Raw genomic sequence first — 55,739 nt, 5'->3', positions numbered from 1 at the left:
GGGAGGCCTGTCGGCGCTGGGCCTGGACCTGTCGGGCCATGAGGGCCTGCTCATCGCCGCAGCACTGACCGTGGGCGCCCTCGCCAGCCTGCTGGTGGGGCTGGCCAGCGGCTGGCTGGTGGCGCGCGTCAACGCCCATCCCATCCTCGTCACGCTGGGCACCATGTCGCTGATCAACGGCCTGTGCGTCTGGCTCACGCGCGGCAAGCCCATTGCAGGCTTTCCCGAGGCCTTCCAGGCCCTGGGCTCCGCCCAGTGGCTGGTCCTGCCGCTGCCGTTCTGGATCTTCGCGGCCGTGTGCCTGCTGGTGGGCCTGTACCTGGGCAGCACACGCCACGGGCTGGCCATCTGCATGGTCGGCTCCAATGCCGAGGCCACGCGCCATGCGGGCATCGACACGCGCCGCGTGCTGATCGGCGTCTACACCCTGTCCACGCTGCTGTGCTGGATCGCGGCGGTGCTGATGATGGCGCGCTTCAACTCGGCCAGCGCGGGCTACGCCCAGTCCTACCTGCTGGTCACGGTGCTTGCGGCCATCCTGGGCGGCACCGATCCCATGGGCGGCTTCGGCCGGGTGTCGGGGCTGTTCGTCGCCCTGCTCGTCCTGCAGGTGCTGTCCAGCGGGGTGAACCTGCTGGGCGCCAATGCCCAGCTCACGCAGGCCCTGTGGGGCGCCACCATGATCGCCGCCGTGGCCGCGCGCCACCTGCTGGCGCGCTGGCGGGGCCGTGCCCGGGCACCCGCCGAACCCTCCCCTTCACGCTCTCGCAGCGTCCAACCGGAGCCCCTATGAACCCCCTCGGCATCCACGCCCTTGTCTGGGCCGGCGACCTGTCGCCGGCCTCCACCCGCCATGTGATCGAGCAGACGCGCCAGGCCGGTTACGACCTGGTCGAGCTGTCCCTGCACGGCCCCCGGCTCATGGACCTGGCGCTCACGCGAGATCTGCTGCAGGAGCATGGCCTGGGCGTGGGCTGCTCGCGGGGCCTGACCTTCGAGGCCGATGTCTCCAGCGAAGACCCCGCCGTGGTCGCGCGCGGCCTGGCGCTGCTGCAAGAGGGCGTGGACATCACGGCGCGCCTGGGCGGACGCTATTTCGGCGGCATCCTCTACGGCGCCATGGCGAAATACGGCCACCCCTGTTCGCCACGGGGCCGGCGCAACGCGATCGAGGCCGTGCGGCGCATTGCCGACTTCGCGGGCGAGCGCGGCGTCACGCTGGGCCTGGAGGTGGTCAACCGCTACGAAAGCAATCTGCTGAACACGGCCACGCAAGCGCTGGAGTTCATCGACGAAGTCGGCCAACCCCATGTCTGCGTGCACCTGGACACCTACCACATGAACATCGAGGAAGCCGACCTTGCCGCCCCCGTGCTGGCCTGCGGACAGCGGCTGGGCTATGTGCACATCGGCGAGAACCACCGCGGCTACCTGGGCGCGGGCCACATCGACTTCGCGCAGTTCTTCGGTGCCCTCGCGCAGATCGACTACCAGGGCACCGTCACCTTCGAGAGCTTCTCGTCGGCCATCGTCAACGAGCAGCTGTCGAACGCGCTGGCCATCTGGCGCCCGATGTGGGAAGACGGCATGGACCTGGCCCTGCACGCACGCGGCTTCATGGCCGACGGGCTGGCCAGCGCGCAGCAGGCACGCGCATGACGGCCATCCTGCCGCCCGAAGCCCTGGCGCGTGCATTTGCGCTGGCACGCTCCGGCCCCCGACGCCTGCTGGGCCTGGCTGGCCCGCCCGGCGCAGGCAAGAGCACGGTCTGCACCGCCCTGCTGCAGGCGCTGGGCCCACTGGCGGCGGCCGTGCCCATGGACGGCTTCCACCTGGCGCAGTCCGCGCTGCAGCGCCTGGGCCGCGCGCAGCGCAAGGGCGCGCCCGACACCTTCGACTCGGCCGGCTACATGGCCCTGCTGCGCCGCCTGCGCGCGCCCGTGGCCGGTGAAACGGTCTACGCCCCCGAATTCCGGCGCGCCATCGAGGAGTCCATTGCAGGCGCCATCGCCATCGCGCCCGGCGTGCCCCTGGTCATCACCGAAGGCAACTACCTGCTGATGGAGGAACAGGATGCGCCGGGCACACACTGGCATGCCGTGCGCGCGCTGCTGGACGAGGTCTGGTACGTGGACATGGACGACCGCCTTCGCATCGAACGCCTGACCCGCCGCCACGAACTCCACGGCCGCAGCCCCCAGGCCGCACGCGACTGGGTGGCACAGGTGGACGAGTCCAATGCGCGCCGCATTGCGGCAACGCGGGGGCGGGCGGATTGGGTGTTGCGCTGGGGGTGAGGCTGCAGAACACAGCCCCCGCTCAGAACGCCACCACGCCCCCATCCTTGCGCGGGTCCGATCCGCCGATGTAGTGGTCGCCGTCGCGCAGCACCAGCTGCGCGCCGCCGAAGGCGAAGACGCCATGGCCTTGCTCGATCGTGACTTCGTGGCCGCGTGCGCGCAGGGCGGCGACGACCTCGGCGTCGAAGGCGGGTTCCACGGCCACGCCCTTGCCGCCCGTCACGCGCCAGCGCGGTGCGTCGGCGGCGGCCTGGGGGTTCTGGCCGTAGCGCAGCACGCGCAGGGCCATCTGCAGGTGGCCCTGGCTCTGCATGGGGCCGCCCATCACGCCGAAGGCCATCTGGGGCGTGCCGTCGGCGTTCATCGCAAAGGCCGGGATGATGGTGTGCGAGGGGCGCTTGCGTGGCGCGACCTCGTTGGCATGGCCGGCTTGCGTGGTGAAGCCGTGGCCGCGGTTTTGCAGGCTGATGCCGGTGCCCGGCACGACCACGCCCGAGCCGAAGCCCATGTAGTTGGACTGGATGAACGAGACCATCATGCCGCTGGCATCGGCCGCCGCCAGGTAGACCGTGCCGCCGGGGCGCGGTGCGCCGTAGGTGGGCGCGCTGGCGCGCTCGCGGTCAATGAGCGCCGCGCGTTCGCGCAGGTAGCCGGCGTCCAGCAGATGGGCGGATTCGACGCGCATGTGGTCGCCGTCGGCGTTGTATTCGTGCAGGTCGGCCAGGGCCAGCTTCATGGCCTCGACCTGCAGGTGCACGGACTCCACTCCGTCCAGCGGCTCGGCGCCCACGCCCAGTGCATCCAGCATGCCCAGCGCCATCAGCGCGGCAATGCCCTGGCCGTTGGGCGGGATCTCGTGGATCACCGAATCGCCAAAGGTCTGCGACACCGTGCCGACCCAGTCGGCCTGGTGGGCGGCCAGGTCGGCCTCGGTCATGGCGCCGCCGCAGGCCTTGGCGTGCTCGGCCATCGAGCGCGCCAGTGCGCCACGGTAGAAGGACTCGCCCTTGGTGGCGGCGATCTCCTCCAGCGTGCGCGCATGGGCTTCGCTGCGGAACACCTCGCCCGCCTTGGGGGCCTTGCCATCGGGCAGGAAGCACTCGGCAAAACCGGGCTGGTCGCCGAGCTTGGCGCCGCCCAGCGCCCACAGCGTGGCGATGGTGGGCGAGACCGCAAAGCCGTCGCGCGCATAGCGGATGGCGGGCTGGGCCAGTTGCTCGAACGGCAGCTTGCCGAAGCGGCGCGACAGCTCCACCCAGGCCGAGACGGCGCCGGGCACGGTGACAGCGTTCCAGCCCTTCTCGGGGATGCCGCCCAGCGCGGCGAAGTACTCGGGCGTCCAGGCTTCGGGCGAGCGGCCCGAGGCATTGAGGCCGTGCAATTCCTTGCCGTCCCACAGGATGCAGAAGGCATCGCTGCCCAGGCCGCAGCCCGTGGGCTCGACCACGGTCAGCGCCATGGCCGTGGCAATGGCCGCATCCACCGCATTGCCGCCGGCCAGCAGCATGGACAGGCCGGCCTGCGCGGCCAGCGGCTGCGAGGTGGAGACCATGTTGCGGCCCAGCACCGAAGAGCGGTGCGAGGCGTAGGGAAGTGTCCAGTCCGTAACAGTGCTTGTCATATCAATTTCCATAGCGCCAACGCGCCACCGATAGCTTGAGGAACCGCAGGCACGGCCCAGCTCAGGGACGCCAAGCAAGGGCCTACGCCGGCCGCGCCACCCCGCAGCAAGGGCGTCGTCCCCCTCCCGCAGGAGAGGGGGAAGCGGCAAAGCCGCTCAGGGGGTGCTTCACTCAATCCAATGTGATTTTGTTGTCTTTGATGACCTGCGCCCAGCGCGCGCTGTCGGCCTGCACCATGGCAGCGAACTGCGCGGGCGTGCGGGGCGATGCGGCCTCCACGCCCTGCCTGGCCAGGCTGGCCACCACCTCGGGATTCTGGATGGCCTTGTTGAAGGCCTGATTGATCCGCGCCACCAGCTCGGGCTTCATGCCGGCCGGGCCATAGACGCCGAACCAGGTGACGGAAGAATAGCCAGGCAGGCCGGACTCGGCCACCGTGGGCAGGTCGGGCGCCAGCGCGCTGCGCTTGTCGCCGGTCACGGCCAGGGCGCGCAGGCGGCCGCTGGCCACATGGGGCATGCCGGTGGGAATGGAGTCGAACAGCAGGTGCACCTGGCCTGCGGACAGGTCGGTGATGGACTGGGCCGTGCCCTTGTAGGGCACATGGGTCAGTTGCAGGCCCGCGCGCGCCGCGAAGGCCGCCGCGTTCAGGTGGACGATGGTGCCGTTGCCACTGCTGGCGTAGTTGAGGGCGCCCGGATGGGCCTTGGCATAGGCGATCAGCTCCTGCACGTTGCGCACGGGCAGCGAGGGCGTGACCAGCAGGATGCTGGCCGCACCGCCGATCTCGGCAATGGGCGTGAAATCCTTGTCGGCCTTGTAGGCCAGACGGGTCATCAGATGCGGCGAGATGGCATGCGTGCTGCTGGTGGTGAACAGCAGCGTGTAGCCGTCCGGCGAGGCCTTGGCGGCCTCGCCCGTGCCGATGGTGCCGCCCGCGCCGGGGCGGTTGTCGATGACCAGCTGCTGGCCCAGGTCCTGGGACATGCGCTGCGCCACCACGCGCGCCACGAGGTCGGTGGCGCCGCTGGCCGGAAAGGGCACGACCAGGCGCACCGGGTGCGAGGGCCCGGACGCCTGGCCCTGTGCCACGGCGGGCAGGGCCATGGCGCCAGCCAGGGCACAGGCCGCAGCCACGAGGGTGCGGCGTGGAAGTAAAACGCTGGGCAATGCCTTCATGGGCACACTCCTGGTCAGAGGGTTGGACAGCTGCAGCCGCTGCTCCCTGCAACGCCGCAACAGGCCATCGTAGAACCCTCGCCCCTTTGCCGCCATCAGCAAATTTGCAAACCTGCGTTGCCTCTGCGGCAAATTGATGACAATCGGGGCGACATGCCCGACGCCCGCCACCTTCTCCTGCAGGACACCGCGCTGCGCTACTTCCATGAAGTGGCGCAATGCGGATCGCTGACCGAGGCATCGGCGCGGCTGCATGTGGCGGCCTCGGCCATCAGCCGCCAGATCGCGGCGCTGGAGGGGCTGCTGGGCACGCCGCTGTTCGAACGCCACCCGCGCGGCATGGTGCTCAATGCGGCCGGCGAGATCCTGGCCGACCATGTGCGCCGCGCCGGCCTGGATGCCGAGCGCGCGCTGGGCGAGATCGAGGCCCTGCAGGGGCTGCGCAGCGGCCGCGTGCGCATCGCAAGCTCCGACGCCTTTGCCAACGAGTTCCTGCCGCGCCTGTGCGCGGCCTTCCAGCGCGAGCACGCCGGCATCGTCTTCGAGGTCATGGTGCTGCCCACGCCCGCCGTGCCCGAGGCCGTGCGCAGCGGCACGGCAGACATCGGCCTGTGCTTCAGCCGCGCGCCCGAAAAAGGCATTGCCGTGGCCTGCCGCGTGGCCGCGCCGCTGGTGGCCCTGGTCGCCCCCGGCCATGCGCTGGCGCAGGCGCGGCGCCTGTCGCTGGCCCAATTGGTGCGCCATCCGCTGGCGCTCACGCCGGCCGACACGGCCGTGCGCCAGCTGCTGGACGCCGCCTGCAGCCGCCAGGGCCTGATGCTGATGCCCGTGATGGAGAGCAACCACGGCAAGACCCTGCTGAACTTTGCAGCCCAGGGCGCCGCCGTGGCCGTGGCCAGCGAGATCGCCGCGCGCCACATGGTGGCCACGGGCGCGCTGGTGGCCGTGGCGCTCAGCGACCGGGGCATGGACCTGCGCGACATCGAGGTGCAGACCCTGGCCGGCCGCACGCTGCCGCATGCGGCGCAGTCCTTCCTGGAGATGCTGCAGCTGCGGTTGCCCGGTCCCTGGTAACCGGAGGACACGGCGGGCAGCGGGCAGCGCCCGCCAGGCACCACCCACACAAGGCGGGCCAGAAAAGAGACCACAGTCCGACCAGGGATGCAGGGACAAAACTCGGAAAGCTCCGATTTTTACGGCCCTGCAGACCCGCGATTCATCCATTGCCCTTGCTCGATCCGCTCAGGCTGGGAGCGGATTGGGCACGAATCGGATAGGACAACTCTGATTCTGACCCAGCCGATTCTGATTCTCCAGCGCGACCGGACAGCCAGCCGCCGGCGCCATTCCTATCATCCGCAGCTCTGTCGTCGGGCTTCCCCTTGCGGGATTCCTGGACTCCCGTTCCTGAATGAATTCATGGACAACCCGGCCATCGCCGGACCTACAAAGAAGAGGCAAGGCATGTACACGAACCAGACCGGAGGGCGCAGGCGGCAATTGCAGCGGGAGGCACAGCATGGATGAGCGAACCGAGCTGACCTTCATGCTGCATGGCCTGCCGGACCGCGACGCCAAGCTGTTCCGCTCCTATGTGCTGATGGTGAATCACCGCACACGGCATCGCTGGACGTGGCGCGAATCCCAGGCGGACATGACGGTGGTGCATGGCGAACTGGCCCAAGCGCCTGCCGCCCCGCCCGCGCTGACGCTGCGCGTGGGAGGGCCACCGAGGGGAGCCTTCCCTGCGGGTGGCCACCTGGGCATGCCCCTGCGCGCCGAGGCGCTGGAGGAATGCCTCAACACCATGGGCGCACGCATCCTGTCGGTGCACGGCAAACCGGCCAGCGCCAAGGCACACGCCAGCGGCCTGCACACGCAGCATCAGCTGATGCTGCTGCAGCTGCGGCGCTGGCCGTCGCCGCAACTGCTGACGAGATCCCACCATATCCGCCTGGCCACCTTGCTGACAGGCCAGCCCACGACGATGCAGACCCTGTGCCAGCGCTCGGGCCTGTCGCCCGAGATCTGCGCCGGTTTTCTGAACGAGCTGGACGCCGCCGGCCTGCTGCGCTGGGCCTCGGCCCGCCCGCCCGCCGCACCGCACCCCGGCAACCCTGCGCCGGACAGGGGCGTGCTCGAACGCATACGCCTTCGCCTGGCCCGGTTTGCAGGAGCGCGCCCATGAGCGAACTCAAGATCCTGATTTCCGGCCCTGCAGGCGCAGGCAAGACCACGGCCATCCGCTGCGTCAGCGAGATCGCCCCCGTGAGCACCGACGTGCGCAACACCGATGACACCCTGGACAAGGCGCTGACGACGGCCGGCATGGACTATGGCGAGCTGACCCTGGACAACGGCGAGAAGCTGTACCTCTACGGCACGCCCGGGCAGGAGCGCTTTGACTTCATGTGGCGCATCCTCTCGCGCGGCGCGCTGGGCGTGATCTTGCTGATCGACAACAGCCGCTCCGATCCGCTGGCCGACCTGGATATCTATGTCCAGGGCCTGTCCGATGTCTTGCGCAGCACGGCATGCGTGGTGGCGGTATGCCGCATGCAGGAGTACACAGCGCCTGATCTGGACAGCTTTGCCGTGCACCTGCAATCGCGCGGCCTGCTGTGCCCCGTGGTGCCGGCCGATGTGCGCAACCCCCAGCAGGTGGTGGCCCTGATCGAGCTGTTGCTGCTGCAGATCGAAGCCCTTGCCCAGGAGAAGTCCCATGAAGAATGACGCTGCCTTGAAGGCTGCAGCCCAGGCGGCGGTGCAGTCGCTGATGAGCAGGTTGCACGGCGTGCGTGGCTGCGTGGTCAGCACCGAGGACGGCTTCGAGGTGGCCGCCCGTGCGCAAGGCCAGGGCAGCACGGCGCGGCTGTCGGCCATGGCCAGCTCGATGGCGGCGCTGGGCATGATCGCCGGCGAGGAGAACCAGCTCGGGCATTGCGCCAACGTGGTGGTCGAGGCGGCCGAGGGCTTCATCGTCATGCTGCAGGCACAGCGCCCGGGCCTGACGCTGGTCATCAGCGTGGTGGCCTCGCGCGAGGCCGTTCTGGACCAGGTTCTCTATGTCTCGCGCGAGGCCGTGCGGACGCTGGAACAAGCGTGATGGCAAAGGCAGGCAAAGGCTGCTCACATGCATCCGGCAAGAAGGCACCGCGAAGGTGCAGAACATTTTCGCAACACAAGGGAGTTAGGAAAACAATGGCCAATATCAAGCAAACCATGGATGAACTGATGCGCTGCGACGGCGCCATGTGCGCTGCACTGGTGGACTACAACAGCGGCATGATCCTGGGGCAGGACGGATCGGGCGTGGACCTGGAGCTGGCTGCCGCCGGCAACACCGAACTGGTGCGCGCCAAGCTCAAGACCATGCGCTCGCTGGGCCTGGAAGACACCATCGAGGACATCCTCATCACGCTGAGCAAGCAGTACCACATCCTGCGCCCCTCCACCCACCACGAGGGCCTGTTCCTGTACCTGGTGCTCGACAAGACCAAGGCCAATCTCGCGCTGGCGCGGCGCAAGGTGCAGGACGTGGAAGGCGTGCTGGTGGTCTGAAGCAGGCGGCCTGCAGCGCGTAGCGCCGCCTTGATGGACCCTCTCACAACCGGGCCTTCTCAGAACCGCTCGGCGCACAGCGCCTGCCATTGCAGGATCTCGATCTCGCCGCGCTGCACACGGATGAGGCCCCGCGCCTGCAGGCCCTGCAGCAGCACGTTGGTGGTCTGGCGCGAGATCGACAGCATGCGCGCCAGCTGCTCCTGCGTGATATCCAGGCGCGGCCGGGCCGGCACATCGTCCAGCCGCTCGCCGTAGCCGCGCGCCATGGCCACCAGGCGGCGCGCCAGCCGCTGGGGTGCGGGCAGCAGGGCCAGGTCCTCCAGCGCCGCAAAGGCCGCCCGCATGCGCCCCGACATCAGCACGCCCAGGTCATGCCAGTGCGCGGGGTGCTGCTGCAGCCAGTCCAGCAGCGGCTGGCGTGGTACCTGCAGCACCACGCTGGGCTCCATGGCGTGGGCATCGTGGGTGCGCGGCGAGCCGTCGAACAGCGCGATCTCGCCAAACCAGGTGGCCGGTCCCATGCGCGTGAGCAGGGCCTCGCGCGCCTGCTCGCTCTGCCCACCCACACCGGAGAAACCGATGCTGCCGCGGACCACGGCGAACAAACCGCCCTCCAGCGCATCGCCGCGCAGGAACAGGGCCTCGCCCGTCTCCAGGCTGCGCGGCTGGGCCAGGGCCAGCAGCAAATCGGCAAACTGCGGCGCCAATGCGCTGAACCAGCGGCCGGCGCGCAGCGTGGGTAGGTAGGAAGAGGCGAGGGAAGCTTGCATGGAAAGGGATGTCGGGTGGCTGACAGACACAGCCGGCGGGCCTGCGTATTTTCGCCGCTGACACCGAACATGCCAGGAGACCTTTCCATGCAAGCCTCACACCCCCTGCCCCGCGCGCTGGCGCGCCCTTCCCGCTTGCTGGCCAGCCTGGCCACAGCCGCTTTGCTGGGCGCCTGCGCCCACGGCAGCCTGCCCGTCTCCGACATGGCCAGGCCCCAGCCGGCCAGCGCCGCCACGCGCGCGGCCCAGCAGGCGGCCTTGGCGCAGCAGCCGCTGGACGATGCGCAGGCCATGGGGGACGCCCGGCGCGGCCTGATCGCACCGGCCGACACCCTGGTCGTGCGCAATGCCCAGGGCCGTCCCATCTGGAGCATGCAGTCCTATGCCTTCCTGGAGCAGGACCAGGCGCCCGACACCGTGCACCCCGCGCTGTGGCGCCAGGCCCAGCGCAACCGCGTCAGCGGCCTGTTCCAGGTGACCGACAGGCTCTACCAGGTGCGCGGCCTGGACCTGTCGAACATGAGCATCATCGAGGGCGAGACCGGCCTGATCGTGGTCGATCCGCTGATGTACACCGAGACCGCCCAGGCCGCCATGGACCTGTACTACCAGCACCGACCGCGCAAGCCGGTGGTGGCCGTCGTCTACTCGCACAGCCATGTGGACCATTTCGGCGGCGTGCGCGGCGTGGTGCGCCAGGAAGAGGTGGATGCGGGCCGCGTGCAGGTCATCGCGCCCGCTGGCTTCATGGCCGAGGCCGTGGGCGAGAACGTCATCGCCGGCCACGCCATGGGCCGGCGCGCGCTCTACCAGTTCGGCATGCTGCTGCCGCGCGATGCCAGGGGACAGGTGGACGCAGGGCTGGGCAAGGCGGGTGCGCCCGGCACCATGGGGCTGATCGCGCCCACGCGCGTGATCGACAAGCCGCGCGAGACCCTGCGCATCGACGGCGTGGACATCGAGTTCACGCTCACGCCCGGGGCCGAGGCGCCGGCCGAGATGATCATGTACTACCCCCAGCTCAAGGTGCTGAACATGGCCGAGATCGCCGTGCACACCCAGCACAACCTGCTGCCGCTGCGCGGCGCCCAGGTGCGTGACGCGCTGGGCTGGTCCCGCCACCTGAACGACGCCCTGCACGCCTATGGCGGCCAGGCACAGATCCTGATCGCCCAGCACCACTGGCCGGTCTGGGGCCAGCCCCGGCTGCAGCGCATGCTGGCCGGCCAGCGCGACACCTACAAATACCTGCACGACCAGACCGTGCGCCTCATGAACCACGGCTACGTGGGCTCGGAGATCGCCGAGATGCTGAAGATGCCCGAATCCCTGGCCCGCGACGGCGCCACACATGCCTTCTACGGCCACCTGCGCCACAACATACGCGCCATCTACCAGCACTACCTGGGCTACTACGAAGGCAACCCGGCCCAGCTGGAGGCGCTGCCGCCCGTGCCCGCCGCACGCAAGACCGTGGAATACATGGGGGGCGCCGACGCCGTGCTGCGCCGTGCGCAAGCCGACTACGAACGCGGCGAATACCGCTGGGTGGCGCAGATCGCCTCGCAACTGGTCTTTGCCGACCCAGCCAACCAGGCCGCGCGCCGCCTGGCGGCCAATGCCTATGAACAGCTGGGCTACCAGATGGAATCGGCCACGGCCCGCAACGCCTTCCTGCAGGGCGCGGCGGAGCTGCGCCAGGGCGTGCCCCAGCTGCCCAGGCCCGGCAGCACCGCGCGCGACCTGGTGCGCAGCCTGCCGCTGGAGATGTTCTTCGACTACCTGGGCGTGCGGCTGGACGCGGGCAAGGCCGCAGGCCAGCGCATCGTGCTCAACTGGACCTTCACCGACACCGGCGAGCAGCGCAGCCTGAACCTGGAGAACAGCGCCCTCACCCAGAGCCCGGGCCTTGCGCCCGCCGCCCACGCGAGCCTGCGCCTGACGCGCGCCACGCTGGACGCCATTGCAGGCCAGGAGACCACGATGGCCGAGGCCATCAAGAGCGGCCAGCTGCGCATCGAGGGCGACGCCTCCAAGGTGATGGCGCTCATGTCCATGCTGGACCGCTTCGACAGCGTGTTCCCCATCGTGGAGCCACGCCCCGAGCGGGCCGCTCAGTAGCCGTGCTGGGCGCGGAAGTCGCGCGCCTTGCCGAAGTGCCCGTTGCCGATGAAGGGCACGGGCGGGCGCAGCGCCGACAGCGGCGAGGGATGGTTGCTGGTCAGCACCAGATGGCCCCGGTCGGCCGGAATGAAGGCGCGCTTGGACTGCGCATGGCTGCCCCAGAGCATGAAGACCACGGGGCGCGTGCCCTGGGCGATGTGTCGGATCACCGCATCGGTCAGCAGCTCCCATCCCTTGCCCGAGTGGCTGGCCGCCTGGCCTTCCTCCACCGTGAGACAGGTGTTGAGCAGCAGCACGCCGTTCCTGGCCCACTTGACCAGGCTGCCGCCCGGGTTGGGGAACGGCGGGAAGGGCACGCCCAGGTCACGCTGCATCTCCTTGAAGATGTTCTGCAGCGAGGGCGGCATGCGCACGCCCGGCGCCACCGAGAACGACAGGCCTTCGGCCTGCCCCCGGCCGTGGTAGGGGTCCTGCCCCAGGATGACCACGCGCACCTCATCGGGCGGTGTCAGCTCCAGCGCGCGCAGCGGCTGGGGCGGAAAGATCACCGCGCCAGCTTCCAGGCGCTGGTGCAGGAAGGTCAGCAGCTGCTGGCCCGTGGCACCCGCGAAGAAGTCCTCGACCAGGGGCTGCCAGTCGGGCGCAACGGGCCAGTCGGCGGGATCGGAGGATTGGAGTTGGTCGGCTTGCGCCGGGGCGATTGCGTCGTCTTGAAGGGCCATGGCGGATGGGGGCACCGCCGCCACATGCCGAGGCAGCAGCCTCCCTCAAAAAAGTACAGCTGAAATGCATGGGCGCAAGCGCCATGCCTGTTGGATCACGGCAAGCATACCTTTGCCTGCGGCGGGGAGGTACGTCCGCTTCCAATGGCGCCCCAAAGACAGACAGTGGTTACACGGAAAAACATACGAAAAACCTTGAGTCAGCCTGATGCTTTACCTAGAAATTCGTGCAAATGACCGCGAACTGCACACTACAACTGCACCAGGAAGTGCTCGAATACATCAAACGCGACATTGCCAACCTGGCCCTGGGCAACAAGGACAACCACGCGCGCAACACCGCCGTGCAGCGCGGTTTCGATGGCCGCATCGCGCTCACGCCCCTGTACGACTTTGCGCCCATGTATCTCCACCCGGACGGCATTGCCCGACGCATCCGCTGGCGGGATGAACAGGGCGGCCGGCCCGATTGGGGCCGTGTGCTGGATAGCGTCTGTGCGCTGGCCGCGCAGCTCCCTCGAAAACGCCGGGGCACGCAGTCGGAGCCGTTGCAGCGCGATCCACTGGTGAAAGGCCTCAAGGCCATGATTCCCGCGCTGGAGCGCATCGCCGCAGACGGTCTGGCGCTAGGGCTGGAGCCCGAGGTTCTCGGCCACCTGCGTCCCGCCCTCCTGGCACGTGCGCAGGAGCTCGCTGCGCTGCGCTGCGCTGAAGACCATGGACAAGCGTTTCACCCCCATTCCCATTGCCCAGCAGCTGGAGCTGCGCAGGCAGGCCATTGACGATGTGCTGGCCCACCCCGAATGGTCTTTGCCGCAGGCCGTGCGGCATCTGAAGAAGACCATGCGGCTGACCACGGCCGAGATGGCCAAGCTTTGCGGCGTTTCCTATAGAACGCTGCAGGACATCGAGCAGGAGCGCAGCGAAGGCAGCGTGCAGACCATGAACCGCATCTTGGCCATGCTGGGGCTCAAGCTCGGGGTGGTGCGCATCGTGCGGACCCCGGATTCACCGGCCGGCCCGCACAACGACGCGTCTTAGGCAAACAGCTTGGCCAGCGCCTCCCCCGGCTCCTTGGCGCGCATGAAGGCCTCGCCCACCAGGAAGCCGTGGATGCCGGCATCGCGCATGGCCTTGACGTCCTCGCGGCTGCCGATGCCCGACTCGGTGACCAGCAGGCGGTCGGCCGGCACGTTCTTTTGCAGGTCCAGCGTGGTCTGGATGCGGACCTCGAAGCTGCGCAGGTTGCGGTTGTTGATGCCCACCAGCGGGGTCTTGAGGCGCAGGGCGCGGTCCAGCTCGGCGCCGTCGTGCACCTCGACCAGCACGGCCATGTCCAGGCTGTGGGCGATCTGTTCCATCTCGGCCATCTGCGCGTCGTCCAGGCAGGCGGCGATCAGCAGCACGCAGTCGGCGCCCATGGCCCGCGATTCGTAGATCTGGTAGGGATCGACCATGAAGTCCTTGCGCAGCACGGGCAGGTGGCAGCTGGCGCGCGCCTGCTTGAGATAGTCCACGCTGCCCTGGAAGAACTGCTTGTCGGTCAGCACCGAGAGGCAGGCGGCGCTGACGCCCTTGCCGTCGCCATCGGCATAGCTTTGCGCGATGTCGGCGGGGATGAAGTCCTCGCGGATCACGCCCTTGCTGGGGCTGGCCTTCTTGATCTCGGCGATCACGCCGGCCTGGCCGGCGGCGATCTTGGCGCGCAGCGCGCCCACGAAGTCGCGCGTGAGCACGCGGCTTTCGGCGTCGCGGCGCATGTCCGCGAAGGGCATGCGCTTCTGGGCGGCGGCCACTTCCTGCACTTTCACGTCGCAGATTTGCTGGAGGATGTCGGACACGTTGCTTTCCTTGGTTTCTTGTATTCGGTGGTCGATGGGGGCTGCGCGGCTCAGGCCGTCAGCCGGGCCGTGTAGGCCACGAGTTCGTTGAGCTTGGCCAGGGCCGCGCCGCTGTCCAGCGCCGCCTGGGCGCGGGCCATGCCGTCCTCGATGCTGGAGGCCACGTTGGCCGCATACAGGGCAGCACCCGCGTTCAGGCAGACGATGTCGCGCGCGGCACTCTTTTCGCCATGGAGCACGCCCAGCAGCATGGCCTTGGATTCCTCGGGATTGTCCACCTTGAAGGCGCGCGTGCCCACCATGCGCAGGCCGAAGTCCTCGGGATGGATCTCGTACTCGCGCACCACGCCGTCCTTGAGCTCGCCCACCAGGGTGCCCGCGCCCAGGCTGATCTCGTCCAGGCCGTCGCGGCCATAGACCACGATGGCGTGCTCGGCGCCCAGGCGCTGCAGCGCGCGCACCTGGATGCCGACCAGGTCCTCGTGGAACACGCCCATGAGGATGTTGGGCGCGCTGGCCGGATTGGTCAGCGGGCCCAGGATGTTGAAGATGGTGCGCACGCCCAGCTCCTTGCGCACGGGCGCCACGTTCTTCATGGCCGGGTGGTGGTTGGGCGCGAACATGAAGCCGATGCCCACGTCGGCGATGCTGCGCGCGATCTGCTCGGGGCTGAGCTGGATGTTGACGCCCAGCGCCTCCATGGCGTCGGCGCTGCCGCTCTTGCTGCTGACGCTGCGCCCGCCGTGCTTGCTGACCTTGCCGCCCGCCGCCGCGATCACGAAGATGGAGCAGGTGGAGATGTTGAAGGTGTTGGCGCCGTCGCCGCCCGTGCCCACGATGTCCACCAGGTGGCGCTTGTCCTCCACATGGACCTTGTTGGAGAACTCGCGCATGACCTCGGCCGCGGCCGTGATCTCGCCGATGGTCTCCTTCTTCACGCGCAGGCCGGTGACGATGGCCGCCGTCATCACGGGCGACAGCTCGCCGCGCATGATCAGGCGCATCAGGTGCAGCATCTCGTCGTGGAAGATTTCGCGGTGCTCGATGGTGCGCTGCAGCGCTTCCTGGGGGGTGATCTGGGTCATTGCGGTGTCTCGGTTGGGTGCCGGCCTGCTCAGGCCTTCTGTTCCAGGAAATTCTTGAGCATGGCATGGCCATGCTCGGTGAGGATGCTCTCGGGGTGGAATTGCACGCCCTCGATGGCCAGGCTGGTGTGGCGCACGCCCTGGATCTCGCCGTCCTCGCTGGTGGCCGTGATCTCCAGGCATTCGGGCAGGCTGGAGCGCGCGATGGCCAGCGAGTGGTAGCGATTGACCGTGAACTGCTCGGGCAGGTCGGCGAACACGCCCTTGCGGTCGGTGGTGATGACGCTGGTCTTGCCATGCATCTGCTGGCCCGCGCGCACGATGTCGCCGCCGAAGGCCGCGCCAATGCTCTGGTGGCCCAGGCACACGCCCAGGATGGGCAGGCGGCCCGCGAAGTGCTGGATGGCGGCCACGGAAATGCCGGCTTCGGCCGGCGAGCAGGGGCCGGGCGAGATCACCAGGCGGTCGATCTTCTCGCGCTCGACCAGGGCGATCACCTCGTCCAGCGTGGCCTCGTCATTGCGCACCACGGTGACATCGGCACCCAGCTCGCCGAAGTACTGGACGATGTTGTAAGTGAAGCTGTCGTAGTTGTCGATCATCAGCAGTCTGGTCATACCGGCTCCTGGGTCTCAAAGGGAAAAACGGGTGGCGCGGGCATGCCGCAGCGAAGGCTGGCGCGGGCATGCGCGCAATGCTGCCTGGGTCTGGAAGGGGGAATCTGAGGGCATCTGGGCAATCTCCTGGGTTCTGGGAGCCGCCGTGCCGGGGAGCCATCTGCTGAGTGAGCCTTGCTGCCGTCACGGCGGCAAGGTGCGGTACGCAACCGCGACGACGTGCCGCTTCCTTATTGGAAGCGCCACCACTGTGCAACGATGATCGAAACGGGCGTACCGTTCATGGCTGTCTTGGATCGAGAGTTCAGGTGTCTGGAAGACGGGAATGCAGCAGGCTGCATGGCGAAGCATGCTAACACAGGGTCCGCGCAGCGTGGCGGGACGACCCTGCAGGCGCCTCACTTCAGGAAATCCGGCTGGTCGAACTTCTGCTTCAAGAAGCGGCCATTGGCCAGCAGCGCCTGCGCGTCGCTGGCCGCCACATGGGCCACCACCTGCTGCATCTGCCCGGCCAGCAGCGCCAGCTGCTCGGTCAACAGCTGCCTGGGCGTCTTGCCGTCCTGCACGGGCTGGGTGACACGGAACAGCGGCGGCAGCGCCGCATAGTGCGACAGCGTGGCCGGCAGGTACTGCAGCACCGTCTCGCGCACGGTGAACAGGCCGTCGTTGAAGACCGGGCCGGCTTCGGCCAGCGAGGGCAGCACCTCGTGCACCGAGCCGCGCACGCTGTCCAGGTGCTTTTGCATCTCGGGCGTGAGCATCGGGCGGGCCTTTTGCACCAGCTCGTCGATGCGTTCGCGGATGTCCTCGGCGCTCCAGTGCTGCTGCAGCGCCCGCTCGAAGCTGGCGCCCGCGGGCTGCAGGGCCCAACCCAGCAGCAGGCCCGCGACGTACAGGCCCAGGGTGATCCAGCCCCAGCCGGCGCCGATCACGCCGGCAAACAGCAGCACCGGCCCCAGCAGGGCCAGCGCCAGGCCGGCGAGGTTGCCGTTGCCGTAGAAGAAAAGCTGCAGGCGGCGCATCAGGCGGGTCCGATCGCTGGCGGCGCTGTCACTGGTAGCCCCGGATTTCCTTGAACACCAGCGGCAGTCCGCTCTTGCCGGTGTTGCGCGCATCGAAGGCGCGCCCGCCGGTCAGCGCGGCCAGGGCCTGCATTTCGCCGGACTGCGCCTCGCCAAAGATGATGGGAAAGACCCGCACCAGCGGCGCGCCGCCGTCGCGCGCCATGCGCTGCTCGCGCTCGAATGCGGCCCAGTCGCGGCCGGCCGTATTGGCGCCATCGGTCAGCAGCACGATGCTGACGAAGCGCTCGGGATCGGCCCGCAGTTCCTGGCGTGCCTGCTGCTGGGCCAGCGTGAGCGCGTCGTAGATGGCCGTGCCGCCGTCGGCCACCAGGCTGTCGGCATAGGCCAGCACCCGGGCGCTTGCGGCCTGCAGGTCGCCCGCCGCGAACTGCACGCGCGCGGGCTGGCCGACCAGACCCGAGAACGGAATCAGCAGCACGCGCTCGCGCGCCTGGAAGGCGGCGTAGCGCTGGCTGGCGGCCGAGGCCTCGGCGCCGGACAGCAGCTTGAGCGCCTCCTTCATCTGCGCCAGCCGTGCACCCTTCATGGAGCCGCTCACGTCCAGCACGAAGATGCTGGTGGCCGGACGGCGCAGATCGCTCTGGTAGGCCGAGAGCACGGCATCGATCACCTCCAGCCGGTTCGGAAAGCTCAGCTCCACCACGGGCGCCGTGGGCAGCGCCGGGCTGGCCTGCGCCTCGGGGCTGGCGGGGCGCAGCTGGGCCTGGCGCAGCGGCTGGCCCTGGAAGGCGGGGGCCTTGAACTGGGCGACCAGCCGGTCATAGTCTGCGCGCCGCGCAGCGCTGAGCAGCATCAGCGGATAGTCGGCCGAGATCACGCCGTCGCGCGGGTAGACCAGGGTCAGGCGGTCGGCGGCGGGCAGCTTCTCGTTCAGGCGCAGGATCACGGCCTCGTAGTTGACCAGCGCATCGACGGCGCCGGGCTCGCGCTCGAAGGCCTCGGCCAGCCAGCCGGAGCTGCCGGCGGTGAGCTTCTGGCCCGACAGGAAGTCCTTGAGCACCTTCGCGTTGACCTCCCTGGCGTCCAGGTCCTCGGTCTTGCCGGCCACGGCCGAGGCCACGGCGAACAGTGCGCTCATGCCGGTGTTGGAACTGGCCGGATTGGTCATGCCGTAGCGCAGCCGGCCCTGGGCGGCAGCGCGTGCGATGTCGGCCCAGGTGGGCGGGGCCTTGTCCCAGCCCAGCTTTTGCAGCACGGGGGCCTTCACGCCCAGGGCCACGCGCGAGTAGAAAAGCTTTTCGCGCGCCAGCGGCTTGTTCGCCAGCGCCAGCGCGGGATAGGCGCCATTGGGCGGCAGGATGGCGTCGTACTGCTCGCCCGCATTGATGCGCTCGACCATCTCCAGCGTGCCCGCATAGCTGAGCTTGAGCGGCACGCCCGCCGCCGTGGCGGCCTGCTCCAGCGCGGGCGCCACGTCCTTGAGCTCGGAGCCGGCCAGCACGGTGAATGCACCCTGGGGACCGGCGGGCGCATCGGCCTTTGCGGCGGCCTGCGGCGCGGGTTCGGGCGACTTGCCGCAGCCGGCCAGGACCAGCGCAAGGCCCAGCAGCCACCAGGCCGCCAGGCGCCGGAACATGCTCACAGCACCACCTCGCCGGCGGGCGCCTGCAGCGCCTCGCGCACGTCCTCGCGGCGGCTCTTTTCAAGATAGGCGCGTGACTTGTCCACCTCCTGCGACAGCGTGTCCACCGTGGTCTGCATGGAGGCCAGGGCCTTGACCTTGAAGTCGGCCATGGCGTCCATGGTCTGGTAGATGTTGCCGAAGGCCTGCTGCAGCCTGGCGATGTCGATGGTGCTGCCGGCCGCCTGCTCGTGGATCTTCCCGCTTTGCTCGCGCAGCAGCTCGCTGGTGCCGGCGATCAGGTTGCCCGTGGTGGTGTTCAGCGCCGTGATCTGGTCCAGCACCAGCTTCTGGTTGGCCAGCGCCTGCGCCACGATGACGGCCGTGCGCAGGGCAGAGACCGTGGTGGTGGTCGCGCGGTCCACGCCCTTGGCCAGTTCGAGGTTGTTCTTGCGCACCAGGTCCAGCGCCAGGTAGCCCTGCACGTTCACCGCCATCTGGGTGAGCAGGTCGGTGACCTTCTGGCGTGCGTAGAACAGCATGTCCTCGCGCACCACGCGCGTCTTTTCCGGGTCGCTGGCTTCCAGCTGCGCCGCCTTGGCCTCCAGCGCCGCGTCCAGCTTCTTGCCGATGTGGATGTATTTTTCCAGCCGCTCCATCAGGCCCCACAGGTTGGCCTTTTCCTGCTCGATGGCGGCGTTGTCGCGCAGCAGCTCGTCCTTGCCGCGCTTGAGGCTGTCGATGATGGCGTTCAGGTGGCTCTGGCTGGACTGGAACTTGTCGAAGTAGTCCACCAGCCTGTTGCCCATGGGGATCAGGCCCAGCAGCTTGCGCGGCTTGAACAGGTCATCCTGGTGCGAGGGGTCCAGCGCCTCCACCTGGCGGCGCAGGTCGATCAGGCCCTGGCCGATCTGGCTGCCCTGGTCGAACAGGCCGTTGTTCAGCGTCTTGACGGGGCGCTCCAGCATGCGGTTGGAGACGGCCGCAGCGGCCTGCACCTCCTTGTTGCCCATGCCGTGGATGCGCTCGACCGCGCCCTTGAAGGCGGGCGACTGGCTGTCGTTGGCGGTGATGTCGTCGATGAACTGCGCCACCTGCGCGTCCAGCTGCTGCACTTCCTCGGCCTTGAGGCGGACCTTGCCGCTGGCCGACTCGATGGGCACGGGCAGGGCGGGCGCAGGCGGCTCCAGCACGAAATCCTGCTCCTGTGCAGGCACGGCCACGGCGGCGCTGGCCGTGGTGGTCTGGGGGGTGTTGCTCATCGGTTGCTCCTGGAACGTTCGGTCATTTGAAGCGCTGCTCCATGTCCACGATCATTCGCTCCAGCCACTCCTGGCTGGGCGGTTCGATCACATCCACCAGCTGCGCGGGCGCCTGCACGCCCTGCCCGGCCCAGCGCTCGGGGCCGTGCGTGTCGCCGCCGGTGCGAAAGCCGTATTCCTGCGCCAATGCGCGCAGCTGCGGGTCGGATTCGAGCAACTGGCCCACGCGCTCGCCTGCCGGCGTGTAGGGCACGAGCACATGCTTGGAATACAGCGTGGGCTGCGGGTAGAGCATCACCATCTCGCCGCTCCTGCGCTGCGGGTGGCGCAGCAGGAACTCCACCAGCTGCGATTCATAGGCCACCAGCAGCGGCGCCTTGCCCATGCCCAGGGCCAGGTAGTCCTCGAACGGCCCGGCCGACGAGCTTTCCTGGAAGCCCTGGCGCAAAAACAGCGGCGCCACCTGGGGCATCACGCGCTCCAGGTCGGCCGGGCTTTGCACCACCTGCTGGCCGTTGAGCACATAGCTGGCCAGCGCCAGGTACATGGCCGCGCTGTTGGAGCTGCGCACATCGGTGCTGGCGGGCAGCACGGCCTTGCCGGTGGCAAAGGCGCCGGAGGCCTTCAGGTCACGCCAGCGCGTGCCCTTGCCGGCCATGGCCAGCAGGGCGGGAAGATCGGTCACGTAATGGAAGTCGCCCTGCTTTTGCGCAACGCCGTTGGCGATCAGGATCTCGGCAATGGGCCGCCAGCTGGCGAACACGATGGGCGTGTAGAACGGCGTGTAGACCGTGCCGGCCCTGGCCGCCGCCTTGAGCTGGGCTGCAGCCGGCGCCCCCGAGGGAAAGCCGAAGTCGTACTGCTTGGGGTCGTAGCTGTTGGCAATGCTGCGCGAGCCGGCCTTTTGCACCGTCACCGTCACGCCGTGGCGCGCCAGCACGTCGCGCACGCGCTCGTCCTGGAAGAAGGCTTCCTTCTCGGAGCCGATCAGGCCGCGCGCCGTCACGGCCTGCTGCTGCGCCCGCTGCGCCTGGCGGTCCTGCACCAGGGCCGTGCGCGAGTACCAGATGCCGCCGCCCACGGCCGCCAGCAGCAGCGCCGCCAGCCCCGCCGCCAAAGCACGGCGCGCGTTCATTGAGAGGCTCCGCCCTGGATGACGGCAAGATGAAATTCGGTCATGAACGCGCGGGCCGTTGTCATGTTCTGTTCAAAAAAACTTCTTATACGGAAGTTTTGTGACACAACGACGACACGCGGCCCGGCCCGCGCCGCGACTACCTCAACGCGAGTTGCTCAGTGAAGCTGCGCCCACCGGGCGTTTCGCGGTGCTGCTGGGTGCGGTGCTCCACCAGCTGGTCCCACGTCTGCATCTGGCGCTCCTGCGTCTTGCGCAGCGCGCCGGTGACCTGCTTGCCGGCTGTCTCGATCAGCGTGGTGATGGTGCGGCTGTCCTGCACCTTGGTCAGGTCATAGTTGCCCGACTGCAAATCCAGCATGCTGCGGTTGCGCGCCTTTTTGGACTCGGCGTTCAGGGACTCGGTCACCACCTGGGCGATCGACTCGCCCTCCCTGCCGCGGGACTGCCGGGTGGTCTTCTGGCCCACCTGGTACTCGGCGCGGCCGATTTCGGTCACGGCGCCGAATTCATTGGTGTTCTCGAAATCACCGCTGAAGCTGGCCTGGAAATCGGCCAGGCCGCTTTGCAGGGACTGCACGGAACGCTCCAGCCCGGAGAGCGCGACGATGGCGCCCGGCGCGGCCGGCGCCTGCGCGTTGTGCAGCTGACTGAAGGCACTCTTGAACATGTCCACCAGCGCCGCATCCGCACGGCCGCGCTGCGCGGCGGCATCAAAGCGCTTCAGATGCTGGTCCAGCGCGGACTGGCGCTGCGAAGCGCTGGCGCCCACGGGGGCATCGGACTCCAGGTTGACGGCCAGCTCGCCGGCCGCGCCCTTCATCGCCACCGATCGGCCATCGGCGCCCACATGCAGGCTGAACGAGGACAGGGGCTGCGAAGGCTTGGGGTTCTTGATGTCCAGGTCCAGGCCGGACAGCACGCTGCGGTCGAAGTCCATCAGCTTGCCCAGTTCCAGCTGGGGCTTGCCCGGCTTTCCCAGGCCTTCCAGCGCTTCGTCCAGCCCGTCGGCCAGCTGGGCAATGGCCGCGCTCTCGGCCTGGCTCAAGGCGCCGGAACTCTTGACCTCGACCCGCAGCCCGCTGCTGCTGCCCGCTTCGCTGCCGTCGTTCGTGGCAATCCGCAGCTCCACGGTCAGGCCCGATTGCGTGCGGATCTTCAGGCTCACGGTGGCAGCGCCCACGGACACATCGCTCAGTGCGGACTTGTCCAGGGCCTGTGCATCCGCGCTGCCTGCGACGGAGTCGGCCGCCGTGGGCGCCTGGTACTCCGCAACCGTCTGCTGGTAGTCCGACGGCGTGGCCGCAAAGCGCGACAGCAGGGCGCCGCCCAGGCCGCGCCAGCGGTCGGCCAGGCTGGCCGACGGGCCCAGGCCCAGGTTGCGCGCCATCAGGGTGCTGATGTCGTCCCTGTCTTGCGAGGCCCAGGCCCGGGTCAGCCTGAACTGCCCCAATTCCACGGGCTGCGGTTTGGCATAGATGACGCTGGACCCTGCGGACTGGCCCAGCGTGACCTGCGTGCCCGGGTCGGCGGGTGCAGCAGCTGCCGTGGTCGCTGACGACCTCACGGACACCGTGGGCCGCATGCCCGCTGCGCTGGCGGCAAAGCTGGCGCCGGTGGATGAAATGCTGGTCATGGATTGAACATCTTCCTTCGGTCTTGTCCCGACTGAATGGCGGCCCGGGCCTTTGCAGGCCGGGGATTTTCTCTGTCCACGGACCATCGGCAGATTTCCGGTTTTCTTTACCTCCCATGCACCAATATGGTGTGAATACCTTGTATTCATTGAAATCCGGCCAATACAGAGAATGCTCGGCTGTTGGCGCAAAAAGACACCATTGCTCTACTGGGCACAGCAACCGGCGGCAAGCGGCATTCTCCCCGTGAGGCAGCCCTCTTTGACCTGAGTCAAGACTATGGAGTGAACTGCATCGATATAACGAAACGGCATCGCCAAAATCGGTCGCTGCAGTGCAACATAGATAGAATGAAAAAGACCAGGAGACGATATTGGCATGCAAACCTTTGATTTGCATGCATCAAAACAAGCTATCAAAAGCTTCGTAGTCACAGGAAATACAAACATTCGCCGTGGCGCATATGTCGGCAATGCCGCGCCATGCCCCGTGATTCCTGACGAAGCCGCCCCAAGGCGGCCTGTTTCCCGGCAGACCTTCTGATCTGGAGCATTCGAGATGACGCTATTGGCTGGCAAAAAAGGCCTGATCGTCGGCATCGCCAACCGCGACAGCATTGCCTGGGCCTGTGCCCGGGCCATGCATGCGGCGGGCGCCGAGATCGGCGCGACCTGGCAGAACGACAAGGCCCGGGCGCATGTGGAGCCCCTGCTCGACGAGATCGGTGCCGAGCTGCGCATGCCGCTGGACGTGGGCGACGACGAGCAGATGCGCGCGCTGTTCGATGCCGCCGCCGTGCGCTGGGGCCGGCTGGACTTCGTGCTGCACGCCGTGGCCTACGCCCCGCGCAAGGACCTGCAGGGCCGCGTGGTGGACAGCTCCCGCGAGGGCTTTGCGCTGGCCATGGACATCTCCTGCCACTCCTTCATCCGCATGGCGCACCTGGCCGAGCCGCTGATGGCCGCCAGCGGCGGCAGCCTCATGACGCTGAGCTACCTGGGCGCCAGCGAGGTCATGCCGCACTACGGAATCATGGGCCCGGTCAAGGCCGCGCTGGAGTCCACCACGCGCTACCTGGCGGCCGAGCTCGGCCCCTCGCGCATCCGCGTCAATGCCGTCTCGCCCGGGCCCATCGCCACGCGCGCGGCCTCGGGCATTGCCGCGTTCGATGAACTCGTGGCCGACAGCGTGCGCCGCTCGCCCATTGCCGGCGAACTGCAGCCCGACGACGTGGGGCCGCTGTGCGCCTTCCTGGCCTCGGACGGGGCGCGCGCCATCACGGGCTGCACGCTGTATGTCGATGGCGGCCACCACATCCTCAACTAGCGGCTGCCGCACCGGCACCCCGCAGCACTGCAGATGACCCTCCCATTGCCCCGAACCGCCGCCGCCGCGCTGGCAGCCGCACTGGCCGCCGCACTGGCGGGATGTGCCTCCCTGGCGCCGCCGCACGAGCCGCCGCCCCTGCCCACGCCCGAGGCCTGGCCTGCCCATCTGCAGGCGGGCGCCCAGGGTGTCGCCGCCGCCGGCCTGCCCTGGCGCGAGTACTTCACCGACCCCGTGCTGCGCCAGCTGATCGCCACCGCGCTGGAGCACAACCGCGACCTGCGCGTGGCCGCGCTGCGCGCCGAAGAGGCGCGCGCGGCCTTCCAGATCCAGCGCTCCGAGCTGTTCCCGGCCATTGGCGTGGGCGGCCAGGCCGCACGGGCGCGCGTGCCTGGCGACCTCAACCTCTCGGGCCGCTCCGTGGTCAGCGGCGAGTACCGCGCCGAGGTCGGCTTCAGCAGCTGGGAGCTGGACCTGTGGGGCCGCGTGCGCAGCCTCAAGGACGCGGCCCTGCAGACCTGGCTGGCCAGCGATGCGGGCCGCCACGCGGTGCAGACCGCGCTGATCGCCCAGGTGGCCGACGGCTACCTGGGCCTGCGCGAGCTGGACGAGCGCGTGGCCATTGCGCGCGAGACGCTGGCCACGCGCCAGGAATCCTTTCGCATCTTCACGCGCCGCGAGGCCGTGGGCGCCAGCTCGCGCCTGCAGCTGGCCCAGGTCCAGACCCTGCTGACCCAGGCGCAGGCCCTGCTGGCCCAGCTGGAGCTGGCACGCGCGCAGCAGCTGCATGCCCTGGCCCAGCTGGTCGGCGCCCACCCGGGCCCGCTGCCCGCCGCCGCACCCTTTGACGACGCCCTGGTGCTGGCCGAGCTGCGGCCGGGCCTGCCCTCGGAACTGCTCACGGCGCGGCCCGACATTGCCGCCGCCGAGCACCAGCTGCGCGCGGCCCGGGCCCAGATCGGCGCGGCGCGCGCCGCCTTCTTCCCGCGCATTGCGCTCACGGCCCGCTGGGGCACGGCCAGCGCCGAACTCGACGGCCTGTTCGACGGCGGCAGCCGCGCCTGGGCCTTCGTGCCCACGGTGTCCCTGCCCATCTTCGACGGCGGCCGGCGCCGCGCCAACCTGGAGCTGGGCGAGATCCGCAGCGACATGGCCGTGGCCCAGTACGAGAAAGCCATACAGACCGCCTTCCGCGAGGTGGCCGACGGCCTGGCCGCGCGCCGCTGGCTGTCCGAACAGATCACCGTGCAGCGCACCGCCGTGCAGGCCCAGGCCGAGCGCGCGCGGCTGGCGCAGCTGCGCTACGACAACGGCTCGGCCGCCTACCTGGAGGTGCTGGACGCCCAGCGCGACCTGCTGGCCGCACGCCAGCAACTGGTGCAGGCGCGGCGCGCCCTGCTGTCCAGCCAGGTGGGCCTGTATGCCGCCCTGGGCGGCGGCAGCGGGGCGGAACCTGCCGCGCTGCCCGCCACCGTGCCGGCCACGCCTGCCGATCCCCCGAATTCCTGAAGCATCCGGACCCGCCCATGGACAAGAACACCTCTCTGAAGAACAAGATCGTGCCGATCGCCGCCGTGGCGGTCCTGGCCCTCGTGGCCTGGTGGGCCTGGAAGACCTTCACGCCCAAGGGCCCGGGCGAGGGCTTCGTCGGCAGCAATGGCCGGGTCGAGGCCACCGAGATCGACATCTCCACCAAGCTGCCCGGCCGCGTGGAGGAAATCCTGGTGCGCGAGGGCGACTTCGTGCAGGCCGGCCAGCCCGTGGCGCGCATGCAGATCGACACCCTGCGCGCCCAGCGCCAGGAAGCCGACGCCATGCGCCAGCAGGCCGAGCACAGCGTGGCCGCGGCCGAGGCCCAGGTCACCCTGCGCCGCAGCGACCTGGCCGCCGCCCAGGCCCTGATCGTGCAGCGCGAGACCGAGGTGGACGCCGCGCAACGCCGCTTCAAGCGCTCGGAAACGCTGGCGCGCGAGGGTGCCTCTTCGGTGCAGGAGCTCGATGACGACCGCGCCCGCGTGCGCGGCAGCGAGGCTGCGCTGGCCGCCACGCGCGCACAGGCCGCCGCTGCCCAGGCCGCCGTGAAGGCGGCCGAGGCCCAGGTGGTGGGCGTGCGCTCCCAGGTGCAGGCCGCCACAGCCACGGTGGCGCGCGTGCAGGCCGACATCGACGACGGCGTGCTCAAGGCCCCGCGCGACGGCCGCGTGCAGCTGCGCGTGGCCCAGCCCGGCGAGGTGCTGGGCGCAGGCGGGCGCGTGCTCAACCTGCTGGACCTGTCCGATGTCTACATGACCTTCTTCGTGCCCGAGACCGCCGCCGGGCGCATCGCCCTGGGCAGCGAGGTGCGCCTGGTGCTGGACGCCGCGCCCGAGTACGTGATCCCGGCCCGCGTCTCCTTCGTCGCCAGCCAGGCCCAGTTCACGCCCAAGACCGTGGAGACCGCCAGCGAGCGCCAGAAGCTGATGTTCCGCGTGCGCGCCCAGATCCCGCCGGAGCTGCTGCGCCGCCATCTGGAACAGGTCAAGACCGGCGTGCCCGGCATGGCCTGGCTGCGCACCGATGCCAGCCATGAGTGGCCCGCCAACCTGGCCATCAAGCTGCCAGCCCAGCCCGCGCAATGAGCGAGAGCACGACGCCCCACGCCAGCGGCTGGGTCGTGCGCCTGAAGGGCGTGCACCAGCGCTATGGCCAGGTCGAGGCGCTGGCGGGCATCGACCTGGACATTCCCGAAGGCCGCATGGTCGGCCTGATCGGGCCGGACGGCGTGGGCAAGTCCAGCCTCATGGCGCTGATCTCCGGGGCACGCAAGATCCAGGAAGGCAGCGTCGAGGTGCTGGGCGGCGACATGGCCCAGCGCCGGCACCGCGAGGCCGTCTGCCCGCGCGTGGCCTACATGCCGCAGGGCCTGGGGCGCAACCTCTATCCCACGCTGTCGGTGGAGGAGAACCTGCAGTTCTTCGCGCGCCTGTTCGGCCATGACGCGGCCGAGCGGCGCCGGCGCATCGACGACCTCACCCAGGCCACGGGCCTGCGCAAATTCCTGGAGCGGCCGGCCGGCAAGCTGTCGGGCGGCATGAAGCAGAAGCTGGGCCTGTGCTGCGCGCTGATCCACGACCCCGACCTGCTCATTCTTGACGAGCCCACCACGGGCGTGGACCCGCTGGCGCGCGCCCAGTTCTGGGACCTGATCGCGCGCATCCGCCGCCAGCGCCCCGGCATGAGCGTGCTGGTGGCCACGGCCTACATGGACGAGGCCCAGCGCTTCGACTGGCTGGTGGCCATGGACGAGGGCCGCGTGCTGGCCACGGGCACGCCGGCCGAGTTGCTGCAGCGCACGGCCAGCCGCTCGCTGGAAGAGGCCTTCATCGCCCTGCTGCCCGAAGAGAAAAAGCGCGGCCATGCGCCCGTGACCATCGCCCCCCTGCCCGAGGGCGGCGAGGACGACATCGCCATCGAGGCCAGGGACCTGACCATGCGCTTTGGCGACTTCGTCGCCGTGGACCATGTGTCCTTCCGCATCCGCCGCGGCGAGATCTTCGGCTTCCTGGGCTCCAACGGCTGCGGCAAGAGCACCACCATGAAGATGCTGACCGGCCTGCTGCCGGCCAGCGAGGGCCAGGCCTGGCTGTTCGGCCAGCCTGTGGACCCGCGCGACATCGACACGCGCCGCCGCGTGGGCTACATGACCCAGGCGTTCTCGCTGTACGGCGAGCTGACCGTGCACCAGAACCTGGTGCTGCACGCGCGCCTGTTCGGCGTGCCCGAGGCGGACATTCCCGCGCGCGTGGCCGAGATGCTGCAGCGCTTCGACCTGCAGGCCGCGCAGCTCAGCCTGCCGGCCGCCCTGCCGCTGGGCATGCGCCAGCGCCTGTCGCTGGCCGTGGCCATGGTGCACAAGCCCGAGCTGCTCATCCTGGACGAGCCCACCTCGGGCGTGGACCCCGTGGCGCGCGACGGCTTCTGGCGCCTGCTGGTGGAGCTGTCGCGGCGCGACCGCGTGACCATCTTCATCTCCACCCACTTCATGAACGAGGCCGAGCGCTGCGACCGCATGTCCATGATGCATGCGGGCAAGGTGCTGGACAGCGACACGCCCGCGCGCCTGGTGGCCAAGCGCGGCGCGGCCACGCTGGAGGAAGCCTTCATCGGCTACCTGGTCGAGGCCGGTGGCGGCGAGGCCCCGGCCGCCGAGGAACCGGCCGCGCCTGCCGCCCCCGCTGCCGTGGAAACGCACACTGCGCGCCGCCGCCATTTCAGCGCCCAGCGCATGCTCAGCTATGTCTGGCGCGAAGCGCTGGAGCTGCAACGCGACCCGGTGCGCGCCACGCTGGCCCTGGTGGGCTCGCTGATCCTGATGTTCGTGATGGGCTACGGCATCAGCCTGGACGTGGAGGACCTGCGCTTTGCCGTGCTGGACCGCGACCAGACCACCATCAGCCGCAGCTATGCGATGAGCCTGTCGGGCTCGCGCTACTTCATCGAGCAGCCGCCGCTGACCGACTACGACGCACTGGACCGCCGCATGCGCAGCGGCGAGCTGACCCTGGCCATCGAGATCCCCCCGGGCTTTGCGCGCGATGTGCTGCGCGGCGGCTCCGTGCAGGTGGGCGCCTGGTTCGACGGCGCCATGCCCACGCGCGCCGAGACCGTGCGCGGCTACCTGCAGGGCATCCACCAGCACTGGCTGACCGAGCAGGCGCGCGAGCGCCTGGGCGTGGCGCCGGCCGGCCTCATCGACATCCAGACGCGCTTTCGCTACAACCCCGACGTGCGCAGCCTGCCGGCCATGGTGCCGGCCGTCATGCCCCTGCTGCTGCTGCTTTTGCCGGCCATGCTGACGGCGCTGGCCGTGGTGCGCGAGAAGGAAAGCGGCTCCATCACCAACCTCTACGTCACGCCGGTCACGCGCACCGAATTCCTGCTGGGCAAGCAACTGCCCTATGTGGTGCTGGCCATGCTGAACTTCCTGCTGATGTGCCTGATGGCCGTCACCCTGTTCGGCGTGCCCGTGACGGGCAGCTTTGCCACGCTGGCCCTGGCGGCGCTGATCTTCAGCGGCGCCTCCACGGGCTTCGGCCTGCTGGCCTCCACGCTGACGCGCAGCCAGATCGCCTCAATGTTCCTGGTGCTGATCGGCACGCTGATCCCCACCACGCAGTTCGCAGGCCTGGTCGACCCCGTGTCCTCGCTGGAGGGCGTGGGCCGCGCCATCGGCGAGGTCTATCCGGCCAGCCACATGATCGCCATCAGCCGCGGCGTGTTCAGCAAGGCGCTGGGATTTCGGGAGCTGGCCGGCTCGTTCGGGCCGCTGCTGCTGTCCGTGCCGGCGATCCTGGGCCTGGCAATTGCGCTGACCAGAAAGCAGGAGAGCTGACATGCGCACCCGCCTTTTCTCCAACATCTACCGGCTGGGCGTCAAGGAGCTGTGGAGCCTGTGGCGCGACCCCGTGCTGCTGGTGCTCATCGCCTATGTGTTCACGGTCTCCATCTACACGGCGGCCACGGCCATGCCCGAGAGCCTGCACAACGCGCCCATCGCCATCGTGGACGAGGACGGCTCGCCGCTGTCGCAGCGCATCGCGGGCGCCTTCTATCCGCCGCAGTTCGCGCCGCCGGCCATGATCGACCGCACGCAGATGGACCCGGGCATGGACTCGGGCACCTACACCTTCGTGCTCAACATCCCGCCCAACTTCCAGCGCGACGTGCTGGCGGGCCGCGCGCCCGAGCTGCAGCTGAACGTGGACGCCACGCGCATGAGCCAGGCCTTCACGGGCAACAGCTATGTGCAGCAGATCGTCTCGGCCGAGGTCAGCGAGTTCGTGCGGCGCTTTCGGGGCGCCACCGCCCTGCCCGTGGACCTGGTGGTGCGCGCGCGCTTCAATCCCGCGCTGGACAAGGTCTGGTTCGGCGGGCTGATGCAGATCATCAACAACGTGACCATGCTGTCCATCATCCTCACGGGCGCGGCGCTGATCCGCGAGCGCGAGCACGGCACGGTGGAGCACCTGCTGGTCATGCCGGTGACACCGACCGAGATCATGCTGGCCAAGATATGGTCCATGGGACTGGTCGTGCTGGTCACCGCCTTTGCCTCGCTCAACCTCGTGGTGCGCGGCGCCCTGGGCGTTCCCATCGAAGGCTCTCAGCCGCTGTTCCTGGCAGGGGCCGCGCTGTGCCTGTTCGCCACAACGTCGCTGGGGATCTTCCTTGCCACACTGGCGCGCAACATGCCACAGTTCGGCATGCTGCTGGTGCTCGTGCTGCTGCCGCTGCAGCTGCTGTCGGGCGCCATGACGCCGCGCGAAAGCATGCCGCAGCTGGTGCAGACCATCATGCTGGCCGCGCCGACCACCCACTTTGTCGAGCTGTCGCAGGCCATCCTCTACCGCGGAGCGGGGCTGGACGTGGTCTGGAAGCCCTTTCTCGCACTGGCCGCCATCGGCTCCGTGCTGTTCGCCCTCACGCTCGCCCGCTTTCGCAAGACCATCGGCCAGATGGCCTGAGTTTCGTTCCGCCACCAAGGCATCTTTCCACGTCAACCAGCAAGGAGTTCCATATGAGCGCACAGACCATTCCCCTCCATCTGCTCAAGGCCCAGCTCGAACTGCAGCTGCACCTGAGCCGGCTGCTGCAGGAAAGCGGCCAGCAATGGCTGGAGCATGCCGCACGCAACGGCCCCGAGCGCATCGCCGAGACCGGCAACGAGATCGAGGGCGTGCAGCAGACCAGCAGCTGGCAGGAGCTGGCCACCCTGCCCGCCCAAGCCTTCTGGCGCCACGCCCACCTGCGCATGGGCCATGCCCAGGCCCTGGCCCAGACCGCCATGGCCAGCCAGATGACCCTGGCCCAGGGCGTGCAGCAGGCCGTGCACGACTGGCAGCAGCAGGTGGCAGCCACGCTGAGCGGCGGCGCCCAGGGCGCGGCCGACACTGCCGTGCCCTGGAGCGACCTGCTGGCGCGCTGGACCTCGGCCGTGCAGTCCATGGCCCAGTCCGTGACCCCATCCGTCACCCCGCCCGACCATGCGGCGCAGCAGCCCATTGCAGCGGCTGCCGCCGAAACGGCCCGGGACGCTGCCGCCCACGGCTGAAGAGCCCAGGGGCTGACACAAGCCGCACGGTCCCGCAGGCGCGGGGCCGTTTGGCGGCCATTCACACGCAATCTGCAAGCAGGGGGCAGGACATGCCCGTTAAAGGAGTGGGCCAGATGAACGAGCACCTCGATAGCCACGGCACCGTGGACGTGGGGGCACTGTGGGGCGATCCGCTGAAGCTGCCCCAGGCAGCTGCACAGTACGCCACCGATGCCTGGCAGCGCACGCTGCTGTATGCCGACATCCGGCGCCAGCGCGGCAACCAGTACCGCGCCCACCTGGCCGAGGAAGTGCCCAATGTGCTGAGCTTCCAGGCCGAGATCGTGATGTCCGGCCTGGAGCTGCCGCGTCCCGTCAACTACGGGCTGGCACGCATCGCGCCCATGGAGGGCACGGTCATCGACCCGGCCAAGCGCCCCTTCATCGTCGTCGATCCGCGCGCGGGCCACGGCCCGGGCATCGGCGGCTTCAAGCCCGACAGCGAGATCGGCGCCGCCCTCAAGGCCGGCCATCCCTGCTACTTCGTGGGCTTCCTGCCCGACCCCGTGCCCGGCCAGACCGTCGAGGACGTGATGCGCGCCGAGGCCGAATTCGTGCGCAAGGTCGCCGAGCTTCACCCCGAGAGCCGGGGCAAGCCCGCCGTCATCGGCAACTGCCAGGCCGGCTGGCAGATCCTCATGACGGCCGCCGTCTGGCCCGAGCTGTTCGGGCCCATCATCGTGGCCGGCGCGCCGCTGTCGTACTGGGCCGGCGACAACCCCATGCGCTACGGCGGCGGCCTCATGGGCGGCAGCTGGGTGACGGCACTGACCAGCGACCTGGGTGCGGGCCGCTTCGACGGCGCCTGGCTGGTGCAGAACTTCGAGAACCTCAACCCCGCCAACACGCTGTGGGAAAAGCAGTACCAGGTCTATGCCGACGTGGACACCGAGGGGCCGCGCTACCTGGGCTTCGAGAAGTACTGGGGCGGCCATGTCTTCCTCGAAGGCCGCGAGATGCAGTACATCGTGGACAACCTGTTCATCGGCAACCGGCTGGCCACGGCCGAGCTGACGACCTCGGACGGCGTGCGCATCGACCTGCGCAACATCCGCTCGCCCATCGTGGTGTTCTGCTCGCATGGCGACAACATCACGCCGCCGGGCCAGGCCCTGGGCTGGATCACCGACCTGTACCGTGATGACGAGGACATCGCCGCCCACGACCAGACCATCGTCTTCGCCACGCACGACAGCATCGGCCACCTGGGCATCTTTGTCTCGGGCGCCGTGGGCCGCAAGGAGCACCGCGAGTTCGCGGCGCACATCGACATCATCGACCTGCTGCCCGCCGGCATCTACCGCGCCGAGATCGCCGACCGCCCGGCCGGCGTGCCGCCGCAGGAGCTGACCGACGCGGCCTACCTGATGAAGATCCGCCGCAGCGACCTGGCCGAGGTGCGCGACATCGTCCGGCCCGACCCCGAAAGCGAGCGCCACTTTGCCGCCGCCGCCCGCGTCTCCGAAATCAACCTCGCCCTGTACCGCAACACCGTGCAGCCCTGGGTGCAGGCCCTGTCCACGCCGTTGTCGGCGCGCTGGCTGCAGGCCATGCATCCGCTGCGCGTGGGCTATGAATACTGGTCGGACTCCCACCCGCTGGCCCCTGCCGTGGCCCAGGCCGCCGAGCAGGCGCGCGAGGACCGCCACCCCGTCGAGCCCGACAACCCCTTCCTGAAGGCGCAGCAGGCCATGTCGCAGGCCGTGGTGCATATGCTGGACACCTACCGCGACCAGCGCGACGCCATGCAGGCGCGGCTGTTCCACGCCATCTATGGCTCGCCCCTGGTGCAGGCCCTGGCCGGCCAAAGCCGCCAGGACGACGGCCCGCCGCGCCCGCACCCGGGCGAATCGCCCGAGCACTGCCAGTACATGTGCCAGGAGCTGGCGCGGCTGCACGAAAGCGTGGCCCAGGGCGGGCTGTACGAGGCCGTCATCCGCGCCCTGTTCCACGTGCTGCGCGCCCGTGGCGAGGCCGATGAGCGCCACTTCCGCCACGCCTGGCGGCTGCTGCAGGACCACCTGGGCGGCGTGCCGCCCGACATGGCGCAGTTCCGCCGCATCGTGCGCCGCCAGGCCCTGCTGATGCAGCGCGAGCCCGACGCCGCCATGGCCGCCATCACCCAGTTGCTGGCCGCCTCGCCGGCGGCCGACATCCGCTGGGGCATGACCACGGTGGACGAGCTGGCCAACCAGGGCGGCAATCTCAGCGATGCCGAGCACCAGCGCCTGCTGCAGGCCATGGCGCATTTCGTGCAGGCGCTGGAGGTGGCGCAGGCCAGGGAGGCCCCCCAGGAAGCGGCCCCACCCGAAGCCCCGGCCGCCAGGCCCACCCCGCGCGCACCGGCCAGCCGCGCGCACACAGGTACCCGAAAGAAGCGATGAACCTCTCCCCTGCCTCCGATGCGGCCCTGCCGCCCGAAGACCTGGCCCTGCTGCGCAACCACAGCTTCGACGAGCTGGACGTGGGCGACAGCGCCAGCCTGGAACGCACGCTGAGCACCCAGGACCTGCGCCTGTTTGCCGCCCTGTCGGGCGCGGCCGTGGCCGACGGCGCTGGTGCCGGTGCCGCTGCCGGTGCTGGCACGGTTGCCGGCGCCGACGATGACGACACCGCCCTGATCGCCCACGGCATGTGGGGCGGCATGCTGCTGGCCTCGGTGCTGGGCACGCGCCTGCCCGGCCCCGGCACCACCCTGGTCGGCCAGACGCTGCGCTTTCTGGCGCCGCTGGCCGCAGGCGACCGGCTGACCGTGCGCGTGGAGGTGCTGGCCAAGCAGGCCGAGCAGCGCCAGGTCACGCTGGCCGTGGCCTGCACCAACCAGCATGGCGCCGCCGTGATCGAGGGCCAGGCCACCGTGCATGCGCCGGCCCGCCACATCGAGCGCCAGCGCACCAGCCTGCCCGAGATCCGGCTGGAGGCCGGTGGACGCGACGGCCTGCAGCGCCTGCTGGCCCATGTGGCCGGCCTGCCGCCCATCCGCGTGGCCGTGGTCCATCCCTGCGACGAGCCCAGCCTCTCGGCCGCGATGGACGCGCGCCGCGAAGGCCTGATCGACCCCGTGCTGGTGGCCCCGCGTGCGCGGCTGGAGGCCGTGGCGGCCGAGCATGGGCTGGACCTGGGCGGCCTGCGCATCGAGGACGTGCCGCACAGCCATGCCGCCGCCACGCGCGGCGCCGAGCTGGCCGCCTGCGGCGAGGTCGAGGCCATCATGAAAGGCAGCCTGCACACCGACGAGCTCATGGCCGAGGTGGTGGCCGCCGCCGCCGGCCTGCGCACCAAGCGCCGCGTGAGCCACTGCTTCGTGCTGCAGACGCCGCACTACCCGCGCCCCTTCATCGTCACCGATGCGGCCATCAACCTCGCGCCCGACCTGCAGCAAAAGGCCGACATCGTGCGCAATGCCATCGCCCTGGCCCATGCCATCGGCGTGCCCGAGCCCAAGGTCGCCATCCTGGCCGCCGTGGAGACCGTGAGCCCGCACATGCCGGCCACGCTGGACGCCGCCGCGCTGTGCAAGATGGCCGACCGGGGCCAGATCGCGGGCGGCGTGCTCGACGGGCCGCTGGCCTTCGACAACGCCGTGTCCATGGCCGCCGCGCGCACCAAGGGCATAGCTTCGCCCGTGGCGGGCCAGGCCGATATCCTGGTCGTGCCCGACCTGGAAAGCGGCAACATGCTGGCCAAGCAGCTCATGTACATGGGCGAGGCGGCCAGCGCCGGCATCGTCATGGGCGCCAAGGTGCCCGTGATCCTGACCAGCCGCGCCGACAGCCGCGCCTCGCGCATCGCCTCCTGCGCCATCGCTCTGCTGCTGGCCCACCGCTACCGGAACTCGCCGCCATGATCCCTGCCCACACCGCATCCTCCCCCGCCCGCGAACTGGTCGTGGTGCTCAACTGCGGCTCGTCCAGCATCAAGTTCGCCGTCTTCGACGGTGCCCAGCGCCCGCTGCCGCGCAAGCCGCTGTGGAACGGCAAGGTCCAGGGCATAGGCGGGCCCGCGCCCGACTTCGGCGAGAGCGGCGTGCCGCCCTTTGCCATCACCCTGGACACAGCCCACCCCTACCGCGCCGCGCTGCAGCTGATCCGCGAGCGCATCACCGCGCGCCTGGCGCAGCTGGACGGCGCCCGCGTGGCCGCCATCGCCCACCGCGTGGTGCACGGCGGCAGCCGCTACTTCGAGCCCGTGCGCGTCGATGCCGGCGTGCTGGCCGACCTCAAGGCCTTCATCCCGCTGGCGCCGCTGCACCAGCCCTTTGCGCTGGAGGCCATGGACATCCTGCTGCGAGAGCGGCCCGAACTGGTGCAGGTGGCCTGCTTCGACACCGCCTTCCACCACACGCTGCCCAAGGTCGAGCAACTGCTGCCCCTGCCGCATGCGGCCTGGGAACGCGGGCTGCGCCGCTACGGCTTCCACGGCCTGTCCTACGAATACATGGCCACCGCCCTGCCCGAGCGCCATGGCGACCTGGCGCGCGGGCGCACCCTGGTGGCCCACCTGGGCAGCGGCGCCAGCCTGTGCGCCATGCAGGGCCTGCAAAGCGTGGCCACGACCATGGGCTTCTCTGCGCTGGACGGCCTGATGATGGGCACGCGCACCGGCGCGCTGGACCCCGGCGCCGTGATCTACCTGATGGAAATCGAAAAGCTCAGCCTGCAGGAAGTGGGCCGCATCCTGTACCACGAGTCCGGCCTGCTGGGCGTCTCGGGCACCTCGTCCGAGCCGCGCGTGCTGCTGCCGCTGGAATCAGGCGCCGATGCCCGGGCCGAGCGTGCCCGCGACGCGCTGGCGCTTTACGTGCGGCGCATCGTGCGCGAGATCGGCGCCCTGGTCGCCGTGCTGGGCGGCCTGGACCTGCTGGTGTTCACCGCAGGCGTGGGCGAGCACAGCGCCGAGATACGGCGGCGCGTGTGCGAGGGCCTGGGCTTTCTGGGCCTGCGGCTGGACGCCGAGGCCAATGCGCGCGATGCGGCCGTGATCTCGGCCACCGGCAGCGCCGTCACCGTGGGCGTGGAGCCCACCAACGAGGAATGGGTGGCGGCGCGCCATGCGCTGCGCTGGCTGCCGGGCAACGCGATCCCCGCATGAGTGTAAACAGGCCCTAGGAACGATCGTCCTGCGCACCGCCTTCGCGCAGCCGCGCGAACTCGCGGTGCTCGTAGGCAATGCATTCCTCCATGAGGTGGCGGTACACCGCCTCCATCATGTCGGGCTGGCCGCCCTCGGCGGCCGTGCGCTCGCGCACGCGGCGCACGATGGCCTCGATGCGGCCCTCGTCGCGCACCTGGGCCGCATCGGCCTTGATGCGCGCGGCCTGCTGCATGTAGCCCATGCGCGTGACCAGCAGCGGCACCAGCACATCGTCCAGCGCATCCACATTGCGGCGCACATCCAGCATGTCGGTGCAGTGCTGCACCAGGTCGATGGCCTGCTTGGCGCGGTCCGTGCTCATTCCAGTCCTTCCTCCACCAGCTCGGCCGCGCGCATCAGTGCGCGCGCCTTGTGCTCGGTCTCTTTCCATTCCATCTCGGGCACGGAATCGGCCACCACGCCGGCGGCGGCCTGCACGTAGAGCGTGCCGTCCTTGATCACGCCCGTGCGGATGGCAATGGCCAGGTCCATGTCGCCCGCAAAGCTCAGGTAGCCGCAGGCGCCGCCGTAGATGCCGCGCTTGGTCGGCTCCAGCTGGTCGATGATCTCCATGGCATGCACCTTGGGCGCGCCCGTCAGCGTGCCGGCCGGGAAGGTGGCCTTGAACACATCCATGTTGTCCATGCCGTCGCGCAGAATGCCCTCCACGTTGCTGACGATGTGCATCACGTGGCTGTAGCGTTCCACGGCAAAGGCCTCGGTCACCTTCACGCTGCCCGTCTTGGCGATGCGGCCGATGTCGTTGCGCGCCAGGTCGATCAGCATCACGTGCTCGGCGCGTTCCTTGGGGTCGGCCACCAGTTCCTTTTCGGTGGCCTTGTCGGCCTCGGGCGTGGCGCCGCGCGGGCGCGTGCCGGCCAGCGGGCGGATGGTGACCTTCTGGCCCTCGTCCGTGTTCTCCTGGCGCACCAGGATCTCGGGGCTGGCGCCCACCACATGGAAATCGCCCAGGTGGTAGTAGTACATGTAGGGGCTGGGATTGAGCGATCGCAGCGCGCGGTACAGGCTCAAGGGGCTGGCCGTGAAGCGCTTGTGGATGCGCTGGCCCACCTGCACCTGCATGAAGTCGCCCGCGGCGATCAGCTCCTTGGCCTTCTCCACGGCCGCCAGGTAGTCTTCCTTGGCAAAGCTGCGCTGGGCCGGATGGCTCTCGCCGGCCTTGATCTGCGGCGCGCTGACCGAGTAGCGCAGCAAATCCTTCAACTGCCGCAGCCGCTTCTTGGCGCGCGTATAGGCCTCGCTCTCGCCGGGGTTGGCATAGACGATCAGGTACAGCTTGCCCGACAGGTTGTCGATCACCGCCACTTCCTCGCACTGCAGCAGCAGGATGTCGGGGCAGTTGAGCGTATCGGGCGGGCAGGAATCTTCCAGCTTCTTCTCGATATAGCGCACGGCGTCGTAGCCGAAGTAGCCGGCCAGCCCGCCGCAAAAACGCGGCAGCCCCGGGCGCAGCGCCACCTTGAAGCGCTTTTGGTAGGCAGCGATGAATTCCAGCGGATTGCCCTTGGCCGTCTCAACCACCTGGCCATCGGTCACCACCTCGGTGCATGCCGCATCGCCGAAGCCGCTGGCGCGCAGCAGCGTGCGTGCAGGCAGGCCGATGAAGCTGTAGCGCCCGAAGCGCTCGCCGCCCACCACGGACTCCAGCAAAAAGCTGTGCTTGCCGTCACCGCCCGCATGGGCCAGCTTGAGGTAGAGGGACAGGGGGGTTTCGAGATCCGCAAACGCCTCGACCATCAGAGGGATGCGGTTGTAGCCCTGCGCAGCAAGGCTCTTGAATTCGAGTTCGGTGATCACGGGGAAAGACTCCGGATTGCGTGGCGCTGGCAGACCTGATGTGGGTGCGGGCTGCGCATGGATTGCGCCGATTCATTCGATTGGCCCGTAGGGCCTCGGGTGCACGCCGGGTCGCGCCCCGGGTGCTTCAGCTGTTCAGTTGGACAGGCTTGCGCCAGGGCCAGGCTCCCCGGTCTCCACAACCTGCAATGAACATGCGATGAATGAACATAGCGGGCAAGTGTAGCGCAGACGCGGCGGGGTACAAGTGCGGGCCGGCGCATTGCGGGGGCGCCGCAGGGGCCTGCCATGGCCACAATTGACACCCTGGTCAGCCTGACCAACAATGACAGCACAACCTGACCAGAAAGGTCGACCATGCCGTCCCATTTCTCCGCCCGCACCGACGCTGCCTTGCCCGAGGGCGAGCGCGACCCGCTGAACCGCGCCCTGCGGGACCTGAGCCACCAGGTCGGCTCGGCCATGCCGCGCAACACCACACCCATGCCGATCTCGGTCTTCAAGGCGCAGTACGGCGCGGTGCTCAAACAGGCCGATCACGACGGGGTGGCCCTCATCTCCCAGGGCCGCAAGCGCTACGTGATCGTCAGCGAGGAGCACATGGTGGCCCTGTCCGCCAACGAACGCGCCCCCCGCACGGTGGCCGACATCTGCCGGTCCCTGCCGCTGCCGCGCCAGGCCGTGGATCTGTCCGCTGCGCAGATGTCCGGGGCGCGCGGCGATATCGACGTACCCGCCCGGCGCGCGCCATGAGCCGCTACCTGCTGGGTCCCCGCTGCCTGCTGTGGATGGCGAACCAGGAACCCGCAACCCTGCAGTGGTTCTCCACCATCCGGCCGCTGGACTGCATCGTCAGCGACCTGTCCATGGCCATCGCCAAGGCAGCCGTGGCCGAGGCATTCCACGACCTGCGCGACCGCAACGAATGGTTCTCCCTGCTCGATGCGCTGTATGCCAACCTGCGGGCCGAAGGCGCTTCCATGCTGACCAGCGTGGACAACAAGGTGCTGGAGCGCTTCATCGAATGGCGCAACTTCGCGCCGCTGGACAGCCAGGGCCCGCAGGGCACGGCGCCGCTGGCGCAGGACCTGCGGCTGCTCATCGCCACGGCCGACCTGCTCAAGGTCTGCTACACCGAGCCCGCCAACCTCTACCTGACGCAGGCCGCCGCCCGGGGCGTTGCCGTGCACGCGCTGTGATGGACTTCGACGTACCGCCCCTGTCCAGCGCGGTGCGCCAGGGCCTGCGCCGGCGCCGGGTCGTCCTGAGCCTTTCGGGCGGCGGCTATCGCGGCCTCTTCAGCGCCCATGTGCTGGAACGCATCCACCGCGAATTCGGCAACGGCGACCTGCTGGAGAAAGTGGACCTGTTCGCCGGCACCTCCATCGGCGCCATCATCGCCACCGCCCTGGCCAGCGGCTGCCAGCCCGCGCGCATCAAGCAACTGCTACTGGACCACGGCCCCGCCATCTTTCCCTCCAAATGGCTGCCCGGCCTGCGCCAGGCCATGGGCAAGGCGCTCTATGACAGCGCCCCGCTGCGCGCAGCGATCAAGGAGGCCATGCCGCAAGCGGAGCAGTCCGCCCTGGGGCAACTGCAGGTGCCGCTGCTGCTGCCCGCCGTGAACTGGAATTCATCGCAGCTGCACGTGCTGGCCAGCGGCGCCCTGCCCGACAGGGACCGGCTGGGCCTGACGCTGATGGACGCCATGCTGGCCTCATCGGCCGCCCCCACCTACTTTCCCGCGCACGCCGCAGCAGGCCATGTCTTCGTGGACGGCGGACTCGCCGCCAACGCGCCCGACCTGCTGGCCCTGCAGGCCGCACGCCAGTTGTGGGGGCCGGCCGCCGACATCGTGATGATCAGCGTAGGCACCGCCAACCCCCAGCAGGGCCAGGACCCCGTGGCCATGCCCCGACGCGGGCTGACCCTGGTCAAGCCCCTGCTGGACCTGGTCATGGCCGCCCAGGAGGTCCAGGCCGTCAAGGCGGCCCGCCAGGAACTGGGCACCAGCAGCTACCTGCGCCTGAACTTCACGCAGCCCGCAGCCCAGCAAAAGCGCCTGGGCCTGGACATCGCCAACGCCGACAGCACCCGGCTGCTGCAAGCCCTGGGCGACGAATGCATAGCCGCCCTCACGGAGCAGGAAAAGACGCTGCTGAAGAACGTCCTGGGCTGAAACGCCGGGCCAAGCGAAGCGAAGGCCCGACAGGGCTTGCAAAGAGAATCAGCGCTCAAACGCCGCAGAAGCCGCAGCCATCCGCCGCAGATACGCCGGATCCTCCTGCAGGCAATGCACGTAGCTCACCTCGTCCTCAACCAGTTCCTCCATCCGCTGCGCAGCCCCGCAAATGGCCTGCAGCGCATTGGCCACCACCTCCAGATTGCGATGGCCCTCGGGCCGCTCCAGCCAGGCCAGCGCCAGCTGGCCCAGCGAGTACACCTCGCTGCTGCCTTGCAGCGTCAGCCGGCCGATCTCGGTCACGGCATGGCTCAACTGTTGCGGCGTGGGCTGGGTCAGGGTTGGGGAAGCGGTACTCATGGCGCAACCCCTCCCACGGCAGACGCGCCAGCGTGGGGCGCTTGATGGGTGGAGGGGAAGGCAGAAAAAGAAGTGCCGTACATGACGTACATGATTTACTCCTCAGCGAGACGGGAACCACCCGTCTGTGTTCTTACGCACAAACAGGTGGACGGGATGTTAAGAACACGTGCTGAGCCGTGCGGACGCCCTTGCGGGTAGCCCCATCCCGCCCGTAACCGCAGGGACGTGGGCATGCACCCACGATCCGACAATTCAGACGTGACAAGGCCTCCTTAACGGCGAGGCCGCACCGCTCAACAGTCAAGTGTTCTTACGCACCAGCCCCTGAACAGGGGGCCGCCGCAATGATAGAGGCTTTCAAGACGGCAAGCGCCCCGAAGCCCCAGGCCGAGCGCAGCGAAGGCCCGGGCAAACTCCCCGTATGTCAGCGCCTGCGCCGTGGTGGTTGCGGGGTTGCAGTCCTGCCGAAGGACAGGACTGCTTCGTCATCTGACTCGCCGTGATTGTTTGAACGTAGCGCGCAGCGCGAAGTGAGTTTCACGGCGAACCCCGCAACCGCCACGGCGCAGGTTGCCCCGCAGCGCAGCGAAGGGGACGCGGACATTCGGGCGCTTTTCTTTGCTCACTTTCTTGTAGCGAGACAAGAAAGTGAGTCGGCCGCCGGGCCGAAACCCGGCCTCGAAAAGAAACGCCCCGACAGGGGCTTGCAAACAGAATCAGCGGTGCAACGCACAGACAGGTGGACGGGATGTTAAGAACACGCATTGCGACGTGCGGACGCCCTTGCGGGTAGCCCCATCCCGTCCATAACCGCAGGAACGTGGGCATACACCCACGACAAGAACAGCGGACCGAGCAGGATGATAGCCACCCTCCATCGGCCCGCGAAAACCCTGTTGCCACCCCCACCCGATCCCCACAACATGTCGCCCGGACGTAACAAACCGCAACCGGGCCACAGCCCCCGCGCAGGAGACACCATGACCGCCTTGCCCCGCTGGATGAAGACAGCCGCCCTGGCCATGGCGCTGGCGATGCCGCTGGCCGCCACAGCCCAGGAGCCTGCGCGCACCGTCGCGGGCGTGGCCTATCCCGCCCAGGCGGGGGTGGGCGGCCAGACGCTGCAGCTCAATGGCGCGGGCATTCGCTACAAGGCCATCTTCAAGGTCTACACGGCGGGCCTGTACCTGGAAAAGCCGGCCGCCAGCCTGCAGGAGATCGCGGCCCTGCCCGGCCCCAAGCGCGTGAGCGTGACCATGCTGCGCGAGATCGATTCGGCCGAGCTGGGCAAGCTGTTCGCACGCGGCATCGAGGACAACATGGAGCGCGCCCGCTTCTCGCGCCTGGTGCCCGGCGTGCTGCGCATGAGCGACATCTTCACGCAGCACAAGAAGCTGCTGCCGGGCGAGAACTTCTCGGTGGACTGGGTGCCGGGCCAGGGCGCCCAGGTCTTCGTCAAGGGCCAGGCCCAGGGCGCGCCCTTCCAGGAGCCCGAGTTCTTCCAGGCGCTGCTGGGCATCTGGCTGGGCCCGCACCCGGCCGACGAGCAACTCAAGAAGGCATTGCTGGGCGGTTGAACGGCTGCGCGGGCTCCTGCACCGGCCCGGCAAAGCGCGCCTGGATCTCCAGCCCCGTGGCACCGGGCAGGGCCGTGAGCGTCCAGCCATGGGCGCGCGCAATCTCCAGGCAGATGGGCAGGCCCAGGCCCGCACCCAGGTCGCGCCGCTCGCTGCTGCGCCAAAAGCGCTCGAAGATGCGCGGCAGGTCCTCGGGCGGCACGCCACGGCCCTGGTCCAGCACCGAAAAGCCCAGGCCGCAGGCCTTCACGGTGACGGTGGCGCCCTGCGGGCTGTGCTGCACGGCGTTCTCGATCAGGTTCTTGAGCAGCACGAAGAGCGCGCCCCGGTCGGCACGCCAGGCAAGGGCATCGTCCTTGACCTCGCAGTGGATGTGCACGCCGCATTTTTCGGAGGCGCGGGCCATGAAGTCGCAGACCTCGCCAATGATGTCGGCCGGCGCAATGTCTTCCATGCGGTAGCGCTGGTGTTCGCAGACCTCGGCCAGGTGCAGCAGCTGCTGGACCTGGCGCGCCATGTGGTCCACGTCCTTGAGCAGCTCGGGGCTGCGCCGGTCCTCGGGCTCCAGCTCGATCTGCACGCGCATCAGGGCCAGAGGCGTCTTGAGCTCATGCGCGGCCATGGACAGGAATTCCTGCTGGTTCCTGAAGCCGGCCTGCAGCCGGTCCAGCACATGGTTGAAGGCCTCGACCAGGGGAGCGAACTCGCGCGGCAGATCCTTGGGCTGCAGGCGCGTGCCCAGCGTCTGCGGGGTGATGCGCTGCGCATCCTGCGCGGCCACGCCCAGCGGCCTGAGCATGCGCTGCAGCGTGCGGTGCGTGGAGAACAGGAACACGACCAGGAAGACCACGCCGATGGCCACCATGCCGCGCCACAGCGCGGGCAGGCCCACCGATTCGCGCAGCCAGTCCACCATGCGGTCGCTGACGGCTATCTGCACGTGCCACGTCGTGCCGTCGTGGACCAGCGTGGCCGTGCCCGCGCGCATGACCACGCCGCCGCGCTCGTAGGCAAAGGCCTTGAGCTCGGGGTCGAAGCCCTGGCCGGTCTGCGTCAGCGGCTGCATTTCGCCGTTGGGGGCGAAAACCACGCGGCCGCGGGCGTCGGTGATGCGCAGCTGCATTTCCTCGCCCAGGCTGGTCAGCATCCAGGCCTTGAGTTCACGCTCGCTGAACCCCTGGGGCACGCCCTTGGCATCGAAACTCACCCACTCGGCCAGCTTCTCGGCCGCATGCCCCATGCCGCGCTGCAGCGCATAGCTGTCGAAAGGCTTGGCGACGAGGATCACCAGCGCGCCCACCAGCAGCGCGCTGAACACCATGCTCAACCCATAGACGGCCAGCAGCCGCGAGCGCAGGCTACCGGGCCAGCAAAGGTTCGCGAAGCGCATAGCCCTGACCCCGGATGTTGACGATTTCCATGCACGAGCCGGCCGCGGCCAGCTTGCGGCGCAGCCGGTGCAGGGCCACATCGAGGGCGTTGGGCGTGACCACGCTGCTCATGCCCCAGGCCGCCGCCTCCAGCGTGGAGCGGCGCACCGTGGCGCCGGCCTTGCGCACCAGGCTGAGCATGATCTGCAGCTCCGCCGGCGGCAGCGCGATGGCCGAGCCCGCGCAGTGCATGCAGGCCTGCTGCGGGCTGATGCTGATGTCGCCCAGCTGCGGCGCCAGCTCCTGCACCAGGGCCGGGCGGCGCAGCAGGGCGCGCACGCGGGCGATCAGTTCTTCCATGGGAAAGGGCTTGGTCAGGTAGTCGTCGGCACCGGCCTCCAGGCCGCCCACGCGGTCGCTGAGCGCGTCGCGGGCCGTGAGCATCAGGCAGGGCGTGGAGCGGCCTGCGGCGCGCAGGCGCTGCACCAGTTGCAGGCCGTCGCCATCGGGCAGGCCGCGGTCGATGACGATGACGCCGTAGTCGATGTCCTGCAGGGCCAGCCAGGCCGTGGAGATCTGGTGGAAGACATCGGTCTCTATGCCGGAGTTGGCCAGCGAGCGGCTGACCAGCGTGGCCAGCCTGGCATGGTCCTCAATTAATGCGATGCGATTCATGGTTTCCGTCGTTGCCGCACAGGGACAGCAAATGCTCCCTGATCCCGGTGATGCGCTGGGGCGCCATGGGCTCGACCAGCACATGGATGACCCACAGGTCCTCGACCATGGCGCGGCATTGCAGGGCAATGTCCTCGGACACCAGATCGTCGGCGCAGGCCGCGTCCACGAAATCAAACCATATGTTCTGGAATCTTGCGCGGGTCAGCAACTGTGCGGCCGTCTTCTGGCCGCGCTGGCGGGACAGGGCATGCTCGCAGACGCAGCGGATATAGGCGCGCAGGTGGCGTGCGGGGCCTGGAGGCTCCTCGGCCAGCGCCTGCAGCAGGTCCTCGCGGAACTTGAGGATGACCAGCTCGAAGATCGTCTCCAGCCGCACGGCACGGTGCTGGCTGCATTCTTGGAAGCGCGAACCCAGGGAATACGCCTGGCCCGCCGCCTGGATACCTATCACGTCCTGGTAGATGGAGGCTTGCATTGCGATGGCACGTTCTGTCGTTTCAGGCTCCGTCGGTCCGCCGCGAGAGCGGCAAACCTGCGGGGAAAACGGCCATGCTCCCCGATTGCGTCTTACTGGCGACTTACCGGCCCCTGAATCTGCCCCATTACACCGGGAATATGCAGGCGGCCGGTTTGATCAATATTGGCTCAAATATCTTCCTGCCAGCCAGCAACATACCTGACCAGCGCCCACTGTGCCAGCCACAGTGCCATATAGCCAAAGGTCTCCACCAGCTCCTCCAGCACGATCACCTGATAATCAAACCATTGCTGCAGGACAATGAAACCATGACCTTCCGCATTGGTGGATATCACCATGGCCGCGACAAATATCGCCAGGCTGAATATCGGCAGCGCCTTCTCGCGCACCAGGCGCTTGATGACCTTGTTCCAGACACCGTGGCGCACAAACCAATAGCAGCACAGCAGCAGCATGGCGCCCACCACCCATTTGACGGCGGGCCGGTACCACAGCACCTGGGAGCTGATCACCGGCCCCCACTTGCCAGCCTCCAGGCTGGGCAGGAAAGCTGCGCCCCAGGCCAGTTCACGCCCCAGAAAGGCCAGCCAGAACAGGGAGGCGATCCACCAAAGGGGCGCTGCAAGGGAGCCCTTTTGCTGCCGCGCCGCAACCAGGGCCGCCACCATGCCCAGCAGCAGGGTCACGGCCTGGATATTCTCCAGGAATCCATTTTCCCAGCTCAGGCTTTGCGGCAATACAAAGCTCAGGGGAAAGCTCAATACCAGCCCTGCCAACAAAGCCCAATTCCAAAGCCGCAGCAAGGAATCATCATGGTATTTGGACGCGGATATTCTTGTTTTTGAAAGGGAAGCAGTCATTTTGATACAGGGCGTCTGGCGCTTTATCTGTTGATATGGTTTTTGCAAGCACGCAATATCCCGGAAATACTTACCAGGAAGCCGGAAAAATGGCGGGCGCACGGGCCTTCCCGCCGTTTTTCATTACAGCAGACTTGCCACCAGATTGCAGCACTGTGTCAAATTTGCCCTGCCGGGCGCGGCCCGTTGCCAGAACGGGCTGGGCTCAGGCGACGCGGACCGCGCGCGGGGGCAGCGCCGCCAGGGGCGCGGGCTGCACCAGATCGCGGTAGTAGTTGGGCAACGCGAACAGTGCGGGGTGCACTTCGGCGTTGTAGTAGCGCAGGTCGGGCAGGCGGCGCTCGGCCAGGCGCTGGCGCAGCTGGGCGGGGGGCAGCGCCGCCGCATCCAGCGTGTCGGAGGCCACGGCCAGGCCCCAGTAGGCGCCGTACAGGGGGATGTACAGGCCGTAGCAGCGCACGATGGCAAAGCGCTCGCGCAGGCTGGCCACCAGCCGCGCCACCTGCCCGCCATGGAAGACGGGGCTGCCCAGGTGCAGCACCAGGGCGCCGCCCGGCGCCAGCACGCGCTTCATGCGCGCCAGGGCCTGGTCGGAGTACAGCGCGCTGGCAGGCGTGTCGGGGTCGGTGAGGTCCATCAGGGCGAGGTCGAAGCGTTCTTCGGTGTGCTCCACCATGGCCATGCCGTCGCCTATGCGCAGCTGCAGGCGCGGGTCATCGAACACGCCCCGGTGCACCTGCTGCAGGTGCGTGCGCGCGGCCTGGACCACGGCCTCGTCCAGCTCGGCCACCACCACTTGCTCCATGGACGGGTGCTTGAGCAGTTCCTCGGCTGCGCCGCCATCGCCGCCGCCCAGGATCAGCGCCTTGCGCGGCGCCGGGTGGGCCAGGGCCGCGGGGTGGACCAGGGCCTCGTGGTAGAAGAATTCCTCGCCTTCGGAGGTCATGAATCGGCCATCCAGTCGCAGCACCTTGCCGAACTGCGGCGTGTGCAGCAGCTCCAGTTCCTGATGGGGCGTCTGCACGGTTTCGCGCCGCGTGGCGCGCCAGCCAAAGCGCGCATGGGGCGTGAGCGCCTCCAGCGCCCAATCGCCCTCATCGGCCGCCGCCGTGGCCTGGGCGCCGGGACCGATGTCGCCGCGCATCAGATGCTGGCGCACCACGCGGCCCGGCGCGTAGGCGGCGATCACGCCCTCCATCAGCGCGCGGGCCTTGCCCGAGTTGTCGGCGGAGAAGTTGCAGACGTAGACATCGACGGTGACGCAGCCGGTCTCGGGCCAGGTGTGTATGGCCAGGTGCGATTCGGCCAGCAGCACGGTGCCGGTGACGCCGCCGGGCTGCCCCTGGTAGTCAGGGAACTTGACCCAGCGGTCCTCCACCAGGGTCAGGCCGGCCTGCGCGGTCTGTGCGCGGCACAGGGCGGCGATGGCATCGGCGTCGAGCATATGGCGCTCGTCGCCCTGGCATTGGTAGAGATCGGCGGTCAGGTGCAGTCCGTGCATGTCGCGTGCTTCCTCCTTGTCTGTGGCCGGATCGCGGCCAGGATGGCAAAGCAGACGACTCTAGCAAAAACATAAATCGCACCGTCAAAGTGCGTTAACCATCGCCAAACCCCATTCTTTTTCCAACAAATTTGGAGGCTGCGCGTCTCAGGCCAGTTCGGTCAGCGCATCGACGAAGCCATCGGCATCGACCTGGCGCACGGGCTGGCCGTGGTTGTAGCCGTAGCTCACCAGCACCACGGGGCAGCCCGCGGCGCGCGCGGCCTGGGCGTCGTTGCTGGAGTCGCCCAGCATCAGCGTGCGTGCCGGGGAGGTGCCCAGGGCCTCGCAGGTCTTGAGCAGGGGCAGCGGGTCGGGCTTCTTGCGCTCGAAGGAATCGCCGCCGAAGACCTGCTCGAACAGCGGTGCCAGGCCTTTTTGTTCCAGCAGCGGCCGGGCGAAGGACAGCGGCTTGTTGGTCAGGCAGGCCAGCCGCAGGCCGCGCGCGCGCAGGGCCTGCAGGCCTTCGAGCACGCCCGGATAGACCTCGGCGAACTGGCCGTTGAGCTGCAGGTAGTGGTGCTCGTAGCGCTGCCAGGCCTGGCCGTAGATGGCATCCACATCGGCCGCGCCCACATGGGCCAGCACCGAGCGGATCAGGTGCTCCGAGCCCTTGCCCACCATGTTCTCGATGGCCTGCGGGGCGATGGCCGGCAGTTGCAGGTCCGCCAGCATGCGGTTGAGGGCTTCGGCGAAGTCGCCCAGGGTGTTGACCATGGTGCCGTCGAGATCGACGATGGCGGCGTCCAGTTGCTGTGGGTTCAACGGAATGAGGTTTGAAATCATGAAATGGGGGTGTCGAAAGCCGGGGGCTGCCTGCGCAGGAACAGCGTTGAAAATATCAGAACTTGCGCGGGCCCTGGGACTTGGGCCTTGCGTCCCCTGGCAGCCCCTGCATGGCCGTGGCCCCGTATCCCGGTGTGCCGCGATGCGGTCTGACGAGTGCCAGGGCCGCACGCAAAGGCGGCACGCAAGGGGGAGGTTGATCAGAACGACACCCAGTCGTCCTGCTCCTGCGCTTGCTTGTGCACGGTCTGCACGGGCTGCACGGCGCGGGCAGCCTGGCGTGCGGGGAGTGCCGCTGTCGCGGGTGCCGGCTTGCGCGCCCGCACCGTCGGTTGCGGGAGCGGCGGGGTTGAGGAAAGCTGTGCCGCATGGCCTCCCAGCTGGAAGATCGACACGGCCTGCACCAGCTGCTGTGCCTGGAGCTCGGTCAGCCAGGCCTTGACGTCGGTGTGTGCTGAGGTGAGAGCGCCTTTCTCCGCCTCCAGGTCTGCGGGCGATATGAAAATTTGCGGTGTACGAGCGGAAGACCGGGGCGTGCCGGAGCACATGGCTCAGCTAGCAGCGCAGTCCGGCAGGGCTGCCGTGGCCGTCGCCAGGAGCTTGTCGGCATCGATCAGCAACAGCGAGCGCTCATCGAGCACGCCCATGGCCAGCAGGCAGTCATTGACCAGGCCCACGCCCATGGCGGGCACGGCGCGCAGGTCCTGCGGCATGAGCGTCACCACGTCGGTGACCCCCTCCACCACCATGCCCGTCACTCCGCCAGGCAGGCGCAGCATGATGGTCACGGTGCAGGCGTCATATGGCTTGGGCGCAAGCCCCAGCCTGAGCCGCAGATCGATGACGGGAATGACCTCTCCGCGCAGTTCCAGCACGCCGTTGAAGTAGGCAGGGCCGTTGGCAATGCGCATGGGCGACTCGTAGGACCGGATCTCCTGCACTTGCAGCAGGTCGATGCCGAACTCCTCATCGTCCACGCGGAAGGAGAGCCATTGCCTGGTGGTTTCGGTCTTCAGTGCATGCGGCATTTTATCACTCCAATCAAATTTATTTGATGAATTTGATAAAATTTAGCAGAGCGCGACAACAAGCACAACCGACTTTTACAACTTTGGTCGCTGATGCTCCGTCGTGCACGTCAGGCGGAAGGCTTCGCCTGGCTCCAAAGGTCTGTGGCGATTGGTCAGTCAAGAGGGAGAGGACTGCGTGGCGGTTCCGCGGAACCGGATCTCGGGGGCAAGGCCACACAGTTTTAAATTGATAAATCTGATTTCTTAAGATGCGTTTAAGCCAAAGAAACAATCATTTACATCATATTGATCGAAGCTCCTTCCAACCGCCCCCCAGGAGACCCCATGTTCCTCCGACTTCTGTCCATCCGCACAAGGCTCATCGTTGCCTTTACCCTGCTTTTGCTCTTGTTGAGCACGGTTGCGGCCATCGGCTCCCTGCAGATCGCCCGGGTCCAGTTCAATGCCAACGACCTGGGCACCAACTGGCTGCCTTCCACTAATGTGCTGGCCTCGATCCGGGCCACGGCCAATGAAGCCCGCCGCGCCACCCTTCGCCATGTGATTGAGGAGTCTGTACCGGGCAAGCAGGCTCAGGAAGAGGCGCTGGCTAAGGCCGAGAAAGCCCTTGAGTCGGAGTTCTCCACCTACGAAAAGCTCATTTCCTCCCCTGAGGAAAAGAAGCTGTACGACAAGATGCGCGTAATTTGGGACGCCGTCGTGCTGGAGGATAGGAAGGTGCTGGAGCTGTCCAAGGCCGGGCCGGAGCAGTCGGCCCAGGCGCGTGGCCAAGCCACGGGATCTGCGACCCAGGTCTTCACCGATTTCATGGACGTCGTGGGCCAGGACATCGCGCTGAACCAGGAGGGCGGGCGCAAGGCCACCGAGCAGGCCGAGAAGGACTACCACCTGGCGCTGTACCTGCTCGGCGGGCTGGCCACGCTGGCGGTGTCCCTGGGCGCCGTGCTGGCATGGGCCATCACGCGCTCGATCACCGAGCCCCTGCACATGGCGGTCTCGGTGGCGGACACCGTGGCGCGGGGCGACCTCACGGCCAGCATCGTGGTGCAGGGCCGGGATGAGCCCGCCCGGCTGCTGGGCGCGATGCGCGACATGAACGGCAAGCTTCGCGAGATCATGGCAAGCATTCGCCTCAGCAGCGACAGCATTGCGACGGGATCGAGCGAGATCGCCTCCGGCAGCCTGGACCTGAGCCAGCGCACCGAGCAGCAGGCCAGCAACCTTGAGGAAACGGCTGCCTCGATGGAGGAACTCACGGCCACGGTGCGCACGAATGCAGACACGGCCCAGCAGGCCAACAAGGTGGCCTCGGCCGCCTCGGCCTCCGCTGTCGAGGGGGGCAAGTCCGTGGCCCTGGTGGTGCATACCATGCAGGACATCTCGGAGGCCTCGCGCAAGATTGCCGAGATCACGAACGTCATCGACGCCATTGCCTTCCAGACCAACATCCTGGCGCTCAACGCAGCCGTGGAGGCCGCGCGGGCCGGCGAGCAGGGCCGGGGCTTCGCGGTGGTCGCCAGCGAGGTGCGCGCGCTGGCCCAGCGCTCGGGCACGGCGGCCAAGGAGATCAAGGAGCTGATCGGCGCCAACCTGCAAAAGGTCGAGCAGGGCACCGAGGTGGCGACCCGGGCCGGCGAGCAGATGGACCGCATCGTGGAGCAGGTGCGCAGCGTGGACACCATGATCAGCGAGATCTCCAGCGCATCGGCCGAGCAGGCGGTGGGCATCCGTCAGGTCGGCGAGGCGGTGAGCCAACTCGACCAGATGACGCAGCAAAACGCGGCGCTGGTCGAGCAAAGCTCGGCCGCTGCAGGCAGCCTGGAGCAGCAGGCCGCCGCCCTGGCGCAGATCGTCTCCACCTTCAAGATGCATCCCGAGCATGGCGCAAGCCAGCCTGGCGGGCCGCGCGCCGCGACCGCCCAGGCCATGGCACCCAGGCAAGCGCAGCCCTGCAGGCCGCCACGCCTGTCGCCTGCCCGTGCGCAGCCGCAGGTCAAGGAAGAGGAATGGGCGGCCTTCTGACCTGGATCCGTACAGAAGCAAGGAAATGGCGGCAAGATGACGTATCCATGTGAACCGTTGCGGGGCCCTTGTTCATGATCAAGCGCATCAGTGTGCGGCAGCTGCGGCTGGGCATGTTTTTGGAGAGCTTTTGCGGCAGCTGGATGGAACACCCATTCTGGCGCAGCCGCTTCAAGCTGGAAGACCCTGCCGACCTGGCGAGGATCCTGCAGTCCCCCATCCAGGAAGTGTGGATCGATACCGCCAAGGGCCTGGATGTTGCGCAAGGCGGGCCGTCTTTCACCCGCGAGCAGGTGGACACCGTGATCGACGCCCAACTGTCCGAGATCTCGCAACTGGCCGAGCTGGAGTGCGAGCTGCGGCCCGTTGCCTTCGAGGAGGAGGTGAAGCGGGCCGCCCGCATCTGCCACCAGTCCAGGCAGGCTATCACCGCCATGTTCCGCGAGGTGCGCATGGGCAGGGAGATCAACCAGGACGAGGCCCGCTCCGTGGTCGCCGAGGTGTCCGATTCGATCATCCGCAATCCCAGCGCCATGGTCAGCATCGCCAGGCTCAAGACCAGCGACGACTACACCTACATGCACTCGGTGGCGGTCTGCGCCCTGATGATCGTGCTGGCACGCCAACTCGACCTGCCACCGCACCAGGTGCGCCAGGCAGGCTATGCGGGGCTGCTGCACGATATCGGCAAGATGGCCATTGCCACCTCCATCCTGAACAAACCCGGGCGTCTGACGGACCAGGAGTTTGACGAGATGCGTGAGCATCCGGCGCGAGGCCTGGAGTTGCTCAAGGCCGGCGGCGTCGATGACCCGGTCGTGCTGGACGTGTGCCTCCACCACCACGAGAAGGTGGATGGCACGGGCTATCCCCACAGGCTGCGCGGCGAGGACATCAGCCTGTTCGCGAAGATGGGCGCGGTCTGCGATGTCTACGACGCCATCACCTCGGACCGCCCCTACAAGCGCGGCTGGGATCCTGCGGAGGCGGTGCACAAGATGGCCGAATGGAGTGCCGGCCACTTCGACAAGACCGTTTTCCAGGCCTTCGTCAAAAGCATAGGCATCTATCCGGTGGGCTCCCTGGTGCGGCTGACCACGGGCAGGCTGGGGGTGGTCATCGACCCTGGCCGCCAGTCCCTGACCTGTCCGCAGGTCAAGGTGTTCTATTCCACGGCCAGCGGCATGCGGATGGCACCGGAGACCGTGGACCTGGCCCGGCCCGGGTGCCAGGAGAAGATAGCCAGTCGGGAAGACCCCGCGAAATGGGGCTTCACCGACCTCGATGCCCTGTGGAAAGACCCGGCCTGGGAACGGGCCACATAAAGGCGGGGCTGCCGGCTCCCGCACAGGGGCAAAAGACCTGTTCCCGGCCTGGGGCCGGAACCCGCCCCGCTGCGGGCGGCAGCATACGGCGCCCACGGGCGTGCAGGCCTGGCAACAGATTTGATAGATAAATTCAATAAAATTTGATTGAATTGATATTTATGATTCACATGCCGGCCCACACCTTTGTTGCGGCATGAAAGATCTCCCCATGCAAAAGATACTGATCGCCGAGGACCATGCCGACATCCGCAAGCTGCTGCGCATGACACTGGAATTCAGCGACTTTGACGTCATAGAGGCTTGCGATGGCGACGAGGCCTGGGCGATGGCCGAGAGGCTCAGGCCCGACATCGTCCTGCTCGACATCATGATGCCGGGCACGCTCGACGGCCTGGAGGTGTGCAGCCGCATCAAGCGCTCCTACGAGCTGCTGCATACGCAGGTCATCCTGCTGACGGCCCGGGGCAGCGCCGAGGACCGCAAGGCGGGCCTGCTGGCCGGAGCCGACGAATACCTGGTCAAGCCCTTCAGCACCCTGAAGCTGCTGGAGACGATCGAAAAGCTCGAGAGGATCGACTGATGGCCCAGTACCAGACCGCCTCCCCCCGGGAGCCATCGCGACGTTTCGATCCTGCGGCCGTGGAGCAGATGGAGCAGCTCATCCAGGACTTCGGCCGCATGTACCGCGAGCGCAACGATCTGCTCAAGGAAGTGACACGTGCGCACCACGAGACCCTGCTGCGCCTGGCCATGGCCGCCGAGTTCAAGGACGACGACACCGGCTCGCACATCGTCCGCATCGGCTACCTGTCGGAGGCCCTGGCCCTGCGCCTGGGCTGCCGCATCGAATTCGCCAGCCTGCTGCGCAAGGCGGCCCCGATGCATGACATAGGCAAGGTCGGCATTCCGGACACCATCCTCAAGAAGGAGGGCCCGCTGGATGCGCAGGAGCGCCTGGTCATGAACCGGCATGCCGAGATCGGCGCGCATCTGCTGGGCCAGTCGCGCATCCCGGTGTTCCAGATGGCGGCCGAAATCGCCGCCAGCCACCACGAACGCTTCGACGGCAAGGGCTACCCGCAGGGATTGGCAGGCGAGGACATCCCGCTGTCGGCGCGCATCACCTCCATCGTCGATATCTTCGACGCGCTCACCATGGACCGGGTGTACCGGCCGGCGTTCGGGCGAGCACGGGCCCTGGAGATGATCGCGGCGGAACGGGGCAAGGCCCTGGATCCCGGCATCGTCGACGCGTTCATGGACAACATCGAAGAGCTGGATGCGCTGCGCCTGGCGCTGACCCGGCAGTCCCCGTCCTTCACCGATCTGATCGACACACCCTGAAAGCCCGCCATGCATCCATCATCGACATGTTTCGGCGCACCGTCCCCAAGGCGCGTGCTGGCCCGCCTGGCAGCCGTTGCCGGATTGCTGCTGTGTCTGGTGCCATGGTCCGGCTCTGCCGCAGCTGGCGAGGTGCTGGAGCGGATTGCATCCACGGGCGCCCTGCGTGTGTGCATATGGCCCGACTACTACGGCATCACCTTCCGCGACCCGCGCACGGGCCGGCTGACGGGCGTGGATGCAGAGCTGTCGGCGGAGCTGGCCAGGGAGCTGGGCGTACGGCTGCAGTATGTGGATTCCTCCTTTCCCAGGCTGATACCTGACCTGCTGGAGTCGCGCTGCGATGTCGCCATGTTCGCCGTGGGCATACTCCCCCAGCGGCAAAAGCAGCTGCGCTTCACTCAGCCCTATCTGAGCAGCGACATCTACGGCGTCACGACCAAGAGCAATCAGGCCGTGCAGTCCTGGGCGGACATCGACCAGCCCGGCGTGCAGGTCGCCGTGCAGCGCGGCACCTTCATGGAGCCCGTGATGCGCGAGACGCTCAAGCATGCGCAGATCGTGTCCATCGAGCCGCCCCAGACCCGCGAGAAGGAGCTCATGGCAGGGCGCGTGGATGTGTTCATGACCGACTACCCCTACAGCCGCCGGCTGCTCGACAGCTCCGACTGGGCCCGGTTGATCGCACCGCCCAAGCCGTTCCACGTGCTTCCCTACGGCTATGCAACCAGTCCTGCCGACGCCCAGTGGCTGGCGCGCCTGGACCAGTTCGTCTCCGACATCCGGCGAGACGGCCGCCTGGCCCGGGCAGCGCGCAACCACGGGCTGAGCGCCATCGTCGCGCCTTGAACCCTCCGATGGAGCGCCTTCATCATGTCTGGCCGAGCCGGCACGCATCATTTTCTGGGAGCCAGGCGCAGCGCCCACCTCAAGGCATTGGTGCTGACCTTTGCCCTGTGCGTGCTTGCCGGGCTGGTGCTGTTCGTCTGGAGCCAGCTGCATGCCGAGGCCGAGCAGAGCAAGGCCCAGGCGGCGTTGCTGGCCCGTGTGCTGCAGGATCAGACGAACAAGACCTTCGAGACCGGCGAGGTCGCCCTGGCAAGCCTGGCCAACAACCCGGTCATCCTGTCCGCCGACAGCCCCGGCGCAGCGCGCGAGGCGGCCTTGGCGCAAGTGGTCGGCCAGTTGCCGGTTCTGCGCAGCATGGCGCTGCTCGATGGCAAAGGACGCATCCTGGCGAGCACGCAAGCGGGCGAGGCCGGCCTGCAGATCGAGCTGCACAAGCTGCTGCCTGACAGGGCATCGGCTCCGGTCCCGGGCAAGGTCCAGCTGGGACGCCTGGTCACCGGCCGCAGCCTCTCCTCCCTGGCAGCGGCCCCGCATGCGACACCGCGGGGCGTCCGCTACCTGCCCCAGATCCTCGCATTCAAGCGCGACAACGGCGCACCGGCCGTGCTGGTGGCCCTGATCAATCCTGATGCCGTGGCCAACTTCTACCAGTCCACGCTGGAGTCCCTCAGCTACGAGGCCATGCTGCTGAGCTACGACGGCCAGGCGCTGGCCAGCACGAATGCGGGCACCGGCGTGCAGGCGACCGCCGTGCTGCAGACACCGCTGTTCCGGCAATGGCTGCCGCACAGCGAATTCGGCTCCTACGTCGGCGCCGGCATGCTCGGCTCCCATGAGGTCGTGTCCTTTCGCACTGTGCGCAACTGGCCTCTGCTGCTGGTGGTGGAGGAGCCCTACTCGGAGGTGGTCGCGCGCTGGCGCGACAAGGCATTCGCCTTCTTCGTTGCCGGCCTTGCGCTTCTTGCCCTGGTGCTGGGCCTGAGCGGGTCGGTGCTCAAGACCCGCAGGGTCCAGAAGTCGTCCCAACAGTCCATGGAAAAGGCCCAGGCGCGCCTGGCGCGCAGCGAGCATGAGATGGCCGTGCTCATGCGCAGCGTGCAGGAGCTGATCTTTCGCACCGACAGCGAGGGCCGGCTGACCTTCGTGAACGCACGCTGGGAGCAATGGACCGGGCAGCCCAGCGTCGAGGCGCTGGGGCAGCCGCTGGAAGGCATCGCGCGCGAAGCCTGCAGGCCGCAGATCCATGCCCTGCTCGACCCACAGGCCAAGCTGGCCCTGCGCAACTGCCAGGCCATGTTCCAGCTGCCGGGCCACCGGGAAATACTCTGCGACATCGCCGTCGTCCCCCTGCTGCGCGACGGCCGGCTCGTGGGCTTCGCGGGCAGCGCCGTGGACGTGACGGCCCGCTGGAAGGCGCA

The 55,739-nt window shown here is 68.4% G+C and carries 53 protein-coding genes and 1 pseudogene (1 of these 54 running past the window's edge); 31 read left to right on the top strand and 23 right to left on the bottom strand.

Features of this window, described 5'->3' with window-relative positions:
- The 3 genes in view from PO605_RS28165 to PO605_RS28155 are tightly spaced (each overlapping or abutting the next) and all read left to right on the top strand, a layout consistent with a single transcriptional unit that may run on beyond the window.
- Positions 1 to 793 carry the 3' portion of an ABC transporter permease gene (locus PO605_RS28165; protein ID WP_047475110.1) on the top strand. Its footprint begins 245 nt before the window's first position, so only the last 793 of its 1,038 coding nucleotides appear in the window; its start codon lies off the left edge, out of view; it ends in the stop codon at positions 791 to 793.
- Complete coding sequence (locus tag PO605_RS28160; protein WP_047475112.1) at positions 790 to 1,659, top strand: sugar phosphate isomerase/epimerase family protein; 870 nt, start codon at positions 790 to 792, stop codon at positions 1,657 to 1,659. The genes PO605_RS28165 and PO605_RS28160 overlap by 4 nt, the downstream gene beginning before the upstream one ends.
- Positions 1,656 to 2,297: a nucleoside/nucleotide kinase family protein gene (locus tag PO605_RS28155; RefSeq protein ID WP_272207211.1), complete on the top strand. Its 642-nt coding sequence runs from the start codon at positions 1,656 to 1,658 to the stop codon at positions 2,295 to 2,297. Before PO605_RS28160 ends, PO605_RS28155 begins: the two co-directional genes overlap by 4 nt.
- 22 nt (positions 2,298 to 2,319) lie before the next feature.
- Here the strand turns inward: PO605_RS28155 and PO605_RS28150 are convergent, their stop codons facing one another.
- On the bottom strand, positions 2,320 to 3,921 hold the full coding sequence (locus PO605_RS28150) for a gamma-glutamyltransferase family protein (RefSeq protein ID WP_047473709.1): 1,602 nt from the start codon (positions 3,919 to 3,921) through the stop codon (positions 2,320 to 2,322).
- 172 nt (positions 3,922 to 4,093) lie between these two features.
- Positions 4,094 to 5,101: a Bug family tripartite tricarboxylate transporter substrate binding protein gene (locus PO605_RS28145; RefSeq protein WP_272207210.1), complete on the bottom strand. Its 1,008-nt coding sequence runs from the start codon at positions 5,099 to 5,101 to the stop codon at positions 4,094 to 4,096.
- A gap of 153 nt (positions 5,102 to 5,254) precedes the next feature.
- On the opposite strand from PO605_RS28145, the gene PO605_RS28140 reads away from it, so the two are divergent.
- The 5 genes from PO605_RS28140 to PO605_RS28120 all read left to right on the top strand — a co-directional run bounded on the left by PO605_RS28140 (position 5,255) and on the right by PO605_RS28120 (position 8,662).
- Positions 5,255 to 6,175 (top strand): LysR family transcriptional regulator, encoded by a 921-nt coding sequence (locus PO605_RS28140; protein ID WP_016449550.1) that lies wholly within the window; start codon positions 5,255 to 5,257, stop codon positions 6,173 to 6,175.
- 445 nt (positions 6,176 to 6,620) lie between these two features.
- Positions 6,621 to 7,289, top strand: coding sequence for a hypothetical protein (locus tag PO605_RS28135; RefSeq protein WP_047219049.1), 669 nt, complete (start codon positions 6,621 to 6,623; stop codon positions 7,287 to 7,289).
- A complete protein-coding gene (locus tag PO605_RS28130) occupies positions 7,286 to 7,834 on the top strand; it encodes a GTP-binding protein (RefSeq protein ID WP_043791346.1) in 549 nt (182 codons plus the stop codon). Before PO605_RS28135 ends, PO605_RS28130 begins: the two co-directional genes overlap by 4 nt.
- Positions 7,824 to 8,207 carry a roadblock/LC7 domain-containing protein gene (locus PO605_RS28125; RefSeq protein ID WP_272207209.1) on the top strand — a complete coding sequence of 128 codons (384 nt, stop codon included), beginning with the start codon at positions 7,824 to 7,826 and terminating at the stop codon, positions 8,205 to 8,207. The genes PO605_RS28130 and PO605_RS28125 overlap by 11 nt, the downstream gene beginning before the upstream one ends.
- Positions 8,208 to 8,302: 95 nt before the next feature.
- Complete coding sequence (locus PO605_RS28120; protein WP_047467924.1) at positions 8,303 to 8,662, top strand: hypothetical protein; 360 nt, start codon at positions 8,303 to 8,305, stop codon at positions 8,660 to 8,662.
- A 59-nt stretch (positions 8,663 to 8,721) separates the two neighbouring features.
- Here the strand turns inward: PO605_RS28120 and PO605_RS28115 are convergent, their stop codons facing one another.
- Positions 8,722 to 9,435 carry a Crp/Fnr family transcriptional regulator gene (locus PO605_RS28115; RefSeq protein ID WP_012202707.1) on the bottom strand — a complete coding sequence of 238 codons (714 nt, stop codon included), beginning with the start codon at positions 9,433 to 9,435 and terminating at the stop codon, positions 8,722 to 8,724.
- 87 nt (positions 9,436 to 9,522) lie between these two features.
- Between PO605_RS28115 and PO605_RS28110 the strand changes: the two genes are divergently transcribed.
- A complete protein-coding gene (locus tag PO605_RS28110; protein WP_272207208.1) occupies positions 9,523 to 11,556 on the top strand; it encodes an alkyl/aryl-sulfatase in 2,034 nt (677 codons plus the stop codon).
- On the opposite strand, the gene PO605_RS28105 is transcribed toward PO605_RS28110, so the two are convergent.
- A complete protein-coding gene (locus tag PO605_RS28105) occupies positions 11,550 to 12,281 on the bottom strand; it encodes a uracil-DNA glycosylase (RefSeq protein WP_047473041.1) in 732 nt (243 codons plus the stop codon). The two genes, PO605_RS28110 and PO605_RS28105, sit on opposite strands and share 7 nt — an antisense overlap.
- Positions 12,282 to 12,511: 230 nt before the next feature.
- Here PO605_RS28105 and PO605_RS28100 point away from each other — a divergent pair.
- Positions 12,512 to 12,985 (top strand): annotated as a pseudogene (locus PO605_RS28100) (HipA domain-containing protein); the annotation flags it as partial.
- A gap of 13 nt (positions 12,986 to 12,998) precedes the next feature.
- Positions 12,999 to 13,322: a helix-turn-helix domain-containing protein gene (locus tag PO605_RS28095; protein WP_016449541.1), complete on the top strand. Its 324-nt coding sequence runs from the start codon at positions 12,999 to 13,001 to the stop codon at positions 13,320 to 13,322.
- On the opposite strand, the gene trpC is transcribed toward PO605_RS28095, so the two are convergent.
- The 8 genes from trpC to PO605_RS28055 all read right to left on the bottom strand — a co-directional run bounded on the left by trpC (position 13,319) and on the right by PO605_RS28055 (position 22,503).
- A complete protein-coding gene (gene trpC, locus PO605_RS28090; RefSeq protein WP_047473043.1) occupies positions 13,319 to 14,122 on the bottom strand; it encodes an indole-3-glycerol phosphate synthase TrpC in 804 nt (267 codons plus the stop codon). The two genes, PO605_RS28095 and trpC, sit on opposite strands and share 4 nt — an antisense overlap.
- A gap of 50 nt (positions 14,123 to 14,172) precedes the next feature.
- Positions 14,173 to 15,207, bottom strand: coding sequence for an anthranilate phosphoribosyltransferase (trpD, locus tag PO605_RS28085; protein ID WP_013804671.1), 1,035 nt, complete (start codon positions 15,205 to 15,207; stop codon positions 14,173 to 14,175).
- A 29-nt stretch (positions 15,208 to 15,236) separates the two neighbouring features.
- Positions 15,237 to 15,824, bottom strand: a complete 588-nt coding sequence (locus PO605_RS28080) for an anthranilate synthase component II (RefSeq protein ID WP_012202700.1) — start codon at positions 15,822 to 15,824, stop codon at positions 15,237 to 15,239.
- A 398-nt stretch (positions 15,825 to 16,222) separates the two neighbouring features.
- Complete coding sequence (locus PO605_RS28075) at positions 16,223 to 16,846, bottom strand: hypothetical protein (protein WP_034366387.1); 624 nt, start codon at positions 16,844 to 16,846, stop codon at positions 16,223 to 16,225.
- A gap of 28 nt (positions 16,847 to 16,874) precedes the next feature.
- Positions 16,875 to 18,485 carry a vWA domain-containing protein gene (locus PO605_RS28070; protein WP_047473045.1) on the bottom strand — a complete coding sequence of 537 codons (1,611 nt, stop codon included), beginning with the start codon at positions 18,483 to 18,485 and terminating at the stop codon, positions 16,875 to 16,877.
- A gap of 2 nt (positions 18,486 to 18,487) precedes the next feature.
- Positions 18,488 to 19,732, bottom strand: coding sequence for a toxic anion resistance protein (locus PO605_RS28065; protein WP_047473046.1), 1,245 nt, complete (start codon positions 19,730 to 19,732; stop codon positions 18,488 to 18,490).
- Positions 19,733 to 19,754: 22 nt separating this feature from the next.
- Positions 19,755 to 20,867: a hypothetical protein gene (locus PO605_RS28060; RefSeq protein WP_016449536.1), complete on the bottom strand. Its 1,113-nt coding sequence runs from the start codon at positions 20,865 to 20,867 to the stop codon at positions 19,755 to 19,757.
- A gap of 139 nt (positions 20,868 to 21,006) precedes the next feature.
- Positions 21,007 to 22,503 carry a hypothetical protein gene (locus tag PO605_RS28055; protein WP_047473047.1) on the bottom strand — a complete coding sequence of 499 codons (1,497 nt, stop codon included), beginning with the start codon at positions 22,501 to 22,503 and terminating at the stop codon, positions 21,007 to 21,009.
- A gap of 379 nt (positions 22,504 to 22,882) precedes the next feature.
- On the opposite strand from PO605_RS28055, the gene PO605_RS28050 reads away from it, so the two are divergent.
- From PO605_RS28050 to PO605_RS28005, 10 genes are all read left to right on the top strand, one after another.
- Positions 22,883 to 23,047 carry a hypothetical protein gene (locus PO605_RS28050; protein ID WP_155294163.1) on the top strand — a complete coding sequence of 55 codons (165 nt, stop codon included), beginning with the start codon at positions 22,883 to 22,885 and terminating at the stop codon, positions 23,045 to 23,047.
- A 15-nt stretch (positions 23,048 to 23,062) separates the two neighbouring features.
- Entirely contained in the window at positions 23,063 to 23,830 is a 768-nt protein-coding gene (fabI, locus tag PO605_RS28045) for an enoyl-ACP reductase FabI (protein ID WP_016449534.1), read from the top strand.
- 33 nt (positions 23,831 to 23,863) lie between these two features.
- On the top strand, positions 23,864 to 25,339 hold the full coding sequence (locus PO605_RS28040; RefSeq protein ID WP_272207207.1) for an efflux transporter outer membrane subunit: 1,476 nt from the start codon (positions 23,864 to 23,866) through the stop codon (positions 25,337 to 25,339).
- 17 nt (positions 25,340 to 25,356) lie between these two features.
- Positions 25,357 to 26,448 carry an HlyD family secretion protein gene (locus PO605_RS28035; protein ID WP_012202692.1) on the top strand — a complete coding sequence of 364 codons (1,092 nt, stop codon included), beginning with the start codon at positions 25,357 to 25,359 and terminating at the stop codon, positions 26,446 to 26,448.
- On the top strand, positions 26,445 to 29,201 hold the full coding sequence (rbbA, locus tag PO605_RS28030) for a ribosome-associated ATPase/putative transporter RbbA (RefSeq protein WP_272207206.1): 2,757 nt from the start codon (positions 26,445 to 26,447) through the stop codon (positions 29,199 to 29,201). The genes PO605_RS28035 and rbbA overlap by 4 nt, the downstream gene beginning before the upstream one ends.
- Before the next feature lies 1 nt (position 29,202).
- Positions 29,203 to 30,333 (top strand): ABC transporter permease, encoded by a 1,131-nt coding sequence (locus PO605_RS28025; RefSeq protein ID WP_017405871.1) that lies wholly within the window; start codon positions 29,203 to 29,205, stop codon positions 30,331 to 30,333.
- Positions 30,334 to 30,386: 53 nt separating this feature from the next.
- Positions 30,387 to 30,920, top strand: a complete 534-nt coding sequence (locus PO605_RS28020) for a hypothetical protein (protein WP_016453976.1) — start codon at positions 30,387 to 30,389, stop codon at positions 30,918 to 30,920.
- Positions 30,921 to 31,036: 116 nt separating this feature from the next.
- A complete protein-coding gene (locus tag PO605_RS28015) occupies positions 31,037 to 33,346 on the top strand; it encodes a DUF3141 domain-containing protein (protein ID WP_047472286.1) in 2,310 nt (769 codons plus the stop codon).
- Positions 33,343 to 34,809 (top strand): bifunctional enoyl-CoA hydratase/phosphate acetyltransferase, encoded by a 1,467-nt coding sequence (locus tag PO605_RS28010; RefSeq protein WP_272207205.1) that lies wholly within the window; start codon positions 33,343 to 33,345, stop codon positions 34,807 to 34,809. The genes PO605_RS28015 and PO605_RS28010 overlap by 4 nt, the downstream gene beginning before the upstream one ends.
- Positions 34,806 to 36,053: an acetate/propionate family kinase gene (locus PO605_RS28005; protein WP_016449527.1), complete on the top strand. Its 1,248-nt coding sequence runs from the start codon at positions 34,806 to 34,808 to the stop codon at positions 36,051 to 36,053. Before PO605_RS28010 ends, PO605_RS28005 begins: the two co-directional genes overlap by 4 nt.
- A 13-nt stretch (positions 36,054 to 36,066) precedes the next feature.
- Here the strand turns inward: PO605_RS28005 and PO605_RS28000 are convergent, their stop codons facing one another.
- On the bottom strand, positions 36,067 to 36,417 hold the full coding sequence (locus PO605_RS28000) for a chorismate mutase (protein WP_016449526.1): 351 nt from the start codon (positions 36,415 to 36,417) through the stop codon (positions 36,067 to 36,069).
- On the bottom strand, positions 36,414 to 37,913 hold the full coding sequence (gene trpE, locus PO605_RS27995; RefSeq protein ID WP_047473838.1) for an anthranilate synthase component I: 1,500 nt from the start codon (positions 37,911 to 37,913) through the stop codon (positions 36,414 to 36,416). Before trpE ends, PO605_RS28000 begins: the two co-directional genes overlap by 4 nt.
- Positions 37,914 to 38,270: 357 nt before the next feature.
- On the opposite strand from trpE, the gene PO605_RS27990 reads away from it, so the two are divergent.
- Genes PO605_RS27990 through PO605_RS27980 form a run of 3 tightly spaced genes read left to right on the top strand, consistent with a single transcriptional unit; the run spans position 38,271 to position 40,092 of the window.
- Positions 38,271 to 38,666: a hypothetical protein gene (locus tag PO605_RS27990; RefSeq protein WP_013804688.1), complete on the top strand. Its 396-nt coding sequence runs from the start codon at positions 38,271 to 38,273 to the stop codon at positions 38,664 to 38,666.
- A complete protein-coding gene (locus tag PO605_RS27985) occupies positions 38,663 to 39,112 on the top strand; it encodes a hypothetical protein (RefSeq protein ID WP_016449524.1) in 450 nt (149 codons plus the stop codon). Before PO605_RS27990 ends, PO605_RS27985 begins: the two co-directional genes overlap by 4 nt.
- On the top strand, positions 39,112 to 40,092 hold the full coding sequence (locus PO605_RS27980; protein ID WP_047473839.1) for a CBASS cGAMP-activated phospholipase: 981 nt from the start codon (positions 39,112 to 39,114) through the stop codon (positions 40,090 to 40,092). Before PO605_RS27985 ends, PO605_RS27980 begins: the two co-directional genes overlap by 1 nt.
- A 48-nt stretch (positions 40,093 to 40,140) precedes the next feature.
- Here PO605_RS27980 and PO605_RS27975 read toward each other — a convergent pair whose 3' ends face one another.
- The gene (locus PO605_RS27975; protein ID WP_016449522.1) at positions 40,141 to 40,455 is read right to left on the bottom strand and encodes a hypothetical protein; all 315 of its coding nucleotides are present in this window, start codon (positions 40,453 to 40,455) and stop codon (positions 40,141 to 40,143) included.
- A gap of 983 nt (positions 40,456 to 41,438) precedes the next feature.
- Here PO605_RS27975 and PO605_RS27970 point away from each other — a divergent pair.
- Positions 41,439 to 42,035 (top strand): chalcone isomerase family protein, encoded by a 597-nt coding sequence (locus PO605_RS27970; protein WP_047473840.1) that lies wholly within the window; start codon positions 41,439 to 41,441, stop codon positions 42,033 to 42,035.
- Here PO605_RS27970 and PO605_RS27965 read toward each other — a convergent pair.
- From PO605_RS27965 to PO605_RS27930, 8 genes are all read right to left on the bottom strand, one after another.
- Positions 42,010 to 43,425 carry a sensor histidine kinase gene (locus PO605_RS27965; RefSeq protein WP_047473841.1) on the bottom strand — a complete coding sequence of 472 codons (1,416 nt, stop codon included), beginning with the start codon at positions 43,423 to 43,425 and terminating at the stop codon, positions 42,010 to 42,012. The genes PO605_RS27970 and PO605_RS27965 overlap by 26 nt on opposite strands.
- Positions 43,394 to 44,080 (bottom strand): response regulator transcription factor, encoded by a 687-nt coding sequence (locus PO605_RS27960; protein WP_013804692.1) that lies wholly within the window; start codon positions 44,078 to 44,080, stop codon positions 43,394 to 43,396. The genes PO605_RS27965 and PO605_RS27960 overlap by 32 nt, the downstream gene beginning before the upstream one ends.
- On the bottom strand, positions 44,058 to 44,558 hold the full coding sequence (locus PO605_RS27955) for a hypothetical protein (protein ID WP_013804693.1): 501 nt from the start codon (positions 44,556 to 44,558) through the stop codon (positions 44,058 to 44,060). Before PO605_RS27955 ends, PO605_RS27960 begins: the two co-directional genes overlap by 23 nt.
- Before the next feature lie 170 nt (positions 44,559 to 44,728).
- Positions 44,729 to 45,421 (bottom strand): hypothetical protein, encoded by a 693-nt coding sequence (locus tag PO605_RS27950; RefSeq protein WP_047473842.1) that lies wholly within the window; start codon positions 45,419 to 45,421, stop codon positions 44,729 to 44,731.
- Between the two features lie 205 nt (positions 45,422 to 45,626).
- Positions 45,627 to 46,922, bottom strand: coding sequence for a polyamine aminopropyltransferase (gene speE / locus PO605_RS27945; RefSeq protein ID WP_061288968.1), 1,296 nt, complete (start codon positions 46,920 to 46,922; stop codon positions 45,627 to 45,629).
- Between the two features lie 147 nt (positions 46,923 to 47,069).
- Positions 47,070 to 47,747 (bottom strand): phosphoglycolate phosphatase, encoded by a 678-nt coding sequence (locus tag PO605_RS27940; protein WP_047470600.1) that lies wholly within the window; start codon positions 47,745 to 47,747, stop codon positions 47,070 to 47,072.
- 200 nt (positions 47,748 to 47,947) lie between these two features.
- Positions 47,948 to 48,295, bottom strand: a complete 348-nt coding sequence (locus PO605_RS27935; RefSeq protein ID WP_047470598.1) for a hypothetical protein — start codon at positions 48,293 to 48,295, stop codon at positions 47,948 to 47,950.
- 3 nt (positions 48,296 to 48,298) lie between these two features.
- Positions 48,299 to 48,775 carry a chemotaxis protein CheW gene (locus tag PO605_RS27930; RefSeq protein WP_047470596.1) on the bottom strand — a complete coding sequence of 159 codons (477 nt, stop codon included), beginning with the start codon at positions 48,773 to 48,775 and terminating at the stop codon, positions 48,299 to 48,301.
- 327 nt (positions 48,776 to 49,102) lie between these two features.
- Here PO605_RS27930 and PO605_RS27925 point away from each other — a divergent pair, with 327 nt between their 5' ends.
- The 6 genes from PO605_RS27925 to PO605_RS27900 form a co-directional block, all read left to right on the top strand.
- Positions 49,103 to 50,800: a methyl-accepting chemotaxis protein gene (locus PO605_RS27925; protein ID WP_047470594.1), complete on the top strand. Its 1,698-nt coding sequence runs from the start codon at positions 49,103 to 49,105 to the stop codon at positions 50,798 to 50,800.
- A gap of 74 nt (positions 50,801 to 50,874) precedes the next feature.
- Entirely contained in the window at positions 50,875 to 52,125 is a 1,251-nt protein-coding gene (locus PO605_RS27920) for an HD-GYP domain-containing protein (protein WP_047470592.1), read from the top strand.
- A gap of 211 nt (positions 52,126 to 52,336) precedes the next feature.
- On the top strand, positions 52,337 to 52,708 hold the full coding sequence (locus PO605_RS27915) for a response regulator transcription factor (protein WP_017404901.1): 372 nt from the start codon (positions 52,337 to 52,339) through the stop codon (positions 52,706 to 52,708).
- On the top strand, positions 52,708 to 53,472 hold the full coding sequence (locus PO605_RS27910; RefSeq protein WP_047470590.1) for an HD-GYP domain-containing protein: 765 nt from the start codon (positions 52,708 to 52,710) through the stop codon (positions 53,470 to 53,472). The genes PO605_RS27915 and PO605_RS27910 overlap by 1 nt, the downstream gene beginning before the upstream one ends.
- A gap of 9 nt (positions 53,473 to 53,481) precedes the next feature.
- The gene (locus PO605_RS27905; protein ID WP_016453965.1) at positions 53,482 to 54,321 is read left to right on the top strand and encodes a substrate-binding periplasmic protein; all 840 of its coding nucleotides are present in this window, start codon (positions 53,482 to 53,484) and stop codon (positions 54,319 to 54,321) included.
- A gap of 24 nt (positions 54,322 to 54,345) precedes the next feature.
- The coding region (locus PO605_RS27900; RefSeq protein WP_272207204.1) for a PAS domain-containing protein at positions 54,346 to 55,739 on the top strand (1,394 nt) is incomplete at its 3' end.

The organism is Delftia sp. DT-2, from assembly GCF_028401915.1.
In the GTDB taxonomy this organism is placed as follows: Bacteria; Pseudomonadota; Gammaproteobacteria; order Burkholderiales; family Burkholderiaceae_C; genus Comamonas; species Comamonas tsuruhatensis.
Note: the sequence above shows the minus strand (reverse complement) of the source record. Positions and strands in the feature narration are given on the sequence as shown.

Coding starts and splice junctions, on each gene's coding strand:
- PO605_RS28080 (WP_012202700.1), bottom strand. CDS start 15,824: ATGACCAGACTGCTGATGATCGACAACTACGACAGCTTCACTTACAAC.
- PO605_RS28055 (WP_047473047.1), bottom strand. CDS start 22,503: ATGACCAGCATTTCATCCACCGGCGCCAGCTTTGCCGCCAGCGCAGCG.
- PO605_RS28010 (WP_272207205.1), top strand. CDS start 33,343: ATGAACCTCTCCCCTGCCTCCGATGCGGCCCTGCCGCCCGAAGACCTG.
- PO605_RS27960 (WP_013804692.1), bottom strand. CDS start 44,080: ATGAATCGCATCGCATTAATTGAGGACCATGCCAGGCTGGCCACGCTG.
- PO605_RS27930 (WP_047470596.1), bottom strand. CDS start 48,775: ATGCCGCATGCACTGAAGACCGAAACCACCAGGCAATGGCTCTCCTTC.
- PO605_RS28120 (WP_047467924.1), top strand. CDS start 8,303: ATGGCCAATATCAAGCAAACCATGGATGAACTGATGCGCTGCGACGGC.
- PO605_RS27965 (WP_047473841.1), bottom strand. CDS start 43,425: ATGCGCTTCGCGAACCTTTGCTGGCCCGGTAGCCTGCGCTCGCGGCTG.
- PO605_RS28075 (WP_034366387.1), bottom strand. CDS start 16,846: ATGCGCCGCCTGCAGCTTTTCTTCTACGGCAACGGCAACCTCGCCGGC.
- PO605_RS28000 (WP_016449526.1), bottom strand. CDS start 36,417: ATGAGCACGGACCGCGCCAAGCAGGCCATCGACCTGGTGCAGCACTGC.
- PO605_RS28140 (WP_016449550.1), top strand. CDS start 5,255: ATGCCCGACGCCCGCCACCTTCTCCTGCAGGACACCGCGCTGCGCTAC.
- PO605_RS28065 (WP_047473046.1), bottom strand. CDS start 19,732: ATGAGCAACACCCCCCAGACCACCACGGCCAGCGCCGCCGTGGCCGTG.
- PO605_RS28125 (WP_272207209.1), top strand. CDS start 7,824: ATGAAGAATGACGCTGCCTTGAAGGCTGCAGCCCAGGCGGCGGTGCAG.
- PO605_RS28115 (WP_012202707.1), bottom strand. CDS start 9,435: ATGCAAGCTTCCCTCGCCTCTTCCTACCTACCCACGCTGCGCGCCGGC.
- PO605_RS28145 (WP_272207210.1), bottom strand. CDS start 5,101: ATGAAGGCATTGCCCAGCGTTTTACTTCCACGCCGCACCCTCGTGGCT.
- PO605_RS27985 (WP_016449524.1), top strand. CDS start 38,663: ATGAGCCGCTACCTGCTGGGTCCCCGCTGCCTGCTGTGGATGGCGAAC.
- PO605_RS28070 (WP_047473045.1), bottom strand. CDS start 18,485: ATGTTCCGGCGCCTGGCGGCCTGGTGGCTGCTGGGCCTTGCGCTGGTC.
- PO605_RS28025 (WP_017405871.1), top strand. CDS start 29,203: ATGCGCACCCGCCTTTTCTCCAACATCTACCGGCTGGGCGTCAAGGAG.
- PO605_RS28040 (WP_272207207.1), top strand. CDS start 23,864: ATGACCCTCCCATTGCCCCGAACCGCCGCCGCCGCGCTGGCAGCCGCA.
- PO605_RS28155 (WP_272207211.1), top strand. CDS start 1,656: ATGACGGCCATCCTGCCGCCCGAAGCCCTGGCGCGTGCATTTGCGCTG.
- PO605_RS27920 (WP_047470592.1), top strand. CDS start 50,875: ATGATCAAGCGCATCAGTGTGCGGCAGCTGCGGCTGGGCATGTTTTTG.
- trpD (WP_013804671.1), bottom strand. CDS start 15,207: ATGACCCAGATCACCCCCCAGGAAGCGCTGCAGCGCACCATCGAGCAC.
- PO605_RS27980 (WP_047473839.1), top strand. CDS start 39,112: ATGGACTTCGACGTACCGCCCCTGTCCAGCGCGGTGCGCCAGGGCCTG.
- PO605_RS27940 (WP_047470600.1), bottom strand. CDS start 47,747: ATGATTTCAAACCTCATTCCGTTGAACCCACAGCAACTGGACGCCGCC.
- PO605_RS27970 (WP_047473840.1), top strand. CDS start 41,439: ATGACCGCCTTGCCCCGCTGGATGAAGACAGCCGCCCTGGCCATGGCG.
- PO605_RS28095 (WP_016449541.1), top strand. CDS start 12,999: ATGGACAAGCGTTTCACCCCCATTCCCATTGCCCAGCAGCTGGAGCTG.
- PO605_RS27915 (WP_017404901.1), top strand. CDS start 52,337: ATGCAAAAGATACTGATCGCCGAGGACCATGCCGACATCCGCAAGCTG.
- PO605_RS28060 (WP_016449536.1), bottom strand. CDS start 20,867: ATGAACGCGCGCCGTGCTTTGGCGGCGGGGCTGGCGGCGCTGCTGCTG.
- rbbA (WP_272207206.1), top strand. CDS start 26,445: ATGAGCGAGAGCACGACGCCCCACGCCAGCGGCTGGGTCGTGCGCCTG.
- PO605_RS28035 (WP_012202692.1), top strand. CDS start 25,357: ATGGACAAGAACACCTCTCTGAAGAACAAGATCGTGCCGATCGCCGCC.
- PO605_RS27975 (WP_016449522.1), bottom strand. CDS start 40,455: ATGAGTACCGCTTCCCCAACCCTGACCCAGCCCACGCCGCAACAGTTG.
- PO605_RS28160 (WP_047475112.1), top strand. CDS start 790: ATGAACCCCCTCGGCATCCACGCCCTTGTCTGGGCCGGCGACCTGTCG.
- PO605_RS28130 (WP_043791346.1), top strand. CDS start 7,286: ATGAGCGAACTCAAGATCCTGATTTCCGGCCCTGCAGGCGCAGGCAAG.
- PO605_RS27910 (WP_047470590.1), top strand. CDS start 52,708: ATGGCCCAGTACCAGACCGCCTCCCCCCGGGAGCCATCGCGACGTTTC.
- PO605_RS27925 (WP_047470594.1), top strand. CDS start 49,103: ATGTTCCTCCGACTTCTGTCCATCCGCACAAGGCTCATCGTTGCCTTT.
- PO605_RS28015 (WP_047472286.1), top strand. CDS start 31,037: ATGAACGAGCACCTCGATAGCCACGGCACCGTGGACGTGGGGGCACTG.
- PO605_RS27955 (WP_013804693.1), bottom strand. CDS start 44,558: ATGCAAGCCTCCATCTACCAGGACGTGATAGGTATCCAGGCGGCGGGC.
- speE (WP_061288968.1), bottom strand. CDS start 46,922: ATGCACGGACTGCACCTGACCGCCGATCTCTACCAATGCCAGGGCGAC.
- PO605_RS28110 (WP_272207208.1), top strand. CDS start 9,523: ATGCAAGCCTCACACCCCCTGCCCCGCGCGCTGGCGCGCCCTTCCCGC.
- PO605_RS27990 (WP_013804688.1), top strand. CDS start 38,271: ATGCCGTCCCATTTCTCCGCCCGCACCGACGCTGCCTTGCCCGAGGGC.
- PO605_RS27950 (WP_047473842.1), bottom strand. CDS start 45,421: ATGACTGCTTCCCTTTCAAAAACAAGAATATCCGCGTCCAAATACCAT.
- fabI (WP_016449534.1), top strand. CDS start 23,063: ATGACGCTATTGGCTGGCAAAAAAGGCCTGATCGTCGGCATCGCCAAC.
- PO605_RS28005 (WP_016449527.1), top strand. CDS start 34,806: ATGATCCCTGCCCACACCGCATCCTCCCCCGCCCGCGAACTGGTCGTG.
- PO605_RS27905 (WP_016453965.1), top strand. CDS start 53,482: ATGCATCCATCATCGACATGTTTCGGCGCACCGTCCCCAAGGCGCGTG.
- PO605_RS28150 (WP_047473709.1), bottom strand. CDS start 3,921: ATGACAAGCACTGTTACGGACTGGACACTTCCCTACGCCTCGCACCGC.
- PO605_RS28105 (WP_047473041.1), bottom strand. CDS start 12,281: ATGGCCCTTCAAGACGACGCAATCGCCCCGGCGCAAGCCGACCAACTC.
- PO605_RS28135 (WP_047219049.1), top strand. CDS start 6,621: ATGGATGAGCGAACCGAGCTGACCTTCATGCTGCATGGCCTGCCGGAC.
- PO605_RS28020 (WP_016453976.1), top strand. CDS start 30,387: ATGAGCGCACAGACCATTCCCCTCCATCTGCTCAAGGCCCAGCTCGAA.
- PO605_RS28050 (WP_155294163.1), top strand. CDS start 22,883: ATGCAAACCTTTGATTTGCATGCATCAAAACAAGCTATCAAAAGCTTC.
- PO605_RS27935 (WP_047470598.1), bottom strand. CDS start 48,295: ATGTGCTCCGGCACGCCCCGGTCTTCCGCTCGTACACCGCAAATTTTC.